This window comes from Streptomyces inhibens, from assembly GCF_003389455.1.
GTDB lineage: Bacteria > Actinomycetota > Actinomycetes > Streptomycetales > Streptomycetaceae > Streptomyces > Streptomyces inhibens.
Map to the genome: position 1 here is coordinate 1 of NZ_QUAC01000484.1, position 57032 is coordinate 57032.

The following is a 57032-nucleotide window of genomic DNA, read 5'->3' on the forward strand; positions in this document are numbered from 1 at the left end:
AAGACCTCGCCGAAGTACCTGGCCTCGACGGTGGCCACGTGTTTGACCAGGCCGAGGAGGTTGGTCCCGGTCGCTGTCAAAGGTCGGCGGGCGTCGTATTCGGACAAGCCGTCGAGTTTCCAGAGCAGCGCCTTGCGGTCCTGCCGCAGTCTCCCGCGCAGGTTGCCTTTCGCGAATTCATCGATCATGCGGCATGAGCCTGCCATGGGCTGCTCTTGGTCTCAAGATCCCGTACATGGTCCGCAACGACTGGCAGAGCCGAGGCCTGGCCATGGCCGCCGCCCTGACCTGCTACAAGTAGCTCGCGAAACTTGCCACGTGAGACAACCTCTTAGCGTCGCGGGGTTCTTTGGCTTGAATCACGTGCCCAAGGGGGCCGGCGCATTGTCTTCACAAGTCCGCTATTTCCGATTTACGCCATGGCCTCGTGGGTCTATGCGGATGTAATCGACGCGGACGCTGGGTTCGAATCCAGCCGCGACGGGGCTGGTCGCGTTCCAGGTTCCTGACGGCTGGGCCGGGCCTGTGTATCCCACGCGTCGAGCACGACCTGGCCGGGATGGCAGGTGCCGCCTGTCGCCGAACTGCCGTACTTCGTTGGAGTCCAGCCATGCGTTGAAGTCGGCTGTGACAACGGGCGGGAAGCCCGCTCCACGGCTATGCGCTGTTACGAACTCAGCGAGCACTCTGACCTGCTGGCAGCACACCGCAGAGGCATGCGCCCGTGCCACCGCCGCGTATCCCGCCGCCTCCGCCATACCCGCCCGCGTTCGTAGCCTCGCCGCGGACCCGCGTATGGGGCTGGCTGAAGCGTCTGCGCGGCCGCCGATCGGTCATGACGTTGCGTCGGTCAGCCATGGCCGATCCGTCCTCCTGGGATGGACAACCCGGATTCCCCAACCGGCCATCGGCCACCGGCCATGACGTGCGTCCGATCGGCCACGGCCGGCCACCGACCAGTGGGTGGGCATGCCACGCTTGGCTGAATCCGACGCGGTTCACCCGAGCTGGATGCCATCCAGGCACCAGGATGGGGCGCCATGAGTGCTGACACCCTCCGCCGTGTAGTGATCCTCCGCCACGCGAAGAGCGACTGGCCGCAGGTAGACGATCACGAACGTCCGCTCGCAAAACGCGGTCGAAAGGATGCGCCCGTCGCCGGCCGCTGGCTGGCAGGCTCCGGCATCACCCTGGACCTGGCGTTGTGCTCGACGGCTGCGCGCTGCCGCGAGACCTGGGAGCTCGCTGCGCCCGAGCTGTCGGAGAGGCCCAGGACGTCGTACGAGGAACGCCTGTACGAGGCGTCGCCGGGTGAGCTGATTGCTGTCCTGAACGAGGTATCCGACGAGGTCCACGACCTGCTGCTCATCGGGCACAACCCCGGGGCACAAGGTCTCGTCGACATCCTCGCGAGCGAGGCAGAAGATGACGCGCTGGCACGATTCCACCGTGGCTTCCCCACATCCGCGATCGCCGTACTCACCCTCAACGGCTCCTGGCAGGGCGTTGAACCGGGTGTCGGGCGGCTGGTTGCCTTCTGGGCCCCGCATGCCTAATTGACCTCCACCCTGCCCAGCGTGCCAAGCCGCTGCCCCACGCCGCGCCGGGTGCCGAAGGCCTTCCAACGGCACCCGGCCCGTCATCCGCTCGATTCACCGCTGCTGTCGAAACCCGCGAACAATTCGACGTGGCCGCAACGGCCCGGTGCCTCCCGAACTGCTGCCGAAGTGCTGCCCGTTCTCGTTCTCGCGGACAAAGCCACGCACATTTCCCTGGAGCGGGCGTGCCCGCAGCCGAGAGCAGTGAACGAAAGCGGCGACAGATCAAGCGTTGGCCCGCAGACGGCGCGGCCAGCTCGGAGGACAGCTCAGCTACTCGTGATCAGAGCCGCGCCCAGAGTGCCGACGATCAAAAACGGCCCGAAGGCCAGCGTGCTCTTGCGGTGTCCGCGCCGGGTGAGCAGGAGCAGAATCGCCACCGTGGCGCCGAGGAGATAGGTCAGAACGAGCGCGAGGACTGCGGCCTGCCAACTGCGCCACCCGAGCACCGCACCGAGAGAGATCGCCAGCTTCGCGTCGCCCAGCCCCATCCCGCACAGCGCGAGCACCGTGAACAACCCTCCAGCCGCAGCCGCGACGGTCACGGCGCGCAGAAGGCTCCCGGTCTCCTGGTGAGCGGATGCGGTGGTGAGCAACGCCAGTGTGCCGACGGCGGCAGCCAGCGTCAGAAGGTTCGGCAGTCGCTGCACCGCGCTGTCGATCAGCAGAAGGCCGGCGCCGAGAAGAGCGATCCAGTACTGGGTGGCGGCGTACCAACCGGCGGCGCCACCGGCCGCGACCACAGCGAACGCGGCGGCGGTGGTGAGCTCCGGCAGCCAGGGCGCACACAGCCGCGCACGGCAGTTGGGGCAGTGGCCGCCGGGCGGAAGCAGCCGCAGGGCGTGCGGGCCCCACGCCGGCACCGGCCGCGGTGAGCAGGCCGGGCAGGTGACGTCGGCGGGCTGCCCGGCCGGGACGGCGAGAGCGACGACGACCGGGCGCAGGGCAGCTCCGGCCACAAGGCCCACAAGTGCGGCCAGCAGCTGGCTGAGCATGTGGTGTCCTCTCGTGCTGCGCCGCCCGGTGCGCGGCGGACCGGGTCGGTCAGGCGGACTTGCTGAGCTGGGCCAGGATTTCGGCGGTGGACTCCTCCATGTCGACGCCCAGTTCCATGTTGAGGGTGTCGAGTTTCTCCGCGGCCCGCTCCAGCGCGTCCCAGTCGCCGAGGGCGGCGTAGGTGCGGAACAGAACGCGGTAGAGGTTCTCGATCTCGGGTGCCGCGTCCAGCCCCTTGGTGGCCGCCCATAGCGCGCCGCGGGGATCGCCTTGGGCCAGGCAGTGCTCGGCCAGGTCCGCGGCCGCGTCCACGATCGCGGAAATCATGTCCTGGGCCTGGTGCTCGGCCCAGGCGTAGCGCCGGCTGTTCACGCCGGAGAACGGCCGGCCCCGCACGAGTTCGAGTGCGGCGCGCAGCTGGGCGGCGGCCTGCGGGCCGGGGCTCTGGGCAGCTGCTGCGGTCAGGCGCTGGAAGTGGTGCCAGTCGGAGTCGACGGTGGGGGCCAGGGCGTAGCGGGCGTCGCTGGTGGTGGCGATGGGCGGGAAGAACGGGGTGCCGTCCTCGTCGGTGCCCAGCCAGCTCCTCAGGCGGCTCACCGTGGCGTTGCGGTACTTGCGGGCGGTGTCCCGGCCGGGCCACATCGCCTCGTCCACGGCGTGGTGGTCGAGGTTGGGGTGCAGCACGAGCCAGGCGGCCAGCTCGATGCAGGTCCGCTTGCGCTTGGACTCGATGGTGCCCTGGGTGCCCTCGATGTCCACGGGTCCCAGCATCCGCACCACGGGGCCGTCGCCCGCGGTGTCCTCCACCGCGACCTCGAACTCCGGCGACGGTTGCTGTGTCTCCTTCAGGAGCGAGACGTGTGCGTGTACGGCCGGGCCACGGTGCTGTGTCGCAGCCGAGGACGAGCCGGATGGTGTGGGCTCGTCCATCTCGCCTGTGGGGAGGGGAAGGCTTTCGCCGCCCTGGTCCTCGGTGTCGTCCGCAGCGGCATCCGTCTCGTCAGCTGCTTCGGCCGGCGGTTCGTCTTCGTAGAGGGCGAACTGGGCCATCAGGCTCGGCACCTGGGCAGGGGAGCTGGCCGGCGGCGCCGGGGGAGCGACGGGCACGGCCGCAGGCGCATCCGTCGTTGCCGTGTACTGCGGCAGATCCGGGACGGCCTTCGGAGTGGTGGCTATGGGCTGGGCGGCCGGGACGTCGTCCGCGCGGGTCGTCGCCAGCACCTCCAGCGCGTAGGCGTAATCCTCATCGCTGAGCGCCTGCACGTTGCACGAGACCTCCACCTCGGTGCCCGGCAGCCGCAGTGTCACGGGCCCGGCCGTCGTATCGGCATCCACCACCTGGGCCCCGGACGGGACGGCAGCACCGCTGCCGGTGGTCACCAGCACGGTCGCCGACCGCGGATAGTCGGCAACGACCTGCCGCAGCTCCTCAAGCTCCGTGCCCGCACCGTCATCGGCGCCGCTGAACAAGAGGTGCGGGCTCCACGCAGCGGCGGTCTCCTCCCCGGTCCGCGCGCGACGCAGACCAGGTGCGCCCAGGACGTCCAGGGCGCGCTGCTGCTCGGTGTGATGCGCCCGGAGAGCGCCCAGCGCGCTGGCGATGTCCGCGTGCTCGATGACCCGCTCGGGCAGTTCCTCACGCAGGCCGGGCGCCGACTGGCCGAGGGCGGAGACGGTGAGGTGGTCGGCGAATTCGCTGGCCGCCAGCTCCAGTGCCAGGGTGCGCAGCACCCTGTGCCGGTCGGCCCCTGTCAGGTGCAGGTGACCGGCGTTCTCCAGGTCGAGCAGGATCAGGTGGCCGTGCTCGTCCCAGCCGAGGGAGGCGAGCGTCGGGTAGGGGGATTCGACGTCGTCGGTCTGCTCCTGGGGCAGGAGTTCGCCCCCTCGTGTGGGGCAGGTCCACCGCTGCAGTGTGTCGGGGGCGGCGGTGAAAGGCGGTACGGGCGCGGCCGGTTCGGTCAGGTGCAGCACGATCTCGCGCGGACCGATCACCGCTGCCGACAGTGGCGGCAGTCCCCGGTCGGCGGCGGTGAGGTGGACCGCTGCGGTGCGCAGGGCACCGTCGAGCATGGTGGTGTCCAGAGCAGCTTCGGCGGTACGCAGATTCTGCTCGGCGGCGGCAGCCCCTTCTTTGGGGAGCGCGATACGGCGGCCGCGGTGCCGGCGACGCTGCTGCAGGATGCGCCGGGTGGCGACAGCGGACAGCAGGGCCGTGGCTAGGACACCGCCACCGATCGCGGCGACCTGGCCGGAGCTGACCTGCTCCGAGGCCGCAGGACGGGCGGGTGCGTGCGGGGCAGGCGTTGCTTCGGCGGGGGAGGGCGCAGCGGAAGGCTTCCGCGAGGGTGCCGCCGTCTCGTCCCGCCCTCCGGCCTTCCCGTCGGAGGCGTCGGGCGCAGCAGGAGCCGGCTTGGTGTCCTCTGCGTCCCCGCCTTGCTCCTGGTGCTCGTGATGGGGGGAGGCGGCGCTGCCGTTGTCCGGCTCCGGCGCGGGTTGTTCATGCTTGGGCGCCGCGTCCTGGTCGTGCTTGCTGTGCTCGCCCGGAGGACTCGGGGTGGCCTGCGGGGGCAGGTCGACGCGCTCGCCGGGATAGATCAGGTCCGGGTCGTGGATCGTGTCCTTGTTCTCGGCGTAGATGTCGGTCCACCGGTCGGCGTTGCCCAGCTTCTTGTCCGCGATGGCGGAGAGCGAATCCCCTGCGGCCACCGTGTAGGTCTCGGTCTTCGCCTCCTGCTGCGCGTCGGCCTCGGCGGGGGCCGGGGCGGCCGTGGCGAGCTGAGTGTGCACGCCGCTCGCGTCGGCCGGCAGGTTGACGACGGTGCCTGCGGGCAGCGTCGCGGTCTGCGGCAACCCGGGGTTCAGGGCACGGATTTCGGCGTGGCGGCGTCCGTCGCCGAGGTAGTGCTCAGCCAGGTCCCAGAGGGTCTCGCCGGTGGCCCCCACGGTGTGCCGGGGGCCGGTGTGTGTGGCCGCCTTCTGCGGCGTGGGCGCCTGCGAGGTGGAGGGGCCGGGCGCTGCTGTGGCGCTGTGGGCAACCGCGGTGGCGGGGGTCGCGGCGATAGCGGTGGCCGAAGGGAGCACCAGCAGGCCGCCCAGCAGCACGGCCGCAAGACGCTGTGGTGCGGCAAGGCCCCGCACGCGCGGTGCAGCACGGTGGCGCAGGAGGGCCGCGGCCTCCACGACCAGGGAGGCGATGAACCATGCCCACAGCACCCAGCACACCAGCGTGATGGCGGTGAACAGGATCTGCCCGTCATCCGGTGCCATCAGCGCGTCCCCGATGTCTCCCACCGAGCGCACGCCGGCGGGCAGCGTGCCGATGCGCAGCAGCGCGAGCGGCAGGCCGGCGATGAGCGCGGCGAGGGCCACCAGGCTGCCGGTGATGCGTACCAGGGCCAGCGGCCAGGGGCGGCGCGTGGGGGAGTGGGGGTGGGGCATGTCAGTCAGTCTCCGACCTGGTGGACGAGCTGGGCGGTGCCGTGTCCGGTGACGGGCAGTGTGGGGCGGCCGACGCCGACGAGCATGAGGCAGTGGTATGTGTCGGTCACGCTTACCTCCAGGCGCTTGCCGCCGCCGGAAACAGTGACGGTGCCGTCCACCCCGGCCTGGCGCAAGAAGTCTCTGGCGACGGAGGCGGCGGCTTCCGGGTCGACGACGATCTCCCCGCCCGGGATGGCTTTGCCGGCGTCGATCTGCTGGCCGCCGGCCCGTGCTGCGGCGTTGGCGACATCGTCGGCGTGCGCGGAGGCTTTGAGCTGTCCGCCGCCGTCCACGACGAGGGCCAGCAGACCGAGGAAGACCGTGCCGACGATGATCCAGAACAAGGTTGCCGAGCCGCGGTCTGCGGGGCCGTGGAAGCGGCGGAGGAGAAACCGTCGGAGGGCGGCGGGCAGGGGCAGCATGTTCACTCCGCGCGGTCGGCGTACTGGTCCAGCGCGCTCGTGGCGGTGGCGGTCAAGGTTTTGGAGCCGGGCAGGCCCGGGACCGTCAGCTGGGAGAGCGGGATGGTGCAGGTGACGGTGGCGGTCACGCTCGCGGTCTGCCCGAGCGGCGCGTTGAAGGAACTGGTGTCGATGCTGACGGTCCGGCTGGTGCAGTTGCGGTCGTCCTGGCGCAGGGCCGCGGTGGCGGCGGCGCGGCCGCGCGCCTGGGCGGTGTCCGCGTCGGCGGCCTGGGAGGCGGCGCGGGCCGCGGAGTTGGCGGCGTTGTCGACGCTGGAGTCGAACACACCGGCCAGACCGTACGCGGCGAGCAGCCCCAGGAAGGGCAGCAGGAACGTCACGCAGATGACGGTTTCCAGGGTGTAGGTGCCCCGGTCGTCCCGCCAGTTAAGACGGCGCAGCATCGTCATCACGGCCCCACGTTCCAGCGCTCGACCGGCACTTCGGCGGACTTGGTGACTCGCGGGGTCCAGCCGGGCACCAGCGACAGGCTGCTGCCGGTCACCGTCACACGGACCCTGTCGGCGGTGGAGCCGGACGCGGAGACCACGGGGCCCTTGATGAGGTGGACCCCGGCGAGCCAGCTGCGGGCACGGGCGGTGCCGTCAGCGGGGGATGCCTGGTAGGCGGCGCCGACGGTGGCTGCCTTGCGGGCAGCGGTGAGCGCGGCCTCCTGAGCCAGATACCACATGCCCAGCTGCAGCCCGGCGCACAGAATCAGCATGACCACCGGGGCGATGATGGTGAACTCCAGCGTCCCCATCCCCTCGTCGCGCCGCATGCCCGCGCGCCGTGCGCGCCACCGCTGCGTCCAGCTCCGCCACATGTCAGAACGAGCTCTTGAAGGTGTTCATCAGGCTGTCGAACTTGCCGTTGAACGCGACGCCGAAGGCGGTGGCGGCGACGATGAGGACGGCGCCGATGATGAGCTTCTCCAGGGTCTCCAGGCCGGCGTCGCTCCGGCTGCTCGTCATGCGGGCCACGCAGGTCAGCCAACGGTCGGTCAGCCGGGAGCGCAGGGTGTGGGCGGTGTACTTCATGGGAATTTCCCCCTTCGGTGGTGAACAGTTCTGGTTGGTGCCGCCGGAGCGGTCAGGTGCTGATGAGGGTTTGGAAGAACGGATAGCCGAGGGTCGCGAACAGCACGACGAACAGCACCGTGCCCGGCACCACACTCTTTTCGGAGTCGGCGTTGGCCTCGGCCTGGACGTCGGTCTGGAGCCGCTTGCGCAGGGCCTTGGCCTGCGTTTCCAGCGCCGCGATGATCGAGGCACCTTCACCGCCCGCGTGCGCGAACGTGTCCGCTGGCCCGGCCAGCTCGGGGACATCCAGCTGCTCGGAGAGCGCCTTCAGCGCGTCCCACGGCGGCATGCCCGAGAGCCGGGCCTGATCCAGCGCGGCCCGGATCCGCACGTAGACGCGCCCGTCGCCGACGGCTGCTGTCTCGTACAGGGCCCGCTCGGCGCCGGAGTGTGCACCGCGCTGTAGCCGGGCCCGCTCCATCAGCGAGGCCACCGCGTAGCGGTACTCCAGGCGCAACTTCGTTGCCTTGGACCGCACGTTGGTGTCGGCGGAGAGCCACATGATCGCCGCGAACATGACCGAGACGAACAGCGGCACCACGAACGGCAGCGGCACGCCCAGCAGCGCGGCCATGGCCAGTGCCAGCTGCGGCATGGCGAAGCCGCCCACCGCTCCGATGACCTTGTCGCCGACGTGCTTGGCCGGCGAGATGCCCAGCAGGTCCAGGTCCTTGCGCGGCACGCCTACACGCTCGCCGAAGGACCCCAGGACGCGCGTGCCGACCTGCTCGGTCCAGATCGCGCTGCGGGAAGTCCCCGGCGCATACTGCGCCTTCGGGGCCGCGGTGGTGTTCTCCAGGCGGTCGAGGACTGTGCCCAGGTCCGGGCGGGACGGCAGCAGTTCCCGGACCACCAGGAAGGCGCCGCCGCCGATCATCGCGCCGTATACGACGCCTGCCATCGACATCATCAGGCACTCCCCTTACCGGCTACCGCGGCCTCGGTCGGCTGGGCCCGCTTCGGATGCAGCAGCCGTGGCGGGGGCTTGGCGGCACACAGCCGCCGCAACCACACCATGGCTCCCACAAATACGCCGCCCATGAGCAGCAGCCACATCTGTCCGCCCAGCCTGTTGTAGGCGGACCCGAAGCTGCTGCCCATGGTGAAGCCCATGACCAGCACGATGATGGCTACCCAACGGGTCTGTGTGCGCACCTTCTGGCGGTCCGCGTCCGTCGTCCGCAGGGACGCGGCTTCTTCGGCCGTCAGGTCGGAGAGGGTCTGCAGGGTTTCGACCATGCCGCGGCCGCGGTCGCGGATGTGGGTGATGAACACGAGCACGACGTTGTCGACCGCACCGTCCTCGAAGTCGTCGGCGAAAGCGCGGTAAGCGGCTTCTGGATCGACGCCCATCCGCAGGCGGGCCTCCAGAGTGCGTACCGGCTCGTGGATTTCGGCGGGAACCTGACGCATGGCACCGCTGATCGCTGCTTCCAGGGTGTGCCCGACGACATGTGCCCCGGCCAGGTGCTGCAGCCAGCGGGCCAGCGCTTCCAGGCGCACGATGCGCCGGATGGAGGTGACCGACGGATGCCAGATCCAGGGGAAGCCGGCGACCACCGCGGCGGCCAGCAGACCCTGGACGGGCCGGGCCGTCCAGACCCACACCCCGACCGCCACGACGCCGGCAAACACGACGATCCACCGGTAGCGCTCTGCCCAGGTGCCGGGCAGCGACTCGCAGACCCGCTGCCACAGCGATGCCCGCTGCGGCCGCACCCGCTCCGGTTCCGCCGACGGGTTGAAGGACCGTACGGCCAGGACGATGCCGGCCACCATGAGCAGGCCGCACAGCGCGCCCAGCATCCCCAGCTGTCCCAGACTCATCGCCTCACCAACTCCATCGGCTTGGGCCAGCGTCCGTACTGCGCCTCGGTCAGCCACCGCTTGTCGAAGCCGATGTCTTCCAGTTCCTGCATCACCTCTCCGGTCGGCAGATCCCTCGGCACCCCGCGCGGGTCTCCGTCACCGGCCGGCGCGAAGATGCGGCTGAATGCGGGTTGGCTGCCTTCGCCGGGGGTGACTTGGAGGACGTCGGAGACGTAGCGGTGGCGGCGGCCACCGATCTGCGTCTGGTCGGTCTGCCGGATGAAGACCACGAAATTCACCGCGTTGGCGACGAGCTGGTGGGTGGAGTCGACGTCTTTGCCGGCGCTCTGGCACAGCTGCACCAGGCGGGGCAGGACCAGGCGCGGATAGTCGGCGTGCAGGGTGCACATGCTGCCGCGGCCGCCGGAGCTCATCGCATCGAGCATCGGCACGACCTCACTACTACGGACCTCACCGACGATCACCCGCGTGGACAGCATCCGCAGCGTGTGCGGGTACATGTCGGCGATCGTGATCCGCCCGGTCTCCCGACCATCCTTGCCGACCTCACCGTTGGCGGCGCGCTCCTCCATCGCCATCACATGCGCGGCGACGTTGGGATCCTCATCGAGGAACAGTTCGCGGTCGGTCTCCAGCGTGACGATGCGCTCGCCGGCGCCGACCTTGCGCACCAGTGCCCGCAGCATCGAGGTCTTGCCCACGCCCGCGGCCCCGGCGACCAGCATCGTCAGCTTCGCCGCGACCAGGCCCTGCAGGAACGCGCTGAGCGCGGGGCTGAGCGTGCCCCATTCGACGAGGTCTTCCAGGGAGGCGCTCATGACGCGGTGGCGGCGGATCGCCATGGTGGGCCGAGAAGTCAGCACCGTCGCCGCGACGCGGGAGCGGTCCGGCAGCCGGAAATTGACCATGGGGGTCGCGGGGTTAAGGACGCGGTCGCCGTGCCCGGAGCGTGCGGCGAGCCGGTTGATGAGCGCGACCAGGCTTTCGTTGTCGTCGGCCACCGGGTCGACGCGCTGGGTGGGCCGGTCGAAGTAGTCGACGAGGACCTTGTCACCGTCCACGACGATGTTCTCGACGCTCTCGTCCTCCAAGTACTGCTGGAGCGGGCCCGCCTTGAACAGCGCATTGATGATGGCCTGTCGGACAGTTTCCAGCTGGGTGCCGGACAGCGGCCGCGCTGTGCGGGCGTGCTCGACCGCCCAGGCCGATACGCGCTTGGCGACCAGGGAGCGGGCAAGCTCCAGCTGGTCGTCGGCGCTGAGCCGGCTCTCGCTGCTTCGTTCCTGTTCCACCAGGTCCTGCGAGACGGCGTCCTGCAGTTCCCGGATCACGGTCCGCGAGACAGGCAGCACACCGGGAAGCTCGGCGAGGTGGCCGGGGCCAGCGGCGTCGTCCTTGCCGAGCTGCACGGCGGCCTCCGGCGGTGGCGCAGGAGCCGGTGCGGGGGTGCCGCTGTGCTGGCGCTGTGCGAGCACATCTTTGAGCATCCCGGACAGGGGAGTACCTGCTCCGTTCACCGGGGTGCCGTTGTGGTTAGCCACTGATCGTCACATCCTGGCGCGGGGCGGTCAGCCGCTGCACGACACCGGCGACCACCGGCGATGTGACGGGCGGTGGGGGCAGCTGCATCCGCAGTCGGCGTGTGCTGGCGTCGATCTCGGCGGCGCGGGCCGCTTCGCGGGCGTGCTTGAGCAGCCGCATCGCGGACGGCTTCACCTGCCGGGTCGTGCCGTGGGTGAGGATGCGGGCGGTCTTCTCCTCCCACGGAAGGGTGCCGATGACCGGGATCTCCAGACGGCGGGCGACGTCGTGTCCCGACACGTCGCCCTCCTGCACCAGCAGCAGCCGCAGTGCGTCGGCGCCCGTACCGCGCTCAGCCAACTCCTTCTGGAGGGAACGGGCGACGGGCAGCGTCTGCGCGACGGAAGTCATCGTGTTGCGCATGACCAGCAGGACCAGGTCGGCGCGGTGCAGCAGTGGCCGCGGGTAGAGGGAGGGGTGGATGCCGCCCGGTTCGAGGACGACCCGGCCGGCATCGATGACGACGTCGTATCCGGCGAGCTGGTCCATGGCCTGCAACAGCAGACTCAGCGGCTCCCAGGTCTGAGCGAGAGCAGCGGCCTGCAGCGGATCGGTCAGGCCCGGCAGCCACAGCCGACTGCCGGACGCATCCATGCGCCGCAGGTGCGCCTCGAAGGCTTCCGCCAGCGCGCCTTCGCGGTCGGCCTGGGCCAGGTGCCACAGGCCGACTTCGCCGCCCCACTCGCCCATGCGATAGCCGGTACGGATGGAGCCGCCCTTGGCGTCGGCCTCGGCCAGCAGCGACGGCCGCGGTCCGGCCAGCGCCATGGCCAGGGATGAGACGGTGACGCCGCTTGCGTGTGCTGAGGTCAGCGCGATCACGGACATCCTGCTCAGCCCTTCGCAGCGAGCACGATGGCAACCCGGCCCGTGGCAGCACGCGCGGCGAGCTGCGCGCTGTCGGTGGAGGCGACGGCAACCTGGATGACGACGGCCCCCGAGGCGTTGGGTGCTCCGACCTTGACGACCTTCGCCTCGATCTCCTGCGGGGCGGACTTCGCACCCGACGTCGGGGCCGCCTCGTCCTTGCCGGGCGTGGAGATGACCTTGACCTGATCGCCGGGGGCGAGCGCGTCGGAAGGCGCGGCGCCGCGCTGGACCTCAACGGCCACGAGCTCCTGGCCGTCGGGAAGCGTCTTGCCGCCGTGGATCTGCGAGTTGGCCAGCAGCTCACCGCGGTGCAGGGGAGCCGTGGCACGCCTGCCGATCACGCTGTCCTTCTCGCTCGCCTTCACCGGCTGCAGTGCAGGGTCTTCGGGCAGCGCCGCGGTGGTCAGGTCCTCGGCGGTGATTTCCTGTCCGGCCGGGACGTCCCGGGCCACGGCCAAGACGTCGACCCGGTCCCCGGCACTGCGCACGAGCATGGAGGTGCCCAGGACACCGACGAGCGTGATCAGCACGCCGAGCACCAGCGTGGAGCGTTTGCGGCGCCGGGGCGCGGGGCTGGCCCCGATCGGCGTCTCGGGCCGCATCGGGGGCGCGGTGGTGGGGGCAGGGATCTGGGAGGTGCTGGTGCGGTTCATCGCGCCCGACTTTCCGTTACGAGCTGGTCCGCGGAACTAGTTGAGGACCTTGAGCTGGCCGATGCTGACCTGGGTCTGCGACTGGCGGGTCTGGGTGATCTGACCGGTCTGGCCGCCGCCACGCCAGTCGATGCTCCAGGTGGCAGTGGCGGTGACCGGATACTTCTTGCCCGGCTCGTCCTTGGAGGAGTGGCGGTAGCGGTACCCGCAGTCCGGCGAACTCTGCTTCCCGTAGGACGACTTATAGGGCGTGCCGGCCGTGGTGCAGGTGACCTGGTGGCCGTCGCCCATGTCCCACACGATCTGGTCGACCTTCGCTGTGGCGGTGACCGTGACTGCGCCTGTGGACGCCGTGGCCGTGTTCGGTCCGTACGCCTCCGGGGTCTTGGCGGTCCACATCCACACCGGCAGTCCCACTAGGCCGTGACCGCCCGGCTTCGGCACGATGCCGATGGCGGGGCCGCGTAGCCGCATCTTGTCCACGGCTCGCTGGGCGAGGACGGCGGGGTCGACGCCGCCCTTGGGCGGGTTGGCCGCCCACACCATCCTCGTAATTGAGAAGTCGTCGCTGTTCTTGTAGCGGCAGGTTTGTTCGTACACAGCGCCGTCACCAGGCTTGTGGCCTTCCCAGTCCGGGCTTCCCGCCGGAGGCTGGGGGGCCGCCTTCTTGTAGGTGCAGGTCACCGGTGAAGTGCGGCCTTTGCCGTCACTGCTGCTGCTTCCGCCCGTGTTCGTCTGCTGGCCGCGGCCGGAACTGCCCGGCTCCTTGGCTTCCACCCGGCAGGAGAACATGGTGCAGTCTGCACTGCCGGTACCGGGCTTCGGATTGTCCGCGGCATAGGCGTTCCCGGAGACGGTGGCAGCGATCAGGAGGGCTGCGGTGATGGCGGCGCCGCGCCGCCTCAGCATCGCCGGTCCTGGGGTTCGTCACGGGTGACGCGCCAGCCTTCGGGCCAGCGCTCGACCGTGGACTGGATGACGTACTTGGTCAGGCGGTTCGACGGCAGCGTGACCGGTTTCTTGGTGTCGGCCTTGACCGTTTTCCACTTTGAGATGTCCAGGCAACTGGAGATGACCGCGTAGTCCAGCTTGCCGTGCGTGACGACCTTGGTGACCGTCGGGTCCTGGACGGTGACTTGACCCATGAGCAAGAGGCCACGGCCGTGGGCGCGCTTCGCGTCCTGCTCGGCGTTCTTCAACGCGGCGGATGCGGCGTACTGCTTGAGCTTCGCGCTCTTGCCGCTGCGGTCGGCGTAGAGCTTCTCCACCTCCTTCCAGTAGGACTGGTAGGTGGCGATGGCGTCCTTCTTGGCGGTCTCGGTGGGGTCCGCCGACTTCGTCGGCTGGGCCGCCGACGGTGTAGGAGAGGTCTTCGGAGTGTCAGAGGCGCCGCTGCACGAGGTGACCGCCAACGCGCAACTGACCGTAAACAGCGCGATCATGCTGTTCTTGAGCGGACTGCGGTACCGGTCCCGGCTCCGTGCGGTTCGCATCAGTGCTCCCTCCCCTAGGGCGCGATCTACAAGCAGTTTTGTGGGTCTGTTGCTGTGGAACGGTTTTCTTGATCACTCACCGCAAGGGCGGGAATGCGCCATACGAGTGGCCGGACCTGCACGATACCTGCGAATTTGCAGACCGCGAAGTCTGTTTTTGTGGGACTGTCAAGGCATCTCCGGCAATTCGGTGCGGAGCGGTAGCCGACTTCCCAGCGCGGGCGCCACGAGATGTGACGAGAATCCCGTTATGACACCTAGTCAGTGATATTGCCCTCAAAGGTGGCCTCAGCATTCCCCAGGTCGGTCACCTCGACCGTCACCGACTCCGCCTTAGCCCCCTTGGGCAGCGAGAAATGGAACGTATGGGTAGCGGCACGCTGCGGAGCGACGAAGCCGGTGTCGGCGGCGCCGGCCCCGCCCGGGATGTGGTCGGCTTCCTTCAGCTCGTCGCTGTAGTAGATGCGCAGGCTCTTCTTCATCGGCGTGTAGGGCAGATCCGCCACTGCCGCGGTATTGCGCACGGTCAGTTCCCCGGAGAACGTTGCCCGGCCACCAGCGGTGCCCTCCGGCCGGACGTGGTCGACGGTCATCTGCGGATCCGCCTTCCACTGACCGAAGGCCAGTGTTTTGCGGGTCTCCGGTGCCGGCCGCGGGTGGAGGACGGAGTCCTTGCGGGCAGCTGCCCCAGGAAATGGGCCCTCGAAGAAGTCGACGTCGCCGGTTTCCCCGAACATCGTCGTCGGGCGTGTGGTGATGGTGACCGGTTCTCCGGCCGCGTCTGCCGGTACCGCGACACCCACCGTCAGGGGGTAGGCCCCGCCGGGCTTGACGCGCGGCGGATCGTCGCTGATCGCGTCGGGAATCCCGTCGATGCCGGTGTCGGTGAAGACGGCTGCCGGCCGCCCCATCGCCCCGTACCGGACGGTGGGGGAGAGCTCCAGCAGCTGCTGAATCTCGCTGGTCTTGTTGGTGAGCGTCCAGGTCATCTTCGCCGCACGCCATCCACGTGGCAGGCCCTTGGCCCTGGAGGTCGGCGTCACCTTGGTTAACGCAGAGGGAGTCAGCCTCCAGGTCCCCTCTTCCGTGGTCACGCCCTCGCCGAGCTTGTGCATGCCCTCGGGCAGCTCACGCTTCACCTTCTGCGACGCTTTGGGCTTGCTGTCGCCGGCGGGACGCTGCTTCGCGGGAGGGCCGCCGGCGCACCCCGTCACCAGCCCCGCCACCGTCCCGAGAACGATCCATCCAGCCTTCCTCACTGCTGCCCCCTCGCATGCGACCACCAGGGCGCCGCACCCTGCCGGGGCGCCGATTGTGCCAGCTCAGATGCTCCAAGATCAGCCTCACGAGAGATGGGGCTGGAATCCGACATCGGTGGTGCCGGCGTCTTGGCCTCGACTTCTCCCTCGAACGTCCTTTGCGACCACCACTGCTCGGGTGCCGGTTGCGCCGGCACCGCCTCCTCAGGATCCGGAACGCGGCGAGAGGCGGCAGGCTCCGATGCCCGCGCATCCTGCTGCTCCGGCACGCGACCGCGGCGGGTGCGGCGGGCGTCGTCGATCAGGAGATCGTCAATCGTGCCGCGGCCATCGGTCTGGTTTCGCCAGCCGGCCAGCACCTCACGGAAGATGGAGCGGGCCAGCAGCCGGTAGGAGTCCGGGCACTGCTCCCGTTCGGACAGCCACGACAGATGCCGTGTGTGCGTGTGCAGGGCGATCATCTCGGTCACCAAAGGCCCCAGCGGCTGAGAGACCACGGCGAAGTCCGCGCAACGCTCGGTATGACGGTCCGGGAAGACAGTGACGTCGACAACGGCAACGCCCATGGACTCGGCCGGCACGCTGCGGCGCGCACGGCGAAAGAAGTTCAACATGTCTGTCTCTCCTCGACTCAGGCCACCGACGCGGCAGCGGCAGACGGGCGCAGCAGGACATCGGTCGGCTCGGGATCACCGAGGACGGGCGTGACGATCGGCGCGAACGGCCCGTGGACGCGGAGCTGTTTGAGGGTGGTCACTCCGGCCTGCAGGTCTGCGGCCGGTAGCAGACGTGCGTCCGCGGCCGCCAGGGCCCGCAGATCGTCGGTGCGCTTCGACAGCTGGCTCTGTGAGGCGCCGTCCAGTACGAGCAGGATCCGGGGGAAGCTCGGGTAGCGGGCGCGCCATGCCTCCCGCCGGTACCCGCCTGCCTTCGGGCGGCCGCGGCCCAGGGGCGGCTGGGGGATGTAGCGGGCGTAGCGGGCGTAGGCGTGCAGCTTCGCGGCCAGGCGGGCGATGCTCATTGTGGCGCGGTCGATCTCGCAGAAGAACGTCAGCAGCATCCGCTGCTGCTGCCCACCGTCGCCGGTGGGGGTGGTGTGGATGTAGCGGAGCACCGCGTCGGGCACCAGGAATGCCTCGTCGCCCATGCGGCTGTCGCCGTCGCGGACGCGGTGGGCGACTTCGGGGTCCCAGTCCAGCGGGCCGCACTCGTCACCGAGGCGCCGGGCGTGGGTCACGAACGCCAGCCCCATGTTGTTGACGGCCAGGGTGTGCTCCTGCAGCTGGCTGACAGCTGCGTCCTCGGTCATGCGGTAGGCCCGCGGCGCGAGCTCGCCGCCGCTCTCGACGACCTCGCATCCCAGCGCGGTGGTGTACCAGAGGAGTTCGCCGGCGCGGCTGGTGCGGCGGACCGATGCATCGACCAGGCCGCGGCCGTGGAGTACCTCCAGCTGCCGGCGGATGTAGCGGGTGGAGGTGGCCGCAGGGCGCAGGAGCTGGGTGAGCTGTTCGGCGGTCAGCAGCCGGTGGCGGTAGAGCACGGGCAGGATCTCCTGTCCGAGCTGGGACAGACCCCGATCGGTGGGGTTCAGGAAGCGTGGGCGTGGCATCGGAAGCCTTTCTGCGGGAGGGGTCAGACGGGGCGGAGCGTGCGGACCACGTCGCCGGAACTGTGGCCGGACGGGCGCGGTGGTGGTGTCCGGCGGGTGGTGAGGTGGGCGAGGATCGCGTCGTCCAGGCCGCGCTGGGTGGCGAGGATTTCGCCGACCGTGCGGCGGTCCAGGTTCTTGTCGATCGCCGCATCCAGGGCCGGCAGCCCCGCTTCGTTGCGGTAGTCGGCGTAGACCTCATCCACCGGGACGCCGCGGACCCTGAAGGGCGTGGTGCGCTTGCCGCGGAGCATGACCGACTGGATGTACTCGTACTTGTCCAGGCCCAGGACCGTCTCCGCGTCGATGCCCGGCAGGCGTTTGGCCACGAAGCCGGCCTCGTCGAAGTCTGCGGCCGTCGCCGACAACAGCGACTGGTTCTGCATGAGGGCGGCCCGGGTCTCGTTGGACAGCCGCATCGCCATCTGCGTCATCCCCATGAAGCGCACCTCAAATTTCCGCAGCTGTTCCAAGATCTTGGCGATGTGGCCGTGGGAGGCTCCGTCGACTGCGGTCAGCTCGTCCGCCCACGCCCAGAACGTCGCCAGGTCCTCGACCGGGGTGTCGATGCGGGAGGCGCCCGCCCGGAACAGGTCGAACAGCAGCAGCGCGGTGACCAGCTCGTCGCTCTCTCCGGTCCCGGACGGGCACACGAACACGACCTGCCGCTCATCCATCGCCCGCCGCACGTCATACGCCGACCGGGGCGAACCCAGGAACGCCTTCAGGGACAGCGAGTTGTCGAGCCGGTAGAGGGCGTTGGTCACCGGGTTGACGGCGGAGGATTCCAGGTTGGGGAAGGACTTGCGCCAGAAGACGGCTTCACCCGGACCCAGGACCGACAGTGCCGTCTCACGCCATTCCTCGTCCTCCAACAGCGTCTTGATCTGGAAGATGGTCGGCTGCAGCTCCGGATGCCCCGTGCTCACCATGTGGTGAGAGAGGTGAGCAAGCGTGCGTGCCGCGCTGGACAGGATCGTCCTCGCGCGAGTGGCGTTCTCCCCCCAGGCATGGGCCGAGGCAATCGCCCCCACCACGGAGCCGACGACGTCCTGGACCTCCTCGATGACCCGGCCCTCCATCGAGAGCGCGTTCCAACACGCCATCCGATCGTCCATGGCCGGGCGGGCCAGGTTGATCTCCCACACCCGGCCAGCGGCCGCGGGGTGCGCCAAGTAGGGGCGGGCCCGCTGCCACGCCGCACCGTGCGGGTCGAGGAACCAGGCCCCGTCGCCGGCATAGGCACGGGCCAAGCACTCCACGAGCGCCTTCTCCGTCTTCCCGAACCCCGACTTTCCGTAGGAGGCACCGAAGAGCACATCTTTCGCGTAGGCGCCTGCCAGCCGCTCGTTGCCGTCGGGGCCCGTCACCCGGCCCAGCGGCAGGACATCACGCTGCCCGGTCCAGGTCGGCAGTGCGGCCGGCGCCGGCGGAACCACCCCGCCGCAGCGGGTCACATTGGGTGCGTCGCAGCGGGCGGTGGGCGGCTTGAGCAGCCCGGCGATCTCCTGCCACGTCACCCACTGCCGACGGGCGGGCGCGAAGTCCCCCCGTTCCAGCCTTCGGTCGAAACGGTGCCGCAGCCACCACGTATTTGAATACCGACGCCACGGGCCCCACTTCGGGCCGACCGGCACGAACCGGTTCTCTCCGCTGAATGCCTCCATCGCCGCCAGCATCTGATGCAGGCGAGCCTGCGCCTGCTGCGGATGCCGGGCCACACAACGCACCAGCACCTGCACGGCGAACACCTGCGCATCCGCACCGGGCGTGAACTTCCCTACCCCCTCGGACAGGTCACTCTGCCGCGGCACCCGCGCCGCCCGCTTGGCACCTCCACCCGCGGAGACGCCCAGGCCGTCGCGCAGGACTTCCATCACGCCGCCCGCGCAGCCGCCCCCGCCGAGCTGCTCTCCGAACGCAGACGGCCCGCGCCGGGTAGCGCGACGCATCAAGGCACGGCGCCGCCGGGCCACCTGTCGGCCGGGCACTGGGACCAGGTCGACGACCAGCTCGGCCGCTTCACCAGCCTCGGTGCGCACCTGGGCGAACACGGCCGCCAAGTGCTCCAAAGGGTCGGGGTCCAGCCCGGCCTTGCCCAGCGGGCGGTGATCCGGCCCGGCCAGCACCAGCTCGGCCCGCGCCACGTAACGCGGCCCGTCGACGCTGCTGTCCTTGGCGGCGGGCTTGGTCAGGTTGACGGTGCTCACCACGAACCACCCCGCTTCAGCGGCGCAGCATCAACGAACCGGATGCGCCACCGTCGCTCGGAGGGAGCACGAGGAGCGACAACTTCGACCCGCCGGTACCCAGATTGCCGCAACACTCCAGCCGACCGCTCCGGCCCCTCCCACCAGTAGTGCAAACGCCCCTCCTCACCTGCCACGACCCGTACACGCACCGCGGCCGCGCGCCGGGGAAGCATCCCGCTCGCCGAACGCACACTGGCCAGCCGGCCCGCCACGCGACCCACCTCCAGCAACTCCGGGTCGAACGGGGCCGCCGGCACCAGCTCCACCCGCGTACGGCCGGCAAGCTCGCGCACCGCCCGCCGGCGCCCCCACACCGCGACTGCAACCCACACACCCACAGCCGCAAGGCCAACAAGGACGATCCACCACAGGCTCGCCAGACCGGCCTCCACCAGCGCCCACAGCCAGTGCCCCGCCTCCGACGTACGCGGCAGGATGCCGGTCACCACAGTTCCCGCTGGCTCGTCGTGACTCCCTGCGGATTCATCTGTGCCTCCTCGCCGGGCGGCACACCTTGCCGCCTCAATACAGAGAAGGGAGTCGAATCCCTCTCGATGTGACACCCGGGCTCGTCTTTTTCTCCCTTCGCTGGGCGAGCGGCCCCGCACGGATCGCCGACTGCACCGGTGATGGCCGGACAAGGGGCGAGCATGAAGCGCCGACCGAGCCGGGCCATGCACTGCCGGCTGCTTTCGCTCGTACGCTCGTGAGAGGCCGCACCAGCGGTGACCTCGAAGAATTGGAAGAGCTTTGATTCCCCACGTGGCGATGGCGTTCGTGTCGGCTGCCTGGCTGATCGCGGCGGTCGTCTTGCGCAAAGCGGCGGTGGGCTGTTGGTGGCTCAGCCATCCCCGCGTCGTGTGGGTTCTCCTTGCCGGTGCCGTGGCCCTTCTCTTGTGGAACCTGGCTCAGCTGCTTCCCCTTGGCGGATCGGCCCTCAGCCCTGTGAGAATCGCGGTGTTCCTGTTTCTGATCGCTGTCGAAACGCTGATGATCTCCCTGCCGGGCGTTCGCCGGCGTCGCCGTCGGCAGACGCGCTGAGCGCCCACCTCCACCACCAGCACGGTGAGTAGAGGCGGTCCGACGAGCCCTGGGGCGGACAGAGACGTCCGTCATCCCGGGGCGGCTCCCTTGGAGGTTTGTCGCGGCAGCGGATGTGGCCGTTCTTGCGTTGCGCAGGGAGGCGTCGTCCGCAGAGTGGCGGGTGGGTACCCAGCTTGGCTGGCTTCAGACGGTTCCTTTACGGAAGTTCGTTCGAGTGTGGATCTGTGCTCCGTAGCTCTCCTCGTTGGCGGAGGGGTGAAGTCTGGTGGGTGAGCGCCGAGCGGCCCGGCGACCGCGTGAAGATCTGCGACTTCGGTATCGCCAATACCGCGGACGCCACCTCCGCGTTGACGACGACCGGACATGTACTAGGAGCAATGGATGAGGCGTGCGTTCAGCGGGTGGTCGGGGGCGTGAGCTGTGAGGGTGGTTCCCGGCTCGGCTCCAGCGCGGCGCTCCCGCGCCGGATGGGGCGGGCGGGCATGTTATGAGAGGTGAAAGGCGCATGGCAGCGGGAATGGTTTCGATATTCAGGCGGACTGCTGCTCGCCTCGGCGTGCCTGGCTGTCGGTTTCTGGGCCGTGGTCACGTTCATCAGCGGCGACCTGACGACGTCCGACAAGGTGGGTGTGTTCGGGCTGTTAGTCGCGCTGTTGCCTGTGTCCGGTGCGGCGGCGAAGATGCTCAAGCCGTCGTCCGAGGTCGACCTCGTCCAAGCGGCACGGAAGCTTGCCGAAGTGGTGGAGGCAAGTGAATTGGCGCAGCGCACCCGGTTGCTGGGCGGCGACAACCAGCCCATCGACGTCGCCTTCACTTTCTGCGCTGCTCCGTCCCGGGTAGCTGTTGGTGCGGCGCCCACCGGTCGTCTGAGCGAGATCAGGGACTACTACCGTCGCCTTCAGCCCCGGCGGCTGCTTATTACTGGGGCCGCGGGGGCGGGTAAAACTGTCCTGGCCGTCGAACTCATGCTGAGCCTGTTCGAGAAGCGGGAAGCTGGTGAACCCGTACCGGTTCGCATGGCCCTGGCCGGCTGGGACACTACCCAGCCGCTGGACGAGTGGATGACCGGTGAGCTCACGGATACGTACCAGTTGAGCAGGACGACCGCGCAGCGCTTGATTGACCGGCGCTGTGTCCTGCCGGTGCTGGATGGTCTGGACGAAATGGATGCCGAAGTAGGCGACGGCGGACCGTGCCGCGCTGCTGCAGCCCTGGCCGGCCTCAACCGGTACCAGGCTGGCCGTCAAACGGCGCCCCTGGTGGTGACCTGCCGGGCCGCCACCTACGACGCGCTGGCGGCGAGAGTTCGTCTCCTTGACGCAGCCCGCATCGACGTGTCATCCGTGACCGCTGAGCAGGCCCGGCGCTTCGTTGCCGCCAGGGTCTTGACCCCCGCCGATTGGCAGCCGGTCGTCGACGGCGCGCGTCAGAACCCGCAGGGAGCAGCCGCCCATGTGCTGTCCACCCCGTGGCTGCTGACCCTGGCGGTGACCGTCTACGAAGCCGAAGGCGACCCCATGGAGCTGCTCCGTTTCACCGACCCTGAGGCGCTGCGCAGCCGCCTCCTTGACCGCTTCGTGCCCGCCGCCCGCGAACTGCACAAGCGCGCAGGCAATCGCGACTACCGACCGGAGCAGATCGGGCGCTGGCTCGGGCTTCTCGCCCGCTACCTGACTGACAACGCCCGTGAACGCCGCACCATGGGCGGCCATGTGCTGTCCGGCACCGACCTGATTCTGCACCGGCTCTGGCCGATTGTCGGGATGCGTGCCCGAGCAGTCGACGTCGCAATCAGCAGCATCACCGGCCTGCCCCTTCTGTCTTGGCTGGTGTACTTGGCCATTGGCGATCACACATACATCCCCGAACTCATGGTCATGGCGCTGCTGACCGTCAGCTGGATCTGCGTTTCTGCCAGAACAACCTGGCCCGTCCCCAAAAGCGTCTCCCTCGGACGGCTCCGTACGCCGGAGGGACGGCGCGCCGTCGTCGGACCGGTCATTGTCGGCGTCATCGCAGCCCTCGCCCTTTCACTGGCCGACGTCTTGCCGTTCTTCCTCAGCCCTGGGTACTCACCTGGCTACGAGATCGTCGATAGCCTGATTGGGTTCTTCCCTATCACCCTGATCGGGGGCTTCGCTTTCGGACTTCGGCGGAATCTGGAGGCCGCGGCATCCAGCAAGGGGCCGAACACCCTTGTCCGGGCGGATCTGCGTTCGGGCATGAAGCTCGGCTTCAGCATTGGGGTCAGTTTCACCCTCGCGTTGACGGTCATAACCGCAATCGACCCACGTTTTGGGTCGTCCCTTACTTACGTGGCGACTATTGGAAGCGTCCTGGGAGCTCTGGGCGGAGTTCTCGGCGGGATCATCTGGGCCGGAGCCTGGCGCCGCTATTTCGCCACCTTGCTCTGTGCACGCGGAAGCCTGCCATGGCGCCTTGGGCGCTTCCTCGCCTGGTCCTCCGACGCCGGCCTGCTCCGGATCGCCGGGAACGCCTACCAGTTCAGGCACCGCGAACTCCAGGACCACCTCGCAAACGCCGAGGCGTCCAGAGAATATGCCATCCACCCAAGACGGAATACTGGCCCATAACGATGGCCGAACGGACCTGGAGAAGGCCAGTCACCCTGACGAGCGTATTCTCCAACTTCTTTTACGAAATCCGCACGCTCGCGCGAGAGTCCACATTTCGTCACCTCAGGTCACCCATTTCGTCACTAGCCCATCCGACGCGGCGGATGTCCCACGCGTAGTTCTCCCAGTACCCGGCCAGACTGATGACCTCGACTGATTTGCCGGGTTTTGGTGCGTCGATCATGCGGTTTCCGCCGGCGTAGATCCCTACGTGTCCCCAGCCGTCCTTGTTGAAGACGATGAGGTCGCCCGGCTGCATCTCGTCGCGCGGGACAGAGGCGCCGACGTGGCGCTGCTCCTGTGAGGTGCGCGGCAACTTCACCTTGTGACCGGTGCCTTGATAGACGGCGTACGACGTCAGCCCGGAGCAGTCGAACCCTCCGCCGGACTTCCCGTTGATGGTGCCGCCGCCCCACACATAGGGGACACCGAGCTGGGAGTACGCGGCCTGGACGATCGCGTTGGAGCCAACGTCAGCATTCGAGTCGGGCGCACTGGGCTGCGAGGCCGCGTACGCCTTGGCCTGGGTGAGGACCTTGCGCACGTACCAGTCGGCGTGGTTGTAGGAGTAGATCGCCTTGTACACCCCCTGGCTGGTGCCGGACTTGGCGCCGTTGGCGCACAGCATCCGCGCCGCGGCATACACCGCATCGGTCGCGTCCCAGGGCGTCGGCGGGTTGGCCCCGTCGGGCGGCACCGGGTACGCGTACCCCTTGAACGTGCTCGGAAGGAACTGCATCGGCCCGACCGCGCCCGCGTGCGAACGCATGGTGGGGTGGCGGGCGTGGTCGGTCTCGACCTTGCCGATCGCGGCGAGCACCGACCAGTCCAGCCCGCGGCAGGCGGCCGGCGCCGCCTGCCGGTAGAGGGCCAGCATCTGCGGGGGGATGTCGCCGACCTGGCCGCCCTGCATCGAGATCTGCGATCCGGCTGCGCCCTGCTCCAGCTGGTGGCCGTTGGCGACAGCGGCGATGAACAGCACCAGCACGCCGATCAGTGCGAAGGCTGTTGTGCCGAGGCCGACGCCGGTAGCGATGGCGGGCTTCTTCACGAACGCCTCCGGGGCCGTGTGGGCCGGGGCGGTGGGGGCTGGCGGCGCGGCGGTGCGGGCGGGGTGACGGGCTGATTGGCCGTGGCGGCGCGGGTGCGGATGCGGTGGAGGCGCTGCTGCAGGCTCGCCTGCTGGCTGGACGCCGGCGGGGTCAGTGGCCGCTGCGGCACCATCTGCGGCCGACGGCTGCGCCGCGGCGACGCCGCTGGTGCCGGGTTGGGCGGCCGGCCTGGCGCACGTCGCGCCGCCGGGGAGAGAGGACCGGTGGTTCGGCGGGCCGAGCGGCCCGAGGGGCGGGAGGGCAGCGGCGGCAGGCCACGGCGGGCACGGACGCGGTTGCTGATCCAGCGGCCGCCGATGCCGCGCCAGTACTCGTCGGTGAAGTCCCGCATCTGCGGCTCATACACATTCCGCGCGGCGTCGAGGCGGTCTTTGAGCTGGGCGGCCGCGGTGGTGACCTGGCCCGGCACGGCCTGAACGGCGGCCGCCGTGCGTCGTACGGCGCGCGGTCCGTAAACGGGCAGCCCCACCGTGCCCTTCAGCCCGAAGCGGCCGACCCGCATGCCGCTTCGGGCTCCCGCACGCACCGTCCTTTCGGCGCCACGCGCCAGACTTCCGGCGCCCTTGGCCAGACGCCCGGTGAGCGCGCGAGCACCGCCTGCCCGGCCCAGACCGCCGCCGACCGCCCCGGCGGTGCCGCCGGTAGCCGCCATCAGCCCGAGCATCAGTGCGGCTCCGCCGATCTTGCCCAGGGTGCCGCGCTGGCCACCACCGGAGCCGAGGTCGGACGGGGCGGCTGCGCCACCGAGCTTGGAGGCTCCGACACGGGCTTTGAGCCGGGCGGCCACCTGCTGCGAACGGCGGACCAGGCGCTTGCGGAAAATGATCGCGCCGACACAAAGGATGTCGAGGATGACGAAGCGGACGACGATGCCGCCGGGAATGTCGCGTGGGGCAGCGGAGACCACGGCGGTGACCGCGACGACGAACACCCCGAGACCCACCACGAGGCCGACAAGCAGGGCCAGGCCGCGGGCGATCGCGGCGCCCCGCGACCACAGCCACGCCCGGCCGGGCCCCGGCAGGGTGCCGGCGATCAGCGCGCAGCGCAGCAGCATCGCCTCGGCGGCGAGCCATGCCTGGGCGGCCAGGTAGCCGCCGGCGAGCCCAATGATGAGCACGCAGACCAGCAGCGCTGCCAGGAGCATGAAGAAGGCTCCGGCGAGCTTGTCCACGGAGGCTTTCTTCGCCTCCTTGGCGTTGCCGCTGACGCAGGCCTTCTCGAACTTGGCGTCGGGCTTGGTCCCGAAGGTGTCCACGCCCCACTGCGCTGCCTTGTCCTTGACGACGTCGTCGATCTTGCCGCCGATCCCGGGCAGGAGGATGTCCCCGGCGCCTGGCATGTCCTTGATGGCCTTGGTCTGCTTGGCGACCTGCTGGTTGACGAAGGCCGTCTCGATCCGGGAGGACGTGAACTGCGACGCGCACTTGTCCTTGGTGTCGTCGGTGAACGTCTGGCCGTAGGTGAGCACTTGTGAGGGCTGCACCACGAAGGCGTTGACGATTTCGTCGGTGATCGGTGTGGTGATGCCGGCAACGGTGTCGGTCGCCGAGCGTCCGGTGGGGTCCTGGTCGCCCATGACGATGGCGGCCACGGCGACCCCCAGGTCGCGCGCCTTGCCCACCGCGCCGTCGGGGCGGAGCAGCGTCTGGGGCGGCGAGGCGAGGGTGGTGACCGCGAGCGCGGAGATCAGCAGGGACGCCGTGAGCTCGCCCCAGCCGCGGGAGCGGTCACCGAAGAAGAAGTGCCACGCCGCGACGGTGCCGCTGAAAGCGAGGAACAGGCTGGGCAAGCCCATCTGGAGCAGAACGCTGTTGTAGAGGGAGTCCGACACCGCCAAGGCGGGCTTGAGGAGCAGCGAGGCCAGCTTGAAGCCGAGGGCCCAGGTGAGCAGCCAGCAGGCGAAGGCCACCAGCCACTTGGTGCACATGAACAGCAGGCTGGTCAGCCACTCTTCGACCTTCAGGTCCCAGTCGGACCACTCGCCGCTCTCGGAGTCCACCTTGAACGCGCTGACGGGGATGCCGTGCTCATCGGTGACATGGAAGCTGTCCAGCAGGTCGTCCTTGCCGATGCCCAGCCGGTGCAGCTTCTTGCGCAGGCTCTCCTTCTTCTCCTGCAGTGCCTTCTTCGCGGCCGCCTTGCCCTGCGCGGTGTCCTCGTAGGCCACGCCCGCACGCCCGTCCGGCGCCGGCTTCTGGTCCGGCGATCCGGGCGTCCCGGCGCCGGAGGGGGAAGGCTGCGCGCTGGTCGATGTCGATACGGAGGGCGTGGGCTCGGGGGCCGCGGCCGCGTGCGCGGCCATCGCCGTGGTGAGAACGGCCGCGGCGCACAGCACCAGCACCAGCCGCCAGACTCCCCGCCGCCCTATCCACGCCGTCTGCCCGGCCAGGCGCAGCCACCTCATGCCGCGAGCGCCGGGTCGGAGTGAATGGCGGCAGCCGCCTCGGAGTCGGCCGGGATGACGACCTGCATCCCGCCGATCCGCCCATACAAGTCGCGGTGCAGACACTCACCGGCACGCTGCGCCCGGACCTCGTCGGCCACGTCCATCGGGGACAGTCCGGTGGCGACCAGCTCCACCAGGTCCTCGTCGGCCGGGTCGAGGTCGAGGAACTGCAGCCCGCGTTTGGCGAGGGCGACGTCGGTCTGCCGGAACAGGAACTTTCTGGGAAAGAGCCCGCGGATGACCTGCCCGGTGGCGCTCGCCTCCGGGCCGATGTCCTCGCCGTCGTGCGACCCGACAAGGCAGCCGGCGTTGTGCTTGCGTCCGTCGCGAACGAGCTCCAGGAGCAGGCCCATGCCCTCGGGGGAGGAGGTCAGCCACCAGCACTCGTCCCACACGGCCACGCAGAACTCGCGGGGATTGGCGAAGCAGACTTCGCGGCACAGCGCCGCGATGAGGTACAGCGCCGCCCGGCCGAAGACCTTCTCGAACTCCAACGTCGACAGCCGGTCGGCCGCCAGCTCATGCTCCTTGGGCAGGGCCAAGTTGGCAGTGGCGAAAACGATCGAATCGGCCCGCGTGGTGTCCACCACCGGCAAGGACGGGTCGAAGATGGTGCGGGCCAGGTCCTTGCGGGCCACCGAGGTGAGCTTGCGCGCCACGGCGTTCGAGGTCGCATCGCGCTTGCCGCGCGCCTGCAGTTCGCTGACCAGCGCTGCCATGGACGGCGCCGGCCCGGCCAGCGTTGCCTCGATCGCCTCCGACAACGCGATGCCCTGGTCACTCATGGGGCCGATGCCCAGCAGCAGCGTCAGGAACGACTCCGTACGGCGCTGCGCCTGGCTGGCGTCGCGGATGGTGCGCAGCGGATCGAGGGAAACCTGCGCCTGGTCGTCGATCGTGATGACCTGGGTGGTACCAGGGCACGCCTTGGCGAAGCGGACCCACTCCTGCTGCGGAGTGCGGTCGACGATGACCGCCCGGCCCCGGCTTCCCGGCTGTCCCGTCTTCCGGCCGGCGGCGAGGAGGCCGTAGACGGCGGACTTCATCGCGACGCTCTTGCCACCGCCGAGTTCACCGACGTACGCCGCGGACGCGGATGCCGACTTCTGCGGGCCCAGCGACCAGTCGGTCAACACGGGCCGGGTGCCGCCGCCGGCCAGCTGCAGCCCGTACAGCGGGCCCTTGGCGTCGCCGAGCGTGCTGCCGGCGAACGCGCCGGCCATCGCGAAGTCCCGCGCGAGGAGCACCTGCGCGTAGGAAGCCATGACCTTCGGAGTACGGGCGCCCGGAAGCATCCCGTACCAGAGGTTCTCCTGTTCACCGAGTGGGCGGGTGAAGGTGTAGTCGTTGCCGGCGAAGTGCGTTTGGAGGTCGGCTGCGCGGGCTTCGGCCTCGGCTGGGGTGGCGCCCCAGACGCACAGCGCGCCCATCGCCTGGACCTCGACTTCGGTCTTCGAGCTGGTGATGGCGGTGCGGTATTCGTCCATCCCGTCCGCGGCGTCCAGCACCCTTGAGGGGACACCGGCCGTCTCGCCTTCGTACTCACCGGCCTGGCCCGCCAACTCGCGTGCCTGCCGACGGGCCTTGGCCTCTGCGACATCGCCGGGCGTGACTTTGATTCGCATCGCCCAGTCCACGGGAAAGGCGAACTCGTCCAAGGCGACGAGGTACTCGCTGCCCGGGAAGACGAACCGCTCGGGCATCTCCGACAGGGCCAAGACCGTTTGGTAGGATTCGCCCCACTCGGTGCTCACCTGCAGCCAGCGCCGTCCGAACCGGCCCCGGTGCGCGTCGGCTTCGTCGCTGCTGTCGGCGGCGGGAAGGGCGCCCTCGGCCAGGACCACCTGCCCCAGCGCTGCTGCGCCACGGCCGCGGCCGCGCCCGGCGCTCTGCTCCGGGTCGGGCAGCAGGGGCTCCAGCACTCCGCGCCGGGCGCTGTGCCCGTAGATCCACAGAATCTCGGCCTCGGTCGCGGGCCGCAGCGACACCGTCGAGGGCCAGGTCGCCGCGAGGTCCTGCGCCTGCCGTAGCCGGCGCACTTCCTCACGGGCGCTGACCGGTGCGGGCAGCAGGCCCAGTTGCAGGGCCATCTCCGCGCGGGCCGCATCGATCGCCATGGCTGCTGCCTGCCTCTTGGTGCCGACGGGCAGTGGGACGGCCAGCCAGTCCGCGCGGCTGGTCAGCTCCATGCGGTCCAGCTGGTCCCACACTCGCGTCGCCAGCTGCTCGTAGCGCTCAGAGGCGGCCAGGTCGACACCATCGGTCATCTTGCGGACGACCTCGGCCGGGTCGACCTGCGGACACAAGCTCAGCAGCATCGCCTCGCCGCGCAGCTGCTTGACCAAAGCCTCCAGGGCGCGCAGCCGGCGTTCCTTGACGGTGCGGGAGGACTGCGTGTGACCGCTGCCTTCCACTCGCCACAGCGCCCAGCACGTGCCGTGGCGGGTCCAGATGACGTTTCCGGCGATGTGCCGTACGGGAATGCGCATTACTGCCCCTGCTCGTTCGTGTTCGTGGTCCTCGCGGCCCGTGCCGCGAGCAGCGCGCCGACGCCGGACGCCACCCGCACCACAGGGACTTCGGCCACCGGCCGACCGGCGGCCGGCATGTTCTTTGAGACGGCGGGTGCGGGAGCCGGGCGCACCGGCTTGTCGAGGGAATGGCCAGCCGCCAGTGGTGCGGCTGCGCGGCCGGGTTCGTTCGGCGGCTGCCAGGTGAGAGTGCAGATGCCCACCAACGCGCCACTTCGGCGCTGGCGCACGGGACGGCCGTCCAACCGGCCCGAGCTGCCGCTCGCTGCCAGACCGAGCGCGCTGACGGCAACAGACAGCGGGTTACGCCCATCGACGTGGATCCGCCCCACGGCCAGCGCGAGCGCGTAGGGCACACCGATCAGCGGCAGGACGTCGACCAGGCCGTGGTGCGCCCACAGTCCACGGGTGAGGAAGGCCGCCGCGAAGGCCGCCGCGGCGACGATGATCTGCGGGACCGTGTAGGGGCCGCCCCAGATTCGGCCGCCGCCGGGCCAGTGCCCCACCACCAGGGTGTGCTTGCGCGCCTTGGTGAAGCACCGGCCGATCAGCGGCTCCGGCGAAGCGGCGGTTGTGCTCATCGTCGGCCGCCGTCCAGCGGATCGATGTGGTCGACGACGCGGGCCGCGGCCGGGGCCGCTGTGCCACCGGAGGGGTTCTTGATGTCCTCGCCGATCTTGTCCCGCAGCACGGTCATGTTGACGACGACGGCCAGGACCACCGCACCACCGATGGCAGCGACGCCAGCCTTCAGCACGCTCTTGGTCTGCCCCCACACAAAGGCGATCGAGACGACATACATCAGCCCCAGCACGCCCACGAGAAAGAAGTTCTTGAGCTGGCTGACGAGGCTGTTGGCGTCGGAGATGGCCCCTGCCATCTGCATGAGCTCGTTCATGAGCCGTGCCTTTCCTTAAGAATCTGAAGAGTTGGGGGACGTCGCGAGGGCGGGCGCGGCTTCGAGCGAGGCGACTTCCCATCGGCCGTCGCGGGCGCGCAGTTCGAGCGCGTACGTCATGGGCCGGCTGCTGGTGTGCTTGCCGTCGCCTTCGACGTCGACCAGGAGCCGGCGCTGGACACCGTCGGGCGGGGTCTGGGCTTCGGCGCCTTCGGCCGGGCCTTGGCCGTGGTCGGCGATCTGCGTGACGGTCACCGCCGTGTACGGAGCCGGCCGCACCGCGTGCAGCGCTGTACCAGGGGAGAGGTAGCGGTCCAACTCGCCCCGACCCGTTAGGTACGCCGCCAGGAAGCCGCGAACGGTCTGCACCGCCGGATCGGAATCCAGTGGCACGTGCGCCGATCCGTACGACAGCTCAGGAGCTGCACCCTTGGAGCCGGTCGGGGCCGCGACCTCGGCAGGCAGCGCCGCAGCCGTCCAACCCGAAGCCCCGCGGCCGCCGGTGGCCCTCACCGGCACCTGGAAATACCGGACGCTGTCGGAGTCCTTAGCCGAGCCGGTGATCCGCGCGGCCACCGTCACCGACCAGTAGCCGGCCGAGACCTGCCGCACCTGCACCGCCGACGCCGACTCCGCGCGCTCCTCCCCGCCCTCCGCCGACCACGACATCGAACGCGCCGCCGGATAGAACGCCGCGAGCTCCTCCGCGTCCGCGTCACTGTCGCCGGCCTTCACATAGGCGGCGACGTACACCTCGGCGAAGCCAGCCGGTGCCACCGCATCCGACGACGCCGGCTGCACCCGCGGCGCCTCCGCCCGCGTGGGCACGGCCACCGGCGTCGTAGCCGAGGCCAGAGCCCAGCCGCCCAGCAGCGGACCTGTCAGCAGCAGGCCCCAGGCGCTCCACCGCACCACGGCCGTCCAGTTCGCCATGGCACCCGTCGACATCGACGTGGTGGCCCACCCTGTGTCCGGCGGGGCGGACTCCTCCATTGGTGGGGTCTGCTCTTCCTTGCGGCGCCACTTCATGACCGCGGCCCTTTCCGGAGCAGATGTCCCCAGGTACCCGTCGGGTCCAGAACCCAGATGCGCTGACCGTCGAGGCGAGTGGCCGCCAACTGGTACCTGAGTGCCGCCTTCAGGACCTGGCTCTTGCCGTGGCCCGCAGGGCCGAAGATCGTCTTCACGCCGTCACCTCGCCCTGCACGGTCTTGGACCGGGTCAGCTCGGCGATCCGCTCGCGCAGCCGCGCCGGCGGAAGCGCCAGCACCTCCCGCACGAGCACCTGCGCTTCATCGGCGTCCCGCTCCACGTACGACTGCAACTGCTCGTGGGTGTCGGCCGAGAACGGCTCCGTCACCAAGGCGACCGCCAGCTGCGTCGCCCGTCGGCGAATCGCCACCAGCCGCAACTCCTCTGCCTTCAGCTCCACCGCTTCTCCCTCATGCCCCAGCCCCTCACTCACGTCGGCTCCCTCCGCTGTGTCGGTGCGCGGAATCCCCCCGCACACACAGAGAAGGGAGCGGGATCGGCCCTGATGTGACACAGGGCCCGAAAAACTTCTGACGGCTTCCTCACGCCGCCTCGACCCACTGCGGCGCCGCCTGCCGCAGTCGCGCCACCGCCCGGCTACGCCGACGACGCAGCGCCACCGGGCTCACCCCCCACGCCGACGCCGCCGCGGCATCCTGCGGCGCACCCTCGCGGTAGTGGTCGCAGATCCCGGACGCCGCCTCCGTCGTGAGCACCTCGCACTCCAGCGCCCACACCAGGAGCGCCACCATTTCGCCGCGGGCCCCCTCCAGCTCCTCCACCGCACTCGCTGCTTCCTGAAGCCCGAACTCCTCGGCGGCCCGCGCCAGCAACACCGGCTCGACAGCGTCCTCAGGCTCGACACCACCCGGAAGCGCCGCCGCCCACGTCTCATCCAGATGCTCAGAGGGCGCCAGCTCCCGCTTGAGCTCCCGCGAAACCCGGTGCCACAACTCCAGCCGCAGGCCCGCCGCGACCTTCCGCGGCCGCCGCGCAATCGGGAAGGTGCGCACCGCCTCCCACAGGGAGGCGATCACCACCTGCGCCACGTCCTCGATGTCCTCGCCGCTGCGCACACAGCCGCGCAGCATGCCGCAGGCGTGCGGGAGCATCGCCTGGACCAGCACGCGGGCGGCCAGGTCCGCATCCCGCCCGTCGCCAGCGCTCACCCGGTGCAGCAGGACACCCATCCAGGCGTCGATGAACCCCGGTTCGTCGCGCTTGGCGCCCTTCCGTAGAAGAGTGCACAGCTCACCCAGATCGGCGGGGGCCTGGTGGACGTCCAGCACACCGGCGTCGAGCATCCAAGAACGCACGCGGTCTGCGCTGCCGCGGTTGGCGCACAGCCACTCCCACTCGGTGTTCAGACGTGTGACCAACGTCGGCTGTACGGCATCCACGGCAGGCTCCTTTCGGATCGACTGCCGTGAACTCTGCTGATCGCCCCTTACCAAACTGCTTGCCCCAAAGGAGGAAAAGAGCAGGTCAATTGGGGTATCCAGCGGGGTAACCAGTGGGGTACCCGCACCCCGAGCAGAGGGACCTGCCTGCGTCGGGCTTCCCGGAGGGTGGCTGATGGCTTCTCCAGCTGCCAGTGCGGCCGCCAACGGGGTCGGCCACAACCCGGCCGAGCGACCCTCAGCGGCATCAGGCGCTGGCGCGGCACCACGCCCGTGTCACGTGCGGCCCGGCGCTGGCGCTGCCACTGGCGGTACGGCCCCGCGGAGGCGAACGATCGTCGGGGTCGAGCCCTGACTGCGCAGTGGAGGGGTGGCGGTTTCCGCTGCCCCGTGCGGCTGCTGCTAGCCGGCCTGTCGGAATGGCCGGTGCCGCTCGGAGCGGCCTGGGCCGGTACCACCGTGGGTACCGCCGTGGGTACCACGGTGCGTTCCACCGTAGGTTCCACCCTGCGTACCACCCTGCGTACCAGGCCGTTTTGGAACTCAGGTGCATCTGTGCAGGTCAGGGCATATGGGTATGCGGTTCCCGCTGCTGACACCTCTTCCTCAGCAGGAGGAAGAGGCCCTTTCTCTTCGTTAGGGACCGCGCGGCGCGGTGCGTGATCCAGCGGAACCGCGTCAGCTTCTGGTGCGACACGGCCTGCGAGGCGGCGCGGCATCGAAGCGGGCCCGGAGCGCCTCGAAGGCTCCGGCTGGTGAGGGCGGCCGACTCCGGCATGTGTTCTGTGGGCCGGATCCGCGGATCATCGCGCGGTGGGAGGGGGAACGCGCCGGGGCACGCGACGGGATTCCTGAGTCGACTCGGCGCCCACGATCGGACCGGCACATGAAACAAGGCTGGACGCCGGCAGCCAGTGCCTCGATCGCGTCCCGGCGGGTGCTCTGCCGCTTCCTGGCGCCGCGCACGATGCCCTGGCGGTGGTGCATGGCGACCGGCTGCGGATCCGCGCCGATGCCCCTCTGCAGCGTTCACTCCGGCGGATCGGAAGTAGCGCGAAGCCTCACCCAGGTTGCACGGCTCCCCGCTCGATCGGCCATCCGCGCACCGAGACGTCAGCCACCCGCGCGAGGCTGTCACACGAAGTTGATCGTGGCCGATGGCCGATGAGGAGCGCACGGGCGGTGGCCGAGTGCGTGTCGCATCAGCTCTGGCCGGTCCGCTACATGGCCGATGGCCGATATACCAGCGTCGGCCATACGCCATGGCCGACGGCGGCCGGTCAGCCATGGCGGTGCGGTGTGCAGCGCACGGCAGGGTGACCGATGCGCTGCGGCGCTGTGATGGCCGCGCCCGACGCGCAGGGCATAAACCCTGCTCACCTGCGGGTATCCGGGTTGGGGTAAGCATTCGGGTATCCGCTGTGCGGCGTGGTGCCTGGGGTATCCGGGACACAAGCAAGGCGGGTATCCGCCTTGAGGAGGCAGGTTCGCTGGAGCGACGTGAGCGGTCATCCTGGCCGACGCGTACTTGTCCGACCGATGAATGCTCCCGGCACGGCAGGCGCATCGGCCAGGGCGCGGGGCCGTCGGCCATTGCCGCACCCTGTGGGGCGCGCACCACAGGCAGCGGCGCTCGTTGCACGTGGAAGCCCGCGACGGCGCCCGGGTGCTGCGCGTCGGCCTCGCTCCCCTGCGACCCGAACACGACGAGGCCCGGCCCCAACGGGAGATAGTCCGATGACCCACCACCTGATCAAGCGCCCGGAGCAGCGTTACCAGTGCTCGCGGTGCCGGGCCGCCTTCCTGACCAGGGAGGGCGGCCGGGCCTCCCGGTTCAAGTGCCCCGGCATGCCGCTGGCTCACGGGATCGAAGGGCGGCGCGACCATGCACTCCTGCGACTGCGACGTGTGCGAAGGGCGAGTGTGGGCACTGAGGCTGTTCCGGTTGGTCGACAGCCGGGAAGCGTGAAGTGTGAGCGGTGGCCGGTGTGCCGCACCGGCCACGGCCGCCCTGATGCGCATCCGATGACCGACATACCGGCGTCGGCCATGGCCGATTACCAGTCAGCGTGGCGGTGCCAAGCCCAACGCACCCCGGTGACCGGGCGGGGTGGCCGATCGGCCACCGGCCCGCAGCACGGTGGGGGCAATCGCTTACCCGAACAGGTGTGACCGCTTATCCCACCGGCGGCGAGCGCTTACCTCCGCGCTTACCCCCTCCCTGGCCGGGGCCGGACCGGCCACGCGCCGCACTGCCGCTGCCGGACAACGGCGGCCGATCCGGGTGGCCGACGACATCGCATTCGGCTCACCGGGGGCGTTCGCCGGTCAGCTCTTCCACCACCACCCGCCAGTCCTCGCCTCGGCGGCGCCGGTTCACCGCTTCGATCATCAGCGATGCCGGCAGCGCGGCGAAGAGATCGGCCAGTTCCCGCCCCGTCCCTCCTGCGCGTCCATCCAGAGCTGCTCGGCCACCCGCATATCCCGGTGGATCCAGTTGGGGAGTGCGGCCGATCCGGTCTTCCCTGCCGCCGGCTGACGACGGGGGCCTTCTTCCTGTCCTGCGCGGGTGCGGGGGCTGCCGTCGCGAGTGTCTGCAGAGCCCGGGGGGCATCCCGCGCGGGGGGCAGCGCGGCTTCGGCCGGCGGCTCGAGGTGGCCGAGCGCCCAGACGACCACCTCGATCGTGTCGAGCGCGTCCGCCGCGGCCGACGGCGGCCATCCCGAGACCCGGACGGCTTCCGACACTTCACAGGCGGAATCCCGCAGGGCGCTGACCTGCTCCGCGAGCTCCATACCCCTCCAACGACGACGGCGCCGCCCCGTTCTGCAGCCACCCCTGCTCCAGGCGTTGTTGGTAGTCCGCCCCACCGCGCCGCCCCACACGACCAGGCGAACGGGCGGGGCCAGGCCGACAAACCCGCAGGACATCCGCGTGCCGCGGCGGCATCTCGGAGGTCGGCCCCTACTGGCGAACCGCTCGGAACGCCTTGGAAGGGGTGAGCAGATAGCACTCGAATTGAAGGATTTCGAATGATCGTTGAGGTTTGTCACGAACTGCACCGGTTGGTCGTCGAGATTGGCGGCGTCCCGGGAGTCGAGGACTACATGGTCGGCGCCGCACTCAGCCCCCTCGTCCGCCGGGCGGCGGCTTACGGCCTGGTGCTCCTGTGGCCGGGTACCGGTAAGCACCGCCGGCCCCGCATCCGGCGCCGGCGGTGAGTTGACGTCAGGCCTGCGCCGGCTGCGGCTCCTCCAGGACGTCGGCGACCCGGCGCGCCATGACCGCCATCTGCGGCGGCAGGTAGCTGTCCAGGGAGTCGACGTCGTCGCAGAGCTTGGCGCGCAGCCCGTACAGGCATGCCTCGGTGAACAGTTTCTGCGGGTCGCCCTCGGGAGTCAGTGCGCGTTTGGCGTGCCGCTGGCCCCACGAGAATTGAAGGCTCATCGCCTGGTCATCTTGGTCGGGAACGGGGTCGCTCAGAATGCCCGCGAGCTCTTCCCGGTCCTTGTCCTGTGGGCCGGCCGCGCGGCTGCGCTGCTGCCGGGTCTGCAGGTACGACGCCAGCGTGTCCAAGGCAGTGCCGGTCTTCTGGCAGTACGCGGCGATCAGCATGGAGGCCATGTCCATGGTGTCCGCCGCGTCCGTGGCCCGGATCAGTGTCATCCGCTTCCAGTCGTGTGCCTGGTCGGGCTCGGTGTACCGCAGCACCTCCTGGCAGTTCAGAACCGCCTCGGAGACCAGCTCGTGGACCGCGCGGCGCAGCGGCTCGGGCATCGGTGTGTCATCCATGACCACACGCTAACGGCGCCGCATCCCGGACCGTTGGAGTCGACCACCGCGCCTACCCGGACGGGCTAGTCTCCTTTCGTCCCGTGCCGGAGTGGCGCGCGCGGGCAGGCCCCGGCCCCGTGACGGGACGCATAAGGCCGGGGCCGACCAGTCCGAGCGATCCACAGCCGGTCAGGACGAAGCCGTCTCACGTCCGGTGCACAGAGCGGCGAGCGGGGAGTGTTGCCCCTTGCCCAGGGTGCGCAGTGCGGGCCAGTCGATGTCGGGGTGCTGCTGGGGCAGGTCGTCGATGTGGCCGGTGGAGAACCGGGGCACGTGCGCTGCGCCGGCCTTGGTGGCGCCGAACTGCACCCGGCTGTAGGAGACCGGCTCGATCCAGCCCAGGCGGCGCATCCACTCGAAGTCGACCCTGCGCACGCCGAGCCGGTCGGCGGCCTGCTCCGGCCCGAGCGGCGTCTCACGGGCCAGGATCTCGGGGAGGTCCGCGCGGGTGCTGAGCTCGGCGACCTGGGCGGGGTTGAGCTTCGGGTACTTGTGGTCGCGACTCAGGTCGAGCAGCAGGCCGAGCGCGATGAGCCGCTCCACCGCGTACCCGGACACCGCCGGCACCTGATCCGCCTCGTTCGGCGTGCCCAGGGCCTGCGCGAGCCGGTTGCCCGCCTCCCACGGACTGACCAACTCCCGTGGCTCCGCGGCCCGCACCGCCCCGGCGTCCAGCGCCTCCACCGCCGCCCGCGACCACTGCCAGGCCGATACATCCGGCTCCGGGACCAGCCCGATGCGCCGCGCCCACCGCCAGGTCGTGACCGGCACCTTCAGCCGCCGGGCGGCCTGGACCTCGTCGTACTCGTCTCGTCGTGCCATCGGCTTCCTCCCCACTCGTCGCCCTGAATCGGGCGGACAGAACATGACAGAACATCTCTAAGAGTGTCAACTGTGCCAATAAATGGATGAGTTGGTCTTTTGCGATCAGGGGCGCCCACGTACGCGAAGGAAATCCACCCTCTCGGGTGGCGCTGACTGCCCGGCCGGGCAGTCAGCGGCCGTCTACCTACGTCCACTCGCCGGCACTGCTGGACGCAGCTGATGGATTTTGTTGTTGATGGGGCTGGAGTGCGCTGTGAGCCCGCGGCGCACGGAGCCCGTGGGCCCGGTCCGCCGATTTGAATCTGGCTTCACGCCCGTTCGGTGAATCCGGTAGTGGGCCCGTCGGTGCTGCGGCATCGTCGTCTCGGGGCCCGCTCGGGGCGCCAAGGGTGTGGGCAGAGCGTCTGGAGGGCTGTCATGGGTGAGCGGGAGACGTGGACGACGGAGGAGTTCGGCTCGTCCCACGGGGGTGCGGTCGGCGTGCTCCTGGCCGACGGCACCGTCCCGGCCCCCGTCGTGTTCGGGATGATCTCCGGTACGGGCGGACGGTCGGTCTCGGAGTGGAGCGTCTACGACGGCGGGCTCGCGCACGGGCCGCGGGCGGCTGCACTGCGCGCGGTGTGCTCCTGCGGCTGGAGTGGCCCAGAACACCGCCTGGACTGGGACGTGATCGGCGAGCAGAAGCTGATCGAGGCAGCTCACGGAACGGCGGACACCTGCATGGAGGACTGGGACACGCACACCGCCGAGGTGGACCGGTCGGCCATTCCCCTGCCGGAGACGGTCACTTCCCTGCTGACCCAACTGCACGAGGAGATCGAGAAGCTGGCCAAGATCTCACCGCTGGCGGCTGTCCGGGCAGCCCGCCGGATGGAGGTGACCGCCGCACAAGTCGGGTACTGGCCGGCCCACGATGCCCGACGCGACGCGACAGCCGAACAGGCCGCCGCGGCCCTCGGCCTGAACGAGGACGCTGCCCGCAAGCTGATGGCCCGCTTCGGCGGCTGGAGCCCCTACCGCTGATCACCGACTCGAAAAGAGACCTCATGCCCATCATCGGCCCCGGCTAAGACGACCCCGAGTACGACAACTACGACCCCGCCTGGGCGACCCAGGACACCTTCTTCCGGCGATGGCTGTTCGAGAAACTCACCGCAGCCGGCTTCGAGTACGCCGCCGACGCCGCCGGCATCTACGCGCCCGCCAACCGGTACAACGGCCTCGACGACACCAAGATGGGCCTCATCTCCACCCTCACCGGCGTCAGCCTCGACGCCGTGCGCGCTGCGCACAAAGCCGACCTCGCCGACTGGGCGCGCGAGCAGCAGCTGCGAGACCACCCCGACCTGGCCGTCCTCGACGCAGACCTGGACCGCATCCGGCACCGCCTCTGACCTGCAAGCAGGGAACGGCCGGCCCGCGACGCTGTTGAGGTGAGCCTCAGGCGCGGGCGGCCCGGAGGGTCCGGTGCCCGTCCGGTCCCGGGCGGGCGCCGTTGGGGCGGTGGTGCTCCAGGAGTTGTTGGTAGTACGGCAGGGCACGCGGTCCGGTAACGAAAACCGATAATCCGGTGCGCGAGCGGTAAGAGGATTCCTACGGTTGTCGAGTGACCTCAAGCGATTACATTCTCGGGCTCGTGCGCAAGGCGCTGGACAGGTTTGACGAGGAGCCACTGGAAGTCTCGGTCCGGCGGGCCGTGCGAATCGCAAACTTGGCCGGTGACACCAAGTACGCGGTCCGTCTGGCGTTGGATCTCAGGCCCATTGGTGGAGATCGCGAAACCAACGGTGAGACGTCACGCATGCTGATGGCGGACCCCTCAACCTGGGGGCAGGGGATGGGGCCGGCGGAGAAAGCTCACCACGCGTGGGTGAACGACCGGAAGCATGGCGACGAAGAACTGCTCACCTCTCACTCGCTGGCCGAGCTGGAGTTCTGGATCAAGGAAATCGACGCACTTAAGAAGGAAGGTAAGGCCCTCGGCTACAACCATGACCTGACGATGCGAGAGCGTGCCACTCGGCTGCTCGCTCGAACTCGCCACATAACTTTCGCCTTGCTGTGCTCCTGGGAACGGCGGTTCGGCTACACCAGCATCAACGACTCCATCTTCGGCGGGTACCGGACCAAGGTGGACGAGCTCTTGGCGGAAGGTGCTCCCGAATTGCTACAGCAGTTCAACGCGGTGTACCGGCGACTCCAAGAAGCAGCGGAAACCGCACCCGCCCAGATCGCAACCGAGGAGTTGTCGCAGGCCATTACGACGTGCCGCCGCATCCTGAAAGCCGTTGTCGATCACGTGCTCCCGCCCCAAGAGCAGCCATCGGCCGCAGGCCACAACCTGGACGACGCCCACCACCGCAACCGGCTGTTCGAGTTCACCAAGCAGGCCGTCGAGAGCAGGTCGGCCAACAAACTGACCGAAGCAATGGTCGCCGGCCTCTACGACCGATTCGTAGCCGTTGACACCATGACCAACAAAGGCGTCCACGCAGCGCTGGCCTTCGAAACATCCAATCTGTGCGCCCTGAACACTTACATCGTCTGCGGTGAGATCCTCAGCCTGCACCACCTTCGCAATTGAGGGCCAAGGCAACGCAAGTGCGACTGGGAGCCCATCTGGCGAGCTGGCGCAGGCCCCACTCCGCCGAGGCCCCAAGACCTGACGCCTGCACTGCTCACCAAGGTCCGCTGAGCACCCATGTTCGCGCCAGCTACGCTGAGCTGATGCCCGTCATACCCGCCCTTTTCCGCGAGGCCGAGACCGACCACCCCGCCATAGCCCAGTGGTGCTCGACCATCCTGGCTGGCGACACCGCCCGCCTGCTGCTCCTGGGGCCGCACTGGTCCGGCAAGTCACACACCGCCTACGCCGCGCTGCGCCGCCTCCTGGCCGCCGGCTACCCCGAGGCGGACATCACCGTCCACCAGGCCCTTGAGCTCAAAGGAATCTATGAGCCCGGCATGATCGAGAACTCGACCAGGGTGACGGTGATCGACGATCTGACGGTCTCCGCCGACTTGGCGCGGGAGGCGACAGTGCCGCTGGAGACGGACTCTGCCGATGTACAGGCAATGATGGCGTTGGAGGCGGGAGCGCTGGCGGATGCCATCGCCCGCCTGAGCCTGCTGCCTCGGCGCTCCTGGATCCTGATCGCATCCAGCATCGAGGGGCTCATCGAGACGGTCGGCGAAGAGACCGCCGAACGCCTCCTTGCCGTCGCCGAGCAGGCTGAACTGGCGCAGCGGCCCCGACCGCGCCTGGACTGGTAAGACCACCGGTAAGAATCTTGCACCAGCCGCAAACGGCGGGCCTACTCCGCTGACTTCGCTGGTCGAGCAGACCGGGAAGAGGTGCCGCCAAGGCCCGGTCATGCCTTCGCCCTTCCGTGCCGACTGCCGATCGGAGCCGCACATGACCGAATCTCCCGAAGAAGGCCGCATAGAAGCCGTGCCCACCGAGTACGGCGGCACCACCTTCCGCTCCCGCCTCGAGGCCGACTGGGCCCAGACCCTGAACGGCGCCCGTATCAAGTGGCGGTACGAGCCGGAGACGATCACCCTGCCCTCCGGGGCTGTCTACATCCCCGACTTCTGGCTTCCGGAGATCGGCGTGTGGCTGGAGGTCAAGGGACCGAACGTGCCGCGGATCGAGAAGGCCGCCGAACTCGCCCGGGTGCGAACTTGCTGCTGTGAGCGCGAGTGCACGTGTCGCTGGCCCGGCGGGGAACTCGTGATCGCCGGACGGCAGTCCTTTCCCAGTGATGGCCTGGAGACCGGTCGGCGCCCGCCTGCCGGGTACGTCGCCTGGGACACTCCAGTCGGTCCGTCCGCCTACTACATGACGTGCCCCAGCTGCGACCGTGCCCAGTGGATCACCATGAGACGCCCCTGGCGCTGCCGAGCCTGCCGTGCCGTGGTGGAAGGGTGCACCGTCCTCTACCGCAGCGCGGACCGGCCATTGCGGTTCGTCGAGGGGCTGTCTACCGGCTGGGAACCTCCGCACATGTACGCCCCGCTCGATGTGGAGGAGGACCAGGGATACGCCCCGCGGGACCGAACGACTGGGGCTGACCGTCCGGGGCGCGACTCGGCTAGTCGGCCGGGCTCCTCAAACTGGAACACGCGGCTCTCCCGATGACGTATCGACGTTGGGTCACGCGGCGAGAAGTTCGCCGGCCGCGGTGACGAGCTCCTCGGCGCGTTGCGGAGGCGGGCGCGGGCGGTGTCGAGCGCGGCGTGGTCGGCAACGTTGCGCATCACGTCGGCGGCCTTGGCGGCCCCGACGGGGGAGGGGAGCAGGACGGTGACGCGGCCTGGCATGAACTGCTCGGCACCCCACAGTACGCGGCCCTGTGCCAGGAGACCGCCGGCCGGCTGATCGGCCACGCCGCGAACAACGGCCACGGCCCGATCTCCTGGGTCACCGCCTACGAAGAGGCGTACGGACCGCTGCCGGAGATCTGGTTCACCGACGCCGACGGGAACGTCGACCAGGAGGCCATCGCCCACTACCGCGCCACCGGCACCGTGGTCGCCGAGTGGGACTGCGCACCGATCGGCGGCGACGACGTCGCGCCCGACCGCCGGCCGGAGACGGCCCGCCGGTGACCACCGGCCGCACCACGCCAGCGCCCCGGCCCACCGCCGGGGCGCTGCGCCTCGTCGAGGCCAGCACCACCCGGCCGACGACTGTGGACATCAGCGACTACGCGCGGCAGATGACCGCCCACTGCCCCTACCTCCCCCGTCCCTGCGCGCGGGCCTGACCCGCTGGACGGTCTACCGCGCCGCCGGCGACGCCGAAGCCGTCCAGGCGGAGCTCTTCCACGCGGGCGTCCAGGCTGCGGAGTGGCTGCGGCCTTTGCTGAACCGGCCGCACGGCATCCTGCGGTGCGAGAACATCGTCCTGGTGGGCGAGGTGCCCGGCACCCGGCACCGTGAACTGCTGGCCTGGCCGCACTGGGTGCTGAAGAACCTCTACGGACCGGTCGGGGTGATGTTCGGCAAGTTCTACGCGGGAGAAGAGGAGACCACCGCGGCCGGTCACCGGATCCCGGCCGCCCCTGCCTCGTTCCTCCCCGTGAGAGCCGCCGTCCGTCGCCGCGACCCCCGCTTCCTGCGCGCGACCTCGGACCTGGCCGCCGCGCTCGCCGCAGCCGACGACGACGGCCGCGACGTGTTCGAGCACATCCCCACCGAGTGGAAGGAGATCCGCACATGGGCCCGAAACCTGCTCCCCCCAGCCAAGCCGTCGCCCTCCTCACCGGACACACCGGCGAGCCCGCCCGCGCACAGCTCCTGAGTGACCGGCGCGGCTCCCGGGCCTGGAAGATCCAAGGCCCCAAGGGAGCCGTCGCGTTGAAGGCCAACAACCCCGACGGCGACGACGCCCGCGACAAGGCAGCCGAGATGGCCCAGGAGGACGACCACCTCCTCCGCCTCACCGCCGCCGGCGCCCTCAGCCCCGACTACCGGGTGAGCGCCGGGGCGTGGGAGGGCGGCCGGTGGCTGGCCGTCACCTGGATCGACGGCGCCCCCCTGTGGCGGGCCCTCGCCCTCGCCCGCGGCCCCGAAGGAGACCGCGCCGCGGTCCGCCCCTGGCTCACGGGCATCGCCCGCACCTGGACCGAGCACCTCGCCCGCCTGCACGCCACCGGCTGGGCCCACGCCGACGTCCAGCCCACCAACACCCTCGTCACCCACGACGGCCACGCCGCCGTCATCGACTACGCCCTCGCCTGCGGCCCCGGCAACGAACGCCGCGTCCCCTACCGCGGCGCCCTCACCCACACCACCGCCCCCGAGATCGCCACCGCGATCCTCTCCACCCCCGCCGACACCCACATCCCCGCCCAGCCGACCGCCGACATCTGGAGCCTGGGCGCCTCCCTGTTCTGGTGCTGGACCGGCCACCGCCCCGTCCCCTACGACGACACCACCGACCGGCTGGAGAAGCTGGCCGCCATCGCCAAGACCACCACCACCGCGCTGCGCGACGTCCGGCCCTGGCCCTTCCCCGAGTTCGAGGACGCCATCACCGCGTGCCTGGCCCCCAACCCCGCCAACCGCCCCACCGCCAAGGAGCTGACCACCACATGGTGACCCTGCGCGCCCTGGGCCCCGACGCCGCCGCCGCCCTCACCCGCATCTACAGCGGCGCCTCCATCCAGCACACCACCGGCAAGCCCCTCACCCTCGACCAGGCCCACGAGAAGATCCGCACCGCCCTCGCCCGAGCCACCGAGAACCCCCGCGCGCAGTGGAGCTGGGCCATCGTCGCCACCGACGAGATGATCGGCCTGATCGCCCTGCGGCGACGAACCCCGTCCCTGGGCACCCTCAGCTACATCCTCCGCGAGGACACCTGGGGCAACGGCTACGCCACCGAAGCCGCCCAGCACGTCGTCGCCTTCGCCTCTACCACCGGCCTGGAGCGCCTGGAGGGCATGCACCACCCCGACAACCCGGCCTCCGGCCGCGTCCTGACCAAGACCGGCTTCACCCGCACCGGTACCTGCGACCGGCGCATCGACGATGGAACCACCGCGGCCTACCAGGTGTACGCCTTGCCGTTGCTGTATGCCCCCCTTGGTCGTTGAGGGGATGTTCACGTCCCCCGTGCGAACACAGTGTGGCCCGGCCGGGCGAACAGGCCGGGCCACACTGCTGAGTGCGAAGGAAGGGTTCAGGCCGGCAGGGCGGCGGACTGGAGGTCTGGGACTGACCGCCCGCCCGCGAGACGGCCAGGCCGTCCGCCGCCCACCTCACCGGCCGCCGGAACTGCCTGCGCAGTGGAAGGGCTCGCGTGCCACATCGAGCGCGTTCCGATCGAACAGGCTGTGACAGGCCGACAGGCGCCGAAGACCAAGGAACACGTCGACTACGTGCAGCCGATCCACACCGCTTTCACTGGCGTGGAGTCAGGCTTCGAGTTCGTCGTGTGAACGTCCTGGCGTAGTGCCGATTTGGCTGATGGAAAGACCCAGCAGCAATGCCCCCTCAAGGCCTGAGAGCAGGGAGAACAGCCGGTCCTTCTCTTCCTGGGTTCCCTCGTCGTCGTGCTTGAACTTCTGGAGGCTGGTACGAGTAGCCACGATCACGCGGGCCAGGACGTCGTGGATGAGGGATGGTCCCCAGCCGTTGTCGTGTTCGTTGGCCTCACGAGCCGTGGGGCCGCCGCGGTAGACGAAGCACAGGGCCTCAGCCCGCTTGGTCGGTAGGACGCTGCCATCCTTCTCGTGGGTCAGCAGGGGTTCGTCCGGCAGGTTGGCTTCTATCCAGGCCAGCACTTCCTCTTTGGAGAACGACTCCCTCATAATCCGGTCGATGAGCTCGATCAGGGAGTTGGCCGCCTGGGAGATCCCGTCCTCGGAGTGCGTCAGCGCGTCCTTGGCTCCTCTGATCTTTCTGACGAGTTGCGAGTTCTCGCGCTCCAGCCTCTTAGCTGAGGACTCGACCACCCGACTCCTGATGCTGGTGACGATCTGCGTCAGATCATCGGGCCGCCAGCCGACTAGGTCGTCGGCAGTCGCGACCGTGAGCTGCATAGGGAGCGTGGAGATGATTTTCTCCCCGAACGCCTCGTCCGCCCTTGCGATCAACTGCACAAGCTCAAGACTGAAGATGTCGGGCTGCGATACAGCTTTCCTCTGGTTCTCAGTCATGTTGCTGACCGCATCGCTCCACGCCACGGCGAAAGGCATCAACGCACGGAGCCCACGTCGTGCCGCCAGAGCTACGACCGCGCTGTCCTCTTTCACCGCGCCCACCAAACGTCTGAAGTCGGCAGCCCCCAGTAGCCGAAGTGCGAAGAGCTGGTAGTTCGTTCCCTTGAACGAATTCAGCCAGGATATTGCCTGGTCCTTGTCCTGGATCTGGGAGAGCGTGTAGGCGATTCCCCTCTCCACGTCTGCGATGCCGAACTCGTCGAGGATGGCTTCGAGCCGGTCCTGCCAGGGCTGGGGGCTGTCGGTGTCCATCAAGGCGCGGCACAGAGAGACCAGCAGGTCAGCACCGACGACCGCCGCGTCATCGATGTGCAGGGCTGCGCGGATCTCGGGATCAAGGCGGCGGACGAATTCCGCAATGCGCGATCGACGCTCATCACCAACCACGGGGTCCTGCATGTCCGCCTCGCTCCCCTCATGCGCCATGCACAACTGTTTAGCAATAAAAATACTCGGGCTGAGGCGAGTGCATCACTGGTTTTAGGTACCGTCCGCTTCTCCGCTCTGCTGGTCATAGCAGCTTCAACAGGCAGCCGTACGGCGGCATCTGGCGGAGCCGCAGGCGTGTCGGAACTCTGCGCGGTCGCGGAGGATAGGGATGACCTTTCCGTCCAATGCGGCCGATGTCCTCCCTCGCGGGCAAGGCTCCCAACGCTCCGGTGGCCGGGCGGGGTGGCCGATTGGCCACCGGCCCGCAGCACGGGGGCACGCTTACCCGAGCAGTGGAGTCGGCTGTTGCAGCCAGCCGATGATGTTCGGGCCCGATTGCCCGCGAGCACATCCTTCGGGCTAATCAGCTCCGGTAAGGCGCCCTGACTGGTTCTATGCCTGGCAGCATCCAGGCCCGACTTGTGGACCAGTAGAAGGCACGGCATGAAGCAAACGCTCAACGAACGGCAGCTGGCGGTGCTGGAGTGGGTCGGAAAGGGCTGTCCCGAGGGATCTTGGGCCTCCACTACCTACAAGACCAGTTGCCTGGCCCTGCAAAATCGTGGGCTGGTAACGGTAGCCCGGCGTGGCGGAGTGTGGAACGCGGTGCTGACTGACGCCGGGCGCCATTATCTGGCTCATGGCACCTACCCGGCACCGAAGTCCCCGGCGCGAGTGCTTCCCATCCCACGGCTGCCCCGAGTCACCGCGCCACCTTCGTCACCTGGCGTTCCGCGGCAACCGCGAAAGACGTACACCGATCAGCTCCTGGAAGAGCTGGAGACAGCCGGCGGCAGGATTCTGAAGTCGGGCCCCGACGCCGATGCCTGGTTGAGCCGTGCAGCCTCGGCGAGTAGATCCGGACGGATCCCGAAGACCAAGGAGCTGCAGTGGCGGAGGTGTCGTGAGGGCGTCGAGATCAAGCTCGTGGACATTCCCACGTGGCGCCTGGCAGTGCTGGAACCGGTGGCGGTGCCGTCACGGTTGACCCATCCGCATGCTGTCGTCCGAACGATGCAGAAGGTGACTCAACCCCTCGGGCTGACACGGCCAGTCCAGCAACGCGCTCTACGGATCGTGCACGCCCTCCTCACCGCCGTCGAACGCAACGGCCATACCTGTGCCGCTGGCACCGTAGGCGCGACAACGGTGCCTCACCGCCGCCTTCCGGCTCATCCGCACTTCACAATCAAAGCCCAAGGCCAGACGGTCGAATTCCGAGTGCTGCAGGAGAAGGACCGAAGCGAGCACATTCCGACGGACAAGGAGCTCGCGGAAGCCAAGAAGTCCTCGTGGATCAGGATCCCGCGGTACGACTACACACCCTCCGAGCGGCTGCGCATTGCCCTCAGCGGCGGTCAGTGGCATCACGGGTCCGAGTGGGCTGACAGCAGCGAGTGCCCCTTGGAGGAACAGCTCGCAGAGATCGTCCACGAGATCGGACTGCGCGGTGAGGCGGCCGAGCGTAAGCGCCTGGCCGAGGTTGAGGAGGCGCGGCAGAGGCGCTTGCGCTGGGAAGCTGCGATGGCAGAGGCCCGCGACCAGTACGCCGAGGACTACCGCATCAGGCACTTGGAGTCTCAAGAGGCGGCCTGGCGTCGAGCCACGCGCCTGAGCGAGTATCTGGAGGCCGCCCGCGCACACATGGCGACCCTTCCACCTGGACCGGAAAGGAGGAAGGCCGAGGAATGGATGGAATGGGCCACGGGACATGTGGCGCGTGTCGATCCGATGGTTCAACAGCTTCGGCTTCCCGACATCCCCGAACCCCGAGCCGACGATCTGAAGCCATTCCTCCGAGGCTGGAGCCCCTTCGGCGCCTATTAACACGGCTCGACATCTGCTCTACGGACAGTTCTGTCTATCTGGGGTGGGCTCTCCGTAGGGCGCGAACAACTCTGCTTGCAGACTGTGGGCTTCCTGGTAGACCATCTGGGGTGATATCACTACGGTGAGTGATCTTGCGTGACAGGCCGGGGGTGGGACCTGGCTGGAGTACTTGAGCCAGGCAGAGACGGAGCCCGGCCGGTCTTCGAGGGCTTTCCGGAGCCCAAATCGCCAGAGGTCGTCGTGCTTGCCCCGCCGACCCAGAGCGCTCCCATGCCCACACCCCAGGTGTACCTCCAGTACATCTATGACGCTGACGACTGGGAGGACAAGGAAACCTGATCGGGGAAGGCTGAGGAGCGTGGCAGCAAAGATCCAGGCCGTACCGCGCATCCGTTCAGCGGCCTTGCGTGGTAGCCACACCCTCTGCGGCGAGAGTCTGCGCAACCGGGCAGCCCCACGCCGCGCCCGGTCCGTCGGGTTCGATCGGTACGAGCCCGCACGCCCGGAAGAACGTCCGCCGGTCGGCCTCATCGTCGCCGCCCTGGGGGACCAGGGCCAGGAAAGCGCGGCCGGCATCCTGGGCCCGACGGGCAATCTCGGTGACCAGGGCGTGACCGACCCTGTGACGGCGGTGGGCGTCCGCGCCGGCCATCGTCAGGATCCACGCCTGCTCCCCGGGATGGCCGTGACGCTGCACGGGGTTCGTGGTGGAGCGCACCCGAAGGTTCCACTGATGGTCGGCTTCTAGTTTTCAGTGGTCGGTGTTTTGTTTTCAGTATCGAGTTATGCCTGGTGGTGGTGGGTGGGTTGGTCGTTCACTGAAGGCATGGCGCTGCTTTGGGACTGAAGAGTGCCGCTGAATTGTGGGTGATCCTGATGCTGGGTCTATAGCGGTAGAGGGCTTCGGGATGTGTCTGCATCCTGTGGATGTCACTTTTTGGAGTGATGTCGTGCGGCGTGTCTGCTCGTGTGTCTCGTGGCGGGGCCAGTCTGCGTCTGACAGGTACGGCATGTCAGAGGGTGGGCTGGTGGACGCAGAGGAGGGTCCCGGCTCCTGTGATGCGGTGGTCCCGGCTGGAGTGAGCCGTGAGGTCGCTGTGGGTCGGCTGCTTGTTCTGGATAGTCGGGGTGAGTTGGGTACAGCGCATGTGCGGTTGGTGGCGTCGGCGTTGGGTGTTTCTGAGCGCACGGTGTGGAACTGGCTGTCGGTGGCGCGTCGTGAGGGCAGGACAGGGCCGCGTCCGCGTCCGCGGTTCACTGTGACGCGTGAGATCCGGGAACTTCTCGCGCTGTGGAGTGGGAACGTCTCTGCGGTGCACCGTGAACTTGTCGCCCGTGCGGCGAGGGCTCCTTCGTCGGATCTGGTCCCGTCTCTTTCGGTTCTCCATCGTGCTGTTGTGCGGGATCTCTCTGCGGGGGAGCGGGCGGGACTTCGCTCTGGTGAGGCGGGGCGGCGGCGGTTCGATGTGTTCGGGAAGCGTCCGCCGACGTACCGCAACGCCTGCTGGGAGGGCGATCACAAGCGGGTCCCGGTGCGGGTGGACGTCGAGGGACAGGCGGTGTGTCCCTGGGTGACGTGGTTCATCGATGTCGCGACGAAGGTGATCGTGGGGGTGGCGGTCACTCCGCATGAGCCGGCCCGTGACGCGGTGCTGGCGGCGCTGCGGACGGGTATCAGCCGCGCCGGGCCCTACGGCCCGTGTGGTGGTCTGCCCGGCAGGGTGCGGGTGGACCGCGGCAAGGAGTTCCTTTGCAAGGCGGTGTCGCGGGCGTTGGGCGGTTTCGCAGTGCCGGTGGAGGATCTGCCGGCCTATACGCCATACCGCAAGGGCACCATCGAGGCGCTGAACAGCGCGGTGGAGGAGATGTTCCTAGTTTCGCTTCCCGGCTACACCCGCCGTGCCCGGCCCGTGGGTGTTCATCGCCCCGACGAGGTGGGGGATCTGCTGTCCTTCGCGGACTTCGTTGAGGTACTGCTGGACTGGGTGCGCTGGTGGAACACCGGGCACCGGCCCTCGGGCCTCGCGTCGGGGCTGACCCCGATGGCGGCGTGGGAGGCGGATCCGACCCCGGTGGAGGACGTCCCTGAAGAGCAGCTGGCGTTCTTCGCTCTGGAGGACGACGGCAGGGTGCGGAAGATTTCGACGAGCGGGGTCAGGTGGCGGCGCCGGTTCTACATCGCGCCGTGGATGGTCGGCCATGTTGGTACGCGCATCCGGCTGCGGTATCTGCCGCACTACGACGGACAGGTTGAGGTCTTCTCGGCCGAGCATCGGGACCGCCATCTGGGAACCGCCTATCTGGCCGAGGAGGCGACGCTTGAGCAGCGCAGAGCGCTCGCGTCGGTCAGAGAACGGAAGGCCCGCGCGTTGAAAGCCGACTTGAAGGCGGCGGAGAAGCAGCGCCGTACCCGCTACACGGCCACGACCACGCCGGATGTTCCTCGTCCGCGGCGCGCGGTCACCGGCCAGCAGGCCCAGGCGGAGATCGCCCGCGGGAAGGCGACGGATCTGGCGGCCCGCGCGCTGCCGGACCTGATCCCGCCCCGGGACCCGCCCGCAGACTGGGCCCGCCCGCATCCCGCCCCCGACGCCCGGCTGCGCCCGGGTACCGCGCCGCAGCCCCCGGTGTCAGGCGACGCAACCGGCACTGCACCCGCTTCGCAGACCGAGGAGTGACACCGGATGGTTACTGCTGAACGTAAGGGGCGTCTGCCCGGGGAGCGGGATGATCACTTCATGCGTCTGCCCGGAGCCCAGATCGTCTCCACGCGGGCGCTGCTCACGGCGCGGGAGAACATCCGGGCCGCGATCGAGGCGAAGGCGATGATCTGCATTTACGGGCAGGCCGGGAACGGCAAGTCCTTTGCAGTGAACGCCTCGCTGCGCGAGCTCGCGCCGGCCTTGACCCGCCGGATCCAGTTCCGGGCCCGCCCCTCCACCCGGGACCTGCGCCACGAACTGTTCCACGCCCTCGGCCTGCCGGGCCGGCCGCCGTCACATGCGATCGAGTTCGACCGCATGCTGCGCGGCGCTCTGGAGGAGCCGAGGGTGCTGGTGTGTGATGAGGCGCAGTGGCTGTCGAAGCTGTGCTTCGAGTACCTGCGCTACCTGTGGGACGACACCGCATCCGACCTCACCATTGTTTTCACCGGCGGCAACGGCTGTTTCGAGATGCTGCAGAGCGAGCCGATGCTCGAGTCCCGGGTCTATGCCTGGCAGGAGATCGGCGGCATGCCCTTGGACGAGGTTCTCACCGTCATCCCCGCCTTCCACCCCGTATGGGCAGAGGCGGACCCCGGCCTGATCGCGGTCTGCGACCAGGAGGCCGCGCACGGGAACTTTCGGGCCTGGGCGAAGATCACCCACCACCTGGTGACCGGCCTGAAGGAGACCGGCCGCAAACGGGTGGACGAGGAACTGCTGCGCTGGGCCTACAGCAAGCTGTCCGCCCGGCAGGCCGTCTGACCATGCTCAGCTGCGACAACCCGCCCCCGGTCACCGTCATCCTTGACCCGGGCGACGACCTGGTCCACACCCGCGCCGCTCTGGCCGTACACGCTCCCGAGAGCGGAAGGCTCACGGTTCACCCCACACCTGGCACCGACTCCGTTCTCACCCTGGCTTACGGCGTCCTCGCCGCCCTGGACAAGCCCGTTCCCGTACCCGGCTACCGCCAGCTCGACACGGCCCCCGCCTGGACGCTGGCGGCGGCCTGGATCCTCGCCACCCGCACCAGCCACCTGATGCTCCTGCGTGCCCACTTCCTCACCCCTCACCGCCTCGGGGCCCTACTACAGCTACGTGACCGGACCGGCCTCAGACTGGCTCTGGTCTGCCACACCCGGCACGTTCCCGCCCCCGTCGGGCGTGCGCTGGCTGGCGTTGCCCACCACGTGGCGGAGGCGACCGCCCTCCTGCCCGCGGCAGAGCCGCCCACCGCCACGCCACCGGAGCCGGCCAAGCGCAGGCCGTTGGCCAACCGGTGGCTCAACCTGCCCGCTCTGACCACGCTCACCGCTTTCGACTCCGCAACCCGGCCCTGCCAGTGCACAGCGCCCGTAGCCGAAGACCGGGACTTCTTCGCGCCCGTCCTGCCGGCCCTCACCGAAGCAGAGGTAGCCCACCGGCTGCACCGCGCCACCGCACATCCCCACCTGGCGGCCCAGCTTGCCACCGCCGTCTTCACCGCAGCCTCCACCACGCAACTGGACACTGCCCACGTCCGCGATCTCGCCCCGGACGCCTGCACCATCACCCTCCATGACGACGGACTGCGCCAGGGCTGCATGACCCACCACGTCCCCGCTTGGGCACGCCCCCTGTTACTCGCCGCCGCCTTCGTATGGCACATCGCCTCCGGCACAGGAGGGCCGCTGTTCACCGACCCGCTGGGCAGTAACGGCCTGCCCTATCTGACGGACTTCGCCGAACGCTTCAAGCTGCGCCCACCCCAGCCGCCCCGCCTCAAAAGACGCAAAGGCTCACGTGCCCCGACCAAACCCCCCGAGACGATCTGGCCCTGCAGTCCCGCCCACTACGCGCTGTCCTGGGCGATGCAAGAGCCCGACCTCATGTACGGCTGCCCCCACCCGCCGCCACACACCCGGCGGACGATCGACGCGTACAAGAGAGGATGGCCGCCCCCGTACTTCGGGCAGCGTTCGCTTCGCCGATCGCGCTGAACTTCTCGCCTGCAGGCATGCTTTTTTACTTACTGGCTGGTAGCAGACGCTTTGGCTGGGAGTCCGCTGGAACATCCTTCCAGGCGCCGAGATCCACGCGGCATGCCGATGAGGCCGGTCCCCGTGGCCTGTGGCGTCAGCTGACCTGCTCGATGGCCGCGGCCACCAATCGGCACGCGCCTGCTGGTCGCCGCCCGCAGGCCGAGGACTTCGCCGCGCCGCGTGCGCCGGCTCCGCTTCGGCCCAGCAGCTCGCTGCGACTTAGCCAGGTACGTGATCGCTTTGGTGGACAGCGGGGCGCTGCCCGCGTGGGCGGCTTTTGGGAAGTCCTCGAGCTGGCCTGGCAGTTCTGGTGAGGCTCAGACGATGTGGACGCGTTCGGTGTTGCCGTCCTTGTCCCGCAGGAGGACCTCTTTTCCGTCGGCCATCTGCTGGGCGAGGAAGGCGTAGACCTGTACGGCCCGGTTGATGGTGTCGGTCTTGGACAGTCCGGTGATCCTCATGAGTGCGGTGACCGCCTGGGCGGCCACGGGGATGAGGGTGACGGTGAAGCGCTCGTTTTCCGTACGTACGGCGTGAAGCTTGTCCGCTTCTCGGGCCATGTCTCTCAGCCTCATTCAGGTCGGGGGAAGGCACCTGCTTGATGCCGGTCTCTTCATCATGACATCCCTGCACCTGAGTAGCACCATTTTGGTGTGTGACTGCGGCGAGTCAGGTGCTCCCCAGCTGCTGCTCACAAGCGTGCAGCACCAATCTGGTGATCTACCGGTGCGCTTCAGGTCTCGCGTCGTGTACTCTGGGACTGCGGCAATCGCCGTGGAGTGCAGTCGATCAGAAGGGTTCAGCATGCCAAATCTCCTACGCCAGCGGTTCAACGGGCGTCTTTGGAAAGCCCGTTACTCGGTCCTCTACGACACGTAGGGGCGAGCAGCTGGCTGGGAGTGAGTGATCGAGCTGAGTCGCGCGCCGATTCGCGGTGCGGGGGTTCGATCGCCGCAGCATGGAGGACCCAGCCCATATGATCGACAACAACGCACAGGCCACCCTTCCGGCAAATGACGGCGAGCAGCCGTCGCCGCAGGCCGAGGTGCAGATCTGGACGACTCCCGTCGACCAGGAGGAAGCGCCCAGCAGTGAAGCGCAGGTGGACATCGAGGTGTCCAAGGCGAAGTTCAAGGCCGGGATGCGTGTCCCGGGCCGTAATACCGGACAGATGATCAACGCGTCGACCCGTGTCCTGGGAATCATCGGCTCGGTGGCCGGCCCCCTCGTCGTGCTGAAGCTGTCCGTGGACCTGCGGATGCCCTGGCAGGGCATCTGGGCCCTGGCGCTGGCGATCGGGAGCCTGCCCGTGATCCACGTCCTTCTCGGCAACCGTCACGACAAGCGGTAGCCCGTAGCGGGGTGATCCTGCTTTCGAATCGGCGCCGGACTTTGTCCGGCGCCTTTCGTGTCTGGTGGGTCAGCCTGCTGGGGCTGGACTGATGAGCTGGTCGAGGAAGCGCTGGGTGCCAGTGTCAGTGGCGTGGATGCGGGTGGTGTGGGTGCCGCGGGTGAGCAGGACGCGGTAGGTGTTGAGGGCGTAGCGCAGGTACTGGTCGGGAGTGAGGTGGCGGAGGTCTTTGTCGCGGCTCTCTTCGGGGTGGGCGTGCCAGCGGCCGTTGGCCCAGGTGAGGTCGGGGCCGATGATGACGCCTGCGTGGTGGTATTCGAGGCCTTGGGCGGTGTAGATGCAGCCGATCTGCTGGTGGCCGCCGGTGTGGGTCGCCCAGAGCTGGCTGTTGGGGGCCAGGGGGAGGCCGTCCGGATCGGTGAGAGCGGTGGCGGCGTTCCAGGCGGCGCGCCATGTCCGCAACGGTACGGCGGGATCGGTGGTGGGCACGTCGATGCTGATGTCGAGGGGGAGCGTGGCGGCGCCGCGGGGTCGAGTGCGCGTCCAGGGCCAGCAGAACCCGGCGGTGGTACGGGCACTGTGCCCGGCGGCGGTGGCTTGTTCGGTCCACCGCTGAAGGGCGAAGGGATCCTCGGCGAGGCCGAGATCGTAGCCGGTGTGCCCAATCCAGCGGACCGGCCTCCCGTACAGGAGGGCGTCGACCCAGGTGGTGTAGGCGGCTGAGCCGCTGCAGCGGAAGGATCCGGCGAGCTCCAGGTGGTGGTGGACCCGGCCCAGACGCCGGGCGGCCGTACGGATCTCCTCGACGGTGGTGCCCTCGTCGGGGCGGATGACTTGCCGCTCGTCGAGGAAGATGACGGCCAGCGCGACGTGTTCCACCACCGCAGCCAGGTCCGATGGCAGTCCATGGGCGCCACTGCGCTTGATTCGCTGCGCCTCGTCGATGACGAGCGCGCCGGCCTGGAGCGCAGTGCTGCGCAGGGAGCCGGCCGCGGGGAACAGTTCGCGGGCGGCGCTGTGGCCGCGCACGGCATCCAGGAGATGGGCGCGCAGGGTGCCGGACGGTGTGATGAAGCGGGGACGCGTCGCGGGGTGGACGCGCATGAGGCGGCCGAGCAGCCGCACGGCGAGCGCGGTCTTGCCGCTGCCCGGGCCGCCGCTCACGGTGATGACCGCACCGGCCCCACCCGCGCCCTGCACCGTATCCTCGCCGTGGGCGGGCAGGTGGTGGGCCGCGGCGGCGCGGATCCGCACGAACGCGTCCTGCTGGTCACCCACCAGAGCGAAGGTGCTGTTGCCCTCCAGGTCGGAGCCGACGTGGTCGAGCAGCCGGCTGGACGGCTCCCACCGGACGTGCTCGAATACCTCCACCTGCCCGGCGTCCGGCGCCGCCAGGTCCCCACAATGCAGCAGCTCCGCCAACGACCCAGCGGGCCCGCGTAGATCTCCGGCGGTCAGGACAGGGACACCAGCGTCCGCTCCGACGCCGGCCAGCAAGCGGGCCCCCTCGGCGCTGGTCGCGTTATGCAGCACCACTACGGCACGCACATCCAGTTCCGGAGCATCCTTGGGCCGCCAGTGCTGGAAGAAGCTCCGGTAGGCGGCGACCTGGTACACCGGATGGGCTGTCACCAGCCCGTCGCTGCGCATGACCCGGTCTCCGTCGAGGATGCGGCAGGTCTGCCACTGCTTCAGCTCGACTATCACCAGCCGCAGCATCCCGCCCGGCCCGGCCCCGACCAGCAGCGCGTCCAGCCGCCGGCTGCCGCCCGGCGTCCCGTACTCCAGGTACACCTGGAGATCCGACAGCCCCGCCCGCACTAACGCCTCGAACAGCGGCGGCCAGCTGTTGCGCCAGCTGCGCGCCTCGGCCTCACTTGGAACCCCGAACCCGGCCGCCGTGTACCGTGCTGCGCACTCCTGGATGAACGACGGATCACCGACACGTGCGGCGATCGCGCCCGCCCGGCCAGCCGCCGCACACGCAACCGCCCCAGTCGGCTCCGGGATCGCTGTGCCCGGCTCGGGGCGTGTGGCGGGGACGGTGATCCTGTCGGGCGCGGATGTTTTCGCGGACTGGTCGGACACGTGCTTCCCCCGGGTTCTACGGCATCCCACAGCCACCCCCGCGCCGCCAGGTCGACCCTGCCGGCCCGGATCATCCTGACCCTGCTGCGCTCCAGCCGCCGAGGCTGCTGCGTTGTCAGTGGCCTTCTCTAGCCTGTGAGTTGCTGTCATCTCTGGAACCTGACTGGCACAGACTATCAAACCAAAAACTCTATCGACTGCTCGATAAGAGCAAGCTTATGATGCTCCGCATGAAGAGTTCGATGTTCGTCATGGTCCATGTGGGCCAGAGCACCGAGTCCCAGCGCAACCTCGAGCACGGCATCGAGACGCTCTCCTGGGGCTTCCCCGAGAAGAAGCCCGAATACGAGGACGCACACCCGCAGTTCGCCGTCCTGGCCACTGGGGCCTCACCGCGTGTCCAGCTCGAAAACTGGCTGCAGGACACCGCCACCCTGTACCTCTTCCAGGTCCGCGGTGGCTTCTACGAGGGCAGGTCCTGGCACTGGCCCGACGAGGAGGCCGAGCAGCGCCTGAAGTACCCGCAGCGCTTCGGCATCGAGCCCCTGGCCAAGCTCGACAACGTCCCCCTGGGCCCCGACGGGCCGCTCACCGAGACCGGGAGTGACGCGATGCGCCGCTCGGGCACCGACCGGGGCATGGGCAAGCTCGTCCAGATGCCCGCCCACCGCCTTCTGGAGCTCGCCGGGATCCCCTTCGACCCGGACGAACCCGAAGCCGTCCCCCTGGACAGGTCACCGGGCTTCACGGCCGAGCAAGTCGAGGGCAAGAAGAAACCCCAGCGCCGCCGGCGCGGCGCCGGCTACATCTCCGACCCCAAGAAACGCAAGGCCATCGAGGAGTACGCGGAGCAACTCGCCACCGTCCACTACGAAAAGGACGGCTGGACGGTCGAGAAGCTGGGCAAGCCCTACGACCTGCGCTGCACCCGCGGCACGGAAGAGCTCCATGTCGAGGTCAAAGGCACCACGGGGGCCGCGACGAGCGTCGAGCTGACGATCAACGAAGTCCTGCACGCCCGGGAGAAGGACAACACCGTCGACCTCTACGTCGTCAGCGACATCAAGGTCGACACCCGGACCGACCCGTACACCCCCAGCGAAGGCACGGTCTCGCACTACACCGACTGGGAACCGGCCGAGGAAGATCTGAGGCCCCGTAAGTACGAGTACCGGCTCCCCGACACAGCCGCTTGACCCGCGGGAGCCTGGCCACAGGAAGGGAGGCGCAGGACGACGCCCAGCTCCCTGTGTGTCAGTTACCTCCATAGTTGCCACATTGCTGGATCTCTGACCTGGGGTGCGGTAGTTGTATCGGCAGGAACGAACCCCCTGTGTGACCTGCCATTGTGTGAGTATCTCTGACTTGATCATGCTGCTGACCTGGGATGCAGCAGTTCAAGCGGGAAGTGTTGTAACCCCACTGGTAAATCCTTTGGATTCAGATGATGTGATCGAGCTGATCAAATCTGTCATGGCCATGGCATTAATTTCGAGTGGGGGCGAGGCGCGACGAGCCGTGTGTTGGGATGGCGGTGCCTGTCAGCCCTCTCTTCGCTCCGACACCGTTTGTCAGGGCTCAGTGCCTGCTGGTAGCGCGGCTGGGAGAACAGTGCCTTGCGTTGCCGGGCGCCTGGGTGGGCGACGGAGTGCGCCTTGTTGTCAGTGCCCCCTGGGACACTTGGCATGGAGCGCGATCAGCAAGGGAGATACCTCGTGGCTCGAAGCGGCGGATTCAAGATCAACAGGCAGGGCATCCGGCGGATGATGGGGGAGATCCAGCGGGAGATGGACAAGTACCCGGTCACCGCCAGGGTGCAGGCCGACCCGGATGTGTCCTTCGGCGACACGAACGTCTTCAACGGCCCGGTCATCCATGGCGACGTCCGCGGTTCCCAACTGGCCTGGGGCAACA

Annotated in this window: 54 protein-coding genes and 1 pseudogene (1 of these 55 running past the window's edge); 22 read left to right on the forward strand and 33 right to left on the reverse strand. The window is 69.1% G+C overall.

Annotated elements, in window-relative coordinates; translation table 11 throughout:
* Positions 1-188 (reverse strand): mycothiol transferase (locus DY245_RS42925; protein ID WP_128512544.1); only part of this gene is annotated, 188 nt, incomplete at its 3' end.
* Between the two features lie 852 nt (positions 189-1040).
* On the opposite strand from DY245_RS42925, the gene DY245_RS42930 reads away from it, so the two are divergent.
* Positions 1041-1556, forward strand: a complete 516-nt coding sequence (locus DY245_RS42930; RefSeq protein WP_128512545.1) for a SixA phosphatase family protein — start codon at positions 1041-1043, stop codon at positions 1554-1556.
* Positions 1557-1867: 311 nt separating this feature from the next.
* Here the strand turns inward: DY245_RS42930 and DY245_RS42935 are convergent, their stop codons facing one another.
* The 18 genes from DY245_RS42935 to DY245_RS43020 form a co-directional block, all read right to left on the reverse strand.
* A complete protein-coding gene (locus DY245_RS42935) occupies positions 1868-2593 on the reverse strand; it encodes a prepilin peptidase (RefSeq protein ID WP_128512546.1) in 726 nt (241 codons plus the stop codon).
* A 49-nt stretch (positions 2594-2642) separates the two neighbouring features.
* Positions 2643-6032, reverse strand: coding sequence for a BTAD domain-containing putative transcriptional regulator (locus tag DY245_RS42940; RefSeq protein ID WP_128512547.1), 3390 nt, complete (start codon positions 6030-6032; stop codon positions 2643-2645).
* Between the two features lie 5 nt (positions 6033-6037).
* Positions 6038-6496, reverse strand: coding sequence for a TadE/TadG family type IV pilus assembly protein (locus DY245_RS42945; protein ID WP_220378008.1), 459 nt, complete (start codon positions 6494-6496; stop codon positions 6038-6040).
* A 2-nt stretch (positions 6497-6498) separates the two neighbouring features.
* Positions 6499-6939 (reverse strand): hypothetical protein, encoded by a 441-nt coding sequence (locus tag DY245_RS42950; RefSeq protein ID WP_244943622.1) that lies wholly within the window; start codon positions 6937-6939, stop codon positions 6499-6501.
* 5 nt (positions 6940-6944) lie between these two features.
* Positions 6945-7316, reverse strand: a complete 372-nt coding sequence (locus DY245_RS42955) for a TadE family protein (RefSeq protein ID WP_244943623.1) — start codon at positions 7314-7316, stop codon at positions 6945-6947.
* 46 nt (positions 7317-7362) lie between these two features.
* Entirely contained in the window at positions 7363-7575 is a 213-nt protein-coding gene (locus DY245_RS42960) for a hypothetical protein (protein WP_128512549.1), read from the reverse strand.
* A 52-nt stretch (positions 7576-7627) separates the two neighbouring features.
* Positions 7628-8518, reverse strand: coding sequence for a hypothetical protein (locus DY245_RS42965; protein WP_244943624.1), 891 nt, complete (start codon positions 8516-8518; stop codon positions 7628-7630).
* A gap of 8 nt (positions 8519-8526) precedes the next feature.
* Positions 8527-9444, reverse strand: coding sequence for a type II secretion system F family protein (locus tag DY245_RS42970; RefSeq protein WP_128512551.1), 918 nt, complete (start codon positions 9442-9444; stop codon positions 8527-8529).
* Positions 9441-10934 (reverse strand): TadA family conjugal transfer-associated ATPase, encoded by a 1494-nt coding sequence (locus DY245_RS42975; protein ID WP_128512552.1) that lies wholly within the window; start codon positions 10932-10934, stop codon positions 9441-9443. The genes DY245_RS42970 and DY245_RS42975 overlap by 4 nt, the downstream gene beginning before the upstream one ends.
* Before the next feature lie 46 nt (positions 10935-10980).
* On the reverse strand, positions 10981-11856 hold the full coding sequence (locus tag DY245_RS42980; RefSeq protein ID WP_244943625.1) for a hypothetical protein: 876 nt from the start codon (positions 11854-11856) through the stop codon (positions 10981-10983).
* Between the two features lie 5 nt (positions 11857-11861).
* Positions 11862-12551, reverse strand: a complete 690-nt coding sequence (locus DY245_RS42985) for an SAF domain-containing protein (protein WP_244943626.1) — start codon at positions 12549-12551, stop codon at positions 11862-11864.
* Positions 12552-12587: 36 nt separating this feature from the next.
* Positions 12588-13460: an ATP/GTP-binding protein gene (locus DY245_RS42990; RefSeq protein WP_181924110.1), complete on the reverse strand. Its 873-nt coding sequence runs from the start codon at positions 13458-13460 to the stop codon at positions 12588-12590.
* Entirely contained in the window at positions 13454-14044 is a 591-nt protein-coding gene (locus DY245_RS47375; RefSeq protein ID WP_244943627.1) for a hypothetical protein, read from the reverse strand. Before DY245_RS47375 ends, DY245_RS42990 begins: the two co-directional genes overlap by 7 nt.
* A gap of 257 nt (positions 14045-14301) precedes the next feature.
* A complete protein-coding gene (locus tag DY245_RS43000; RefSeq protein WP_128512553.1) occupies positions 14302-15270 on the reverse strand; it encodes a hypothetical protein in 969 nt (322 codons plus the stop codon).
* Positions 15271-15299: 29 nt separating this feature from the next.
* On the reverse strand, positions 15300-15917 hold the full coding sequence (locus DY245_RS43005; RefSeq protein ID WP_128512554.1) for a hypothetical protein: 618 nt from the start codon (positions 15915-15917) through the stop codon (positions 15300-15302).
* A 17-nt stretch (positions 15918-15934) separates the two neighbouring features.
* Positions 15935-16912, reverse strand: coding sequence for a replication-relaxation family protein (locus tag DY245_RS43010; RefSeq protein ID WP_128512555.1), 978 nt, complete (start codon positions 16910-16912; stop codon positions 15935-15937).
* A gap of 23 nt (positions 16913-16935) precedes the next feature.
* Entirely contained in the window at positions 16936-19161 is a 2226-nt protein-coding gene (locus DY245_RS43015; RefSeq protein ID WP_244943628.1) for a type IV secretory system conjugative DNA transfer family protein, read from the reverse strand.
* The gene (locus tag DY245_RS43020) at positions 19158-19649 is read right to left on the reverse strand and encodes a hypothetical protein (protein WP_128512557.1); all 492 of its coding nucleotides are present in this window, start codon (positions 19647-19649) and stop codon (positions 19158-19160) included. The genes DY245_RS43015 and DY245_RS43020 overlap by 4 nt, the downstream gene beginning before the upstream one ends.
* Before the next feature lie 316 nt (positions 19650-19965).
* On the opposite strand from DY245_RS43020, the gene DY245_RS43025 reads away from it, so the two are divergent.
* Entirely contained in the window at positions 19966-20244 is a 279-nt protein-coding gene (locus DY245_RS43025) for a hypothetical protein (RefSeq protein ID WP_128512558.1), read from the forward strand.
* Between the two features lie 497 nt (positions 20245-20741).
* Entirely contained in the window at positions 20742-22841 is a 2100-nt protein-coding gene (locus DY245_RS43030; RefSeq protein WP_128512559.1) for an NACHT domain-containing protein, read from the forward strand.
* A gap of 100 nt (positions 22842-22941) precedes the next feature.
* Here DY245_RS43030 and DY245_RS45575 read toward each other — a convergent pair whose 3' ends face one another.
* The 9 genes from DY245_RS45575 to DY245_RS48675 all read right to left on the reverse strand — a co-directional run bounded on the left by DY245_RS45575 (position 22942) and on the right by DY245_RS48675 (position 33331).
* The gene (locus tag DY245_RS45575; RefSeq protein WP_220378009.1) at positions 22942-23934 is read right to left on the reverse strand and encodes a C40 family peptidase; all 993 of its coding nucleotides are present in this window, start codon (positions 23932-23934) and stop codon (positions 22942-22944) included.
* Entirely contained in the window at positions 23931-26402 is a 2472-nt protein-coding gene (locus DY245_RS43040; RefSeq protein ID WP_128512560.1) for a hypothetical protein, read from the reverse strand. Before DY245_RS43040 ends, DY245_RS45575 begins: the two co-directional genes overlap by 4 nt.
* Positions 26399-28933, reverse strand: coding sequence for an ATP-binding protein (locus DY245_RS43045; RefSeq protein ID WP_128512561.1), 2535 nt, complete (start codon positions 28931-28933; stop codon positions 26399-26401). The genes DY245_RS43040 and DY245_RS43045 overlap by 4 nt, the downstream gene beginning before the upstream one ends.
* Positions 28933-29556 carry a hypothetical protein gene (locus tag DY245_RS43050; RefSeq protein ID WP_128512562.1) on the reverse strand — a complete coding sequence of 208 codons (624 nt, stop codon included), beginning with the start codon at positions 29554-29556 and terminating at the stop codon, positions 28933-28935. Before DY245_RS43050 ends, DY245_RS43045 begins: the two co-directional genes overlap by 1 nt.
* Positions 29553-29873 carry a hypothetical protein gene (locus DY245_RS43055; protein WP_128512563.1) on the reverse strand — a complete coding sequence of 107 codons (321 nt, stop codon included), beginning with the start codon at positions 29871-29873 and terminating at the stop codon, positions 29553-29555. The genes DY245_RS43050 and DY245_RS43055 overlap by 4 nt, the downstream gene beginning before the upstream one ends.
* Before the next feature lie 15 nt (positions 29874-29888).
* Positions 29889-30902: a conjugal transfer protein gene (locus DY245_RS43060; protein ID WP_244943629.1), complete on the reverse strand. Its 1014-nt coding sequence runs from the start codon at positions 30900-30902 to the stop codon at positions 29889-29891.
* Positions 30903-31056: 154 nt separating this feature from the next.
* Positions 31057-31338 (reverse strand): hypothetical protein, encoded by a 282-nt coding sequence (locus tag DY245_RS43065; protein WP_128512564.1) that lies wholly within the window; start codon positions 31336-31338, stop codon positions 31057-31059.
* Between the two features lie 109 nt (positions 31339-31447).
* Positions 31448-32305: an RNA polymerase sigma factor gene (locus DY245_RS43070; protein ID WP_128512565.1), complete on the reverse strand. Its 858-nt coding sequence runs from the start codon at positions 32303-32305 to the stop codon at positions 31448-31450.
* Between the two features lie 678 nt (positions 32306-32983).
* Complete coding sequence (locus DY245_RS48675; protein ID WP_483409842.1) at positions 32984-33331, reverse strand: hypothetical protein; 348 nt, start codon at positions 33329-33331, stop codon at positions 32984-32986.
* A gap of 1258 nt (positions 33332-34589) precedes the next feature.
* Between DY245_RS48675 and DY245_RS43075 the strand changes: the two genes are divergently transcribed.
* A complete protein-coding gene (locus DY245_RS43075; RefSeq protein WP_128512566.1) occupies positions 34590-34844 on the forward strand; it encodes a hypothetical protein in 255 nt (84 codons plus the stop codon).
* Positions 34845-35337: 493 nt separating this feature from the next.
* Positions 35338-35526, forward strand: a complete 189-nt coding sequence (locus DY245_RS43080; RefSeq protein WP_128512567.1) for a hypothetical protein — start codon at positions 35338-35340, stop codon at positions 35524-35526.
* 7 nt (positions 35527-35533) lie between these two features.
* Here DY245_RS43080 and DY245_RS43085 read toward each other — a convergent pair whose 3' ends face one another.
* Positions 35534-36097 (reverse strand): hypothetical protein, encoded by a 564-nt coding sequence (locus DY245_RS43085; RefSeq protein ID WP_244943630.1) that lies wholly within the window; start codon positions 36095-36097, stop codon positions 35534-35536.
* Between the two features lie 171 nt (positions 36098-36268).
* Positions 36269-36961, reverse strand: a complete 693-nt coding sequence (locus tag DY245_RS43090) for a hypothetical protein (RefSeq protein WP_128512568.1) — start codon at positions 36959-36961, stop codon at positions 36269-36271.
* Between the two features lie 420 nt (positions 36962-37381).
* Between DY245_RS43090 and DY245_RS43095 the strand changes: the two genes are divergently transcribed.
* From DY245_RS43095 to DY245_RS43130, 9 genes and pseudogenes are all read left to right on the forward strand, one after another.
* A complete protein-coding gene (locus tag DY245_RS43095; RefSeq protein WP_128512569.1) occupies positions 37382-37987 on the forward strand; it encodes a hypothetical protein in 606 nt (201 codons plus the stop codon).
* Positions 37988-38199: 212 nt separating this feature from the next.
* Complete coding sequence (locus DY245_RS45050; RefSeq protein WP_181924111.1) at positions 38200-38358, forward strand: hypothetical protein; 159 nt, start codon at positions 38200-38202, stop codon at positions 38356-38358.
* 212 nt (positions 38359-38570) lie between these two features.
* The gene (locus DY245_RS43100; RefSeq protein ID WP_128512570.1) at positions 38571-39548 is read left to right on the forward strand and encodes a hypothetical protein; all 978 of its coding nucleotides are present in this window, start codon (positions 38571-38573) and stop codon (positions 39546-39548) included.
* A gap of 143 nt (positions 39549-39691) precedes the next feature.
* The gene (locus DY245_RS43105; protein WP_128512571.1) at positions 39692-40237 is read left to right on the forward strand and encodes a hypothetical protein; all 546 of its coding nucleotides are present in this window, start codon (positions 39692-39694) and stop codon (positions 40235-40237) included.
* 142 nt (positions 40238-40379) lie between these two features.
* The gene (locus DY245_RS43110) at positions 40380-41105 is read left to right on the forward strand and encodes a PDDEXK family nuclease (RefSeq protein WP_128512572.1); all 726 of its coding nucleotides are present in this window, start codon (positions 40380-40382) and stop codon (positions 41103-41105) included.
* A 98-nt stretch (positions 41106-41203) separates the two neighbouring features.
* Positions 41204-41575: a hypothetical protein gene (locus DY245_RS43115; RefSeq protein WP_244943631.1), complete on the forward strand. Its 372-nt coding sequence runs from the start codon at positions 41204-41206 to the stop codon at positions 41573-41575.
* A pseudogene (locus DY245_RS43120) lies at positions 41572-42269 on the forward strand (DUF6875 domain-containing protein). The gene DY245_RS43115 and the pseudogene DY245_RS43120 overlap by 4 nt, the downstream one beginning before the upstream one ends.
* Positions 42185-43069, forward strand: coding sequence for a protein kinase domain-containing protein (locus DY245_RS43125; protein ID WP_128512573.1), 885 nt, complete (start codon positions 42185-42187; stop codon positions 43067-43069). The pseudogene DY245_RS43120 and the gene DY245_RS43125 overlap by 85 nt, the downstream one beginning before the upstream one ends.
* The gene (locus tag DY245_RS43130; RefSeq protein WP_128512574.1) at positions 43063-43566 is read left to right on the forward strand and encodes a GNAT family N-acetyltransferase; all 504 of its coding nucleotides are present in this window, start codon (positions 43063-43065) and stop codon (positions 43564-43566) included. The genes DY245_RS43125 and DY245_RS43130 overlap by 7 nt, the downstream gene beginning before the upstream one ends.
* 321 nt (positions 43567-43887) lie before the next feature.
* On the opposite strand, the gene DY245_RS43135 is transcribed toward DY245_RS43130, so the two are convergent.
* Positions 43888-45120, reverse strand: a complete 1233-nt coding sequence (locus tag DY245_RS43135) for a hypothetical protein (protein WP_244943632.1) — start codon at positions 45118-45120, stop codon at positions 43888-43890.
* Positions 45121-45567: 447 nt separating this feature from the next.
* Between DY245_RS43135 and DY245_RS45055 the strand changes: the two genes are divergently transcribed.
* From DY245_RS45055 to DY245_RS43160, 5 genes are all read left to right on the forward strand, one after another.
* Positions 45568-46950, forward strand: coding sequence for a KIAA2012 family protein (locus DY245_RS45055; protein ID WP_181924112.1), 1383 nt, complete (start codon positions 45568-45570; stop codon positions 46948-46950).
* Between the two features lie 361 nt (positions 46951-47311).
* Complete coding sequence (locus tag DY245_RS43145) at positions 47312-47701, forward strand: hypothetical protein (protein ID WP_128512575.1); 390 nt, start codon at positions 47312-47314, stop codon at positions 47699-47701.
* A 349-nt stretch (positions 47702-48050) separates the two neighbouring features.
* Positions 48051-49631: a Mu transposase C-terminal domain-containing protein gene (locus tag DY245_RS43150; protein ID WP_425329529.1), complete on the forward strand. Its 1581-nt coding sequence runs from the start codon at positions 48051-48053 to the stop codon at positions 49629-49631.
* Between the two features lie 60 nt (positions 49632-49691).
* On the forward strand, positions 49692-50420 hold the full coding sequence (locus DY245_RS43155) for an AAA family ATPase (protein WP_244943634.1): 729 nt from the start codon (positions 49692-49694) through the stop codon (positions 50418-50420).
* Between the two features lie 2 nt (positions 50421-50422).
* Positions 50423-51637, forward strand: coding sequence for a hypothetical protein (locus DY245_RS43160; protein WP_128512577.1), 1215 nt, complete (start codon positions 50423-50425; stop codon positions 51635-51637).
* Between the two features lie 359 nt (positions 51638-51996).
* On the opposite strand, the gene DY245_RS43165 is transcribed toward DY245_RS43160, so the two are convergent.
* Positions 51997-52239: a hypothetical protein gene (locus DY245_RS43165; protein WP_128512578.1), complete on the reverse strand. Its 243-nt coding sequence runs from the start codon at positions 52237-52239 to the stop codon at positions 51997-51999.
* A gap of 416 nt (positions 52240-52655) precedes the next feature.
* Between DY245_RS43165 and DY245_RS43170 the strand changes: the two genes are divergently transcribed.
* Positions 52656-53030: a hypothetical protein gene (locus DY245_RS43170; protein ID WP_128512579.1), complete on the forward strand. Its 375-nt coding sequence runs from the start codon at positions 52656-52658 to the stop codon at positions 53028-53030.
* A 69-nt stretch (positions 53031-53099) separates the two neighbouring features.
* Here DY245_RS43170 and DY245_RS43175 read toward each other — a convergent pair whose 3' ends face one another.
* The gene (locus DY245_RS43175; RefSeq protein WP_181924113.1) at positions 53100-54824 is read right to left on the reverse strand and encodes a DNA/RNA helicase domain-containing protein; all 1725 of its coding nucleotides are present in this window, start codon (positions 54822-54824) and stop codon (positions 53100-53102) included.
* A gap of 524 nt (positions 54825-55348) precedes the next feature.
* On the opposite strand from DY245_RS43175, the gene DY245_RS43180 reads away from it, so the two are divergent.
* Positions 55349-56314 carry a protein NO VEIN domain-containing protein gene (locus tag DY245_RS43180; protein WP_244943635.1) on the forward strand — a complete coding sequence of 322 codons (966 nt, stop codon included), beginning with the start codon at positions 55349-55351 and terminating at the stop codon, positions 56312-56314.
* Between the two features lie 519 nt (positions 56315-56833).
* A protein-coding gene (locus tag DY245_RS43185) for a hypothetical protein (protein ID WP_220378011.1) crosses the window boundary here: on the forward strand, positions 56834-57032 show its 5' end (the start). It continues 323 nt past the right edge of the window; the window shows 199 of its 522 coding nt (coding positions 1-199); the start codon lies at positions 56834-56836; its stop codon lies off the right edge, out of view.

Coding starts and splice junctions, on each gene's coding strand:
- DY245_RS43060 (WP_244943629.1), bottom strand. CDS start 30,902: ATGAAGTGGCGCCGCAAGGAAGAGCAGACCCCACCAATGGAGGAGTCC.
- DY245_RS43110 (WP_128512572.1), top strand. CDS start 40,380: ATGACCGAATCTCCCGAAGAAGGCCGCATAGAAGCCGTGCCCACCGAG.
- DY245_RS43045 (WP_128512561.1), bottom strand. CDS start 28,933: ATGCGCATTCCCGTACGGCACATCGCCGGAAACGTCATCTGGACCCGC.
- DY245_RS42945 (WP_220378008.1), bottom strand. CDS start 6,496: ATGCTGCCCCTGCCCGCCGCCCTCCGACGGTTTCTCCTCCGCCGCTTC.
- DY245_RS42980 (WP_244943625.1), bottom strand. CDS start 11,856: ATGTCCGTGATCGCGCTGACCTCAGCACACGCAAGCGGCGTCACCGTC.
- DY245_RS43080 (WP_128512567.1), top strand. CDS start 35,338: ATGATCGTTGAGGTTTGTCACGAACTGCACCGGTTGGTCGTCGAGATT.
- DY245_RS45055 (WP_181924112.1), top strand. CDS start 45,568: ATGAAGCAAACGCTCAACGAACGGCAGCTGGCGGTGCTGGAGTGGGTC.
- DY245_RS42955 (WP_244943623.1), bottom strand. CDS start 7,316: ATGCGGCGCGACGAGGGGATGGGGACGCTGGAGTTCACCATCATCGCC.
- DY245_RS47375 (WP_244943627.1), bottom strand. CDS start 14,044: ATGCGAACCGCACGGAGCCGGGACCGGTACCGCAGTCCGCTCAAGAAC.
- DY245_RS42990 (WP_181924110.1), bottom strand. CDS start 13,460: ATGCTGAGGCGGCGCGGCGCCGCCATCACCGCAGCCCTCCTGATCGCT.
- DY245_RS42950 (WP_244943622.1), bottom strand. CDS start 6,939: ATGCTGCGCCGTCTTAACTGGCGGGACGACCGGGGCACCTACACCCTG.
- DY245_RS43130 (WP_128512574.1), top strand. CDS start 43,063: ATGGTGACCCTGCGCGCCCTGGGCCCCGACGCCGCCGCCGCCCTCACC.
- DY245_RS43125 (WP_128512573.1), top strand. CDS start 42,185: ATGGGCCCGAAACCTGCTCCCCCCAGCCAAGCCGTCGCCCTCCTCACC.
- DY245_RS43105 (WP_128512571.1), top strand. CDS start 39,692: ATGCCCGTCATACCCGCCCTTTTCCGCGAGGCCGAGACCGACCACCCC.
- DY245_RS43040 (WP_128512560.1), bottom strand. CDS start 26,402: ATGAGGTGGCTGCGCCTGGCCGGGCAGACGGCGTGGATAGGGCGGCGG.
- DY245_RS43095 (WP_128512569.1), top strand. CDS start 37,382: ATGGGTGAGCGGGAGACGTGGACGACGGAGGAGTTCGGCTCGTCCCAC.
- DY245_RS43055 (WP_128512563.1), bottom strand. CDS start 29,873: ATGAACGAGCTCATGCAGATGGCAGGGGCCATCTCCGACGCCAACAGC.
- DY245_RS43160 (WP_128512577.1), top strand. CDS start 50,423: ATGCTCAGCTGCGACAACCCGCCCCCGGTCACCGTCATCCTTGACCCG.
- DY245_RS42970 (WP_128512551.1), bottom strand. CDS start 9,444: ATGAGTCTGGGACAGCTGGGGATGCTGGGCGCGCTGTGCGGCCTGCTC.
- DY245_RS42985 (WP_244943626.1), bottom strand. CDS start 12,551: ATGAACCGCACCAGCACCTCCCAGATCCCTGCCCCCACCACCGCGCCC.
- DY245_RS43180 (WP_244943635.1), top strand. CDS start 55,349: ATGAAGAGTTCGATGTTCGTCATGGTCCATGTGGGCCAGAGCACCGAG.
- DY245_RS42935 (WP_128512546.1), bottom strand. CDS start 2,593: ATGCTCAGCCAGCTGCTGGCCGCACTTGTGGGCCTTGTGGCCGGAGCT.
- DY245_RS43085 (WP_244943630.1), bottom strand. CDS start 36,097: ATGGATGACACACCGATGCCCGAGCCGCTGCGCCGCGCGGTCCACGAG.
- DY245_RS43090 (WP_128512568.1), bottom strand. CDS start 36,961: ATGGCACGACGAGACGAGTACGACGAGGTCCAGGCCGCCCGGCGGCTG.
- DY245_RS43170 (WP_128512579.1), top strand. CDS start 52,656: ATGATCGACAACAACGCACAGGCCACCCTTCCGGCAAATGACGGCGAG.
- DY245_RS42960 (WP_128512549.1), bottom strand. CDS start 7,575: ATGAAGTACACCGCCCACACCCTGCGCTCCCGGCTGACCGACCGTTGG.
- DY245_RS43005 (WP_128512554.1), bottom strand. CDS start 15,917: ATGTTGAACTTCTTTCGCCGTGCGCGCCGCAGCGTGCCGGCCGAGTCC.
- DY245_RS45050 (WP_181924111.1), top strand. CDS start 38,200: ATGGGCCTCATCTCCACCCTCACCGGCGTCAGCCTCGACGCCGTGCGC.
- DY245_RS42940 (WP_128512547.1), bottom strand. CDS start 6,032: ATGCCCCACCCCCACTCCCCCACGCGCCGCCCCTGGCCGCTGGCCCTG.
- DY245_RS43155 (WP_244943634.1), top strand. CDS start 49,692: ATGCGTCTGCCCGGAGCCCAGATCGTCTCCACGCGGGCGCTGCTCACG.
- DY245_RS42930 (WP_128512545.1), top strand. CDS start 1,041: ATGAGTGCTGACACCCTCCGCCGTGTAGTGATCCTCCGCCACGCGAAG.
- DY245_RS43135 (WP_244943632.1), bottom strand. CDS start 45,120: ATGGCGCATGAGGGGAGCGAGGCGGACATGCAGGACCCCGTGGTTGGT.
- DY245_RS43050 (WP_128512562.1), bottom strand. CDS start 29,556: ATGAGCACAACCGCCGCTTCGCCGGAGCCGCTGATCGGCCGGTGCTTC.
- DY245_RS42965 (WP_244943624.1), bottom strand. CDS start 8,518: ATGGCAGGCGTCGTATACGGCGCGATGATCGGCGGCGGCGCCTTCCTG.
- DY245_RS43165 (WP_128512578.1), bottom strand. CDS start 52,239: ATGGCCCGAGAAGCGGACAAGCTTCACGCCGTACGTACGGAAAACGAG.
- DY245_RS43010 (WP_128512555.1), bottom strand. CDS start 16,912: ATGCCACGCCCACGCTTCCTGAACCCCACCGATCGGGGTCTGTCCCAG.
- DY245_RS42975 (WP_128512552.1), bottom strand. CDS start 10,934: ATGCTCAAAGATGTGCTCGCACAGCGCCAGCACAGCGGCACCCCCGCA.